We start from the raw sequence: 57,443 nt of genomic DNA, 5'->3' as shown, positions 1-57,443 counted from the left end.
GCCGTGGCCGCAGCCAATATCCTGTCCGGCCCGCTTCTGGCGGGCATGATGGGTGACCGCGATCTGGCAGCCGTCCAACGGCGGCGCGGCTTTCCGACGCGCGCCACGCAGAAGGTGCAGTTGATGATGCAAGGCGCGGCGGCACGGCGCCGCGCATCGGGAGATAAGGCCGGGCCCCTGGGCTTCCTGAAAAAGATCGCCCGTTGGCCGGCGCTGGCGCATGTCACGGGCCGGCTGATCGGCATGGGCTTCAGGCCCGAGCATGTGGCGCCGCAGATTCTGGCCGGTGTCAGGCCGACGGCCGATCGTCCATAAAGGGGGGCAGCTCCGCCTCGATGTCGGCGCGCATCGGCTCGAACGACTCGGGCAGCATCAGGCGGGTGCCGAGGCTGTCGGGCGCTTCGTCGACACCGAAGCCGGGAGCGTCGGTCGCGATCTCGAACAGGACGTGACCCGGCTCGCGGAAATAGACCGAGCGGAAATATTTGCGCTCCTTCTGCTCCGTCGTCTGCAGCCCGAACTCGGTGGAAAGCCGCTTCACCATCGCGGCCTGCTCTTCGTCGTCGCGGGCGCGGAAGGCGATATGATGCACCGTCCCGCCGCCCGGCCGGGGCTTCAGGAAGCCGCCCACGGCCCTGATGTCGATGGTGCCGCCCTTCGGGTTTCCGGGCAAAGCGTAGCGTGTGGTCGTATCCTCGGTCGCGCCGCGCTCATAGCCGAACACCTCCGTCAGGATATCGGCAGTGGGCTGGGCTTCCTCCAGAAGCAGGCTCACGCCGTGCAGGCCCCTGATCGCGTGCTCGGCGTCGATCGGGCCGGCCGTATAAGCGGGCTCCGCTTCCACGCCCGGCACGCTGACAAGGGCAAGCCGCGTTCCATGCACGTCGCGGAAGGGCAAGGCCGATTGGCCGAACCGCTTCTCGATGCTTTCGTGCACGACGCCTTTTTCCAGAAAGCGGTGCAGCCAGAAGCCGAGAGCGCCTTCCGGCACGCGGAAGACGGTTTCCTGGGTTTCGCCCACACCCAGTCGGCCGGGGGCGACATGTTCCCAGGGGAAGAAGGTGATGAGGCTGCCGGGCGTGCCGGCCTCGTCGCCGTAGTAGAGATGGTAGGAAGACGGGTCATCGAAATTCACCGTCTGCTTCACCATGCGCAGCCCGAGGATGTCGGTGTAGAAGTGATGGTTCTGGCGCGCCTGGCCGGCGATGATCGAGACATGGTGAAGGGGGCTTCCGGTCATTTCTACTCCGTCCGGTGTCATTGCAGCCAACCTATAGTATTTCACACGGGGCGAAGGTAAACCGCCGGGCCGACGGAGCGACCATGTCGACACGCAATCTCGATGCGCTGTTTCAGCCGCGCGCCATTGCCCTGATCGGCGCCAGCAACCGGTTTCGCTCCGTTGGCGAGGTGCTGGCGCGCAACCTGTTCGGCGCGGGATTCCAGGGGCCGGTCATGCCGGTCAATCCGCACGAGGCGGCGATTCGCTCGACGGTGGCCTATCCCGACGTGCGGTCGCTGCCCGCCGCGCCCGACCTTGCCGTCATCGCAACGCCGGCGCCGGGCGTGCCGGAGCTGATCGGCCAGCTTGGCGAAGCCGGATGCCGGGCCGCCGTGGTGATCTCGTCCGGCTTCGAGGACGAAGCCTTGCGCGCCGATCTGCTGGAAGCGGCGCGGCCGCACACCCTGCGCATCGTGGGGCCCAATTGCATCGGCTTCATTTCGCCGCGCGCCGGCATCAACGCCAGCTTCGCCCATCTCAAGCCCCGCAACGGCGATATCGCCTTCGTAAGCCAGTCGGGCGCCATCGCGACGGCGGTGCTGGACTGGGCGGATGTGCGCGGCATCGGCTTCTCGCATGTCGTGTCGGTGGGCGACATGTGCGACGTGGACCTGGGCGATCTGCTCGACTATCTGGCGGTCGACGGCCGCACGAAGTCGATCCTGCTTTTCGTGGAAACCGTAACCGAGGCCCGCAAGTTCATGTCGGCGGCGCGGCTGGCGGCGCGCACCAAGCCCATCGTCGTCATCAAGGCCGGACGCGCGCGTGGCGGGGTTGCCGCCGCGACGCATATGGAAGATCTCGCCGACGCGGAGGACGTCTTTGCCGCGGCCTGTCGGCGGGCCGGCATGCTGCAGGTGGCGACGCTTCGCGAGCTGTTCGAGGCGGTGGGCACCCTGGCATCCGGCATACGCCCGCGCGGCGACCGGCTGGCCATCCTGACCAATGGCGGCGGCGCGGCCATCCTGGCCGCCGACGCGGTGGAGCGCCATGGCGGGCGGCTGGCGGAGCTGTCCGATGCCACACGGGCGCGCCTGTCGGGCGTGCTGCCGAAAAACTGGCGGCAGGGCGATCCCGTCGACATGCTGCGCGAAGCCGACGACGCGCGCTATGCCGACGCGCTGTCCGCCCTGCTCGACGATGACGGGCAGGATGCCGTCCTTGTGATGAACTGCCCCACCGCCATCGCCGACGGGGTGGAGGCCGCCCGCGCCACGATCCGGACGCTGGATGCAACCCGCAACCGGCCCGTGGTCACATGCTGGCTGGGCGAGCGCGCCGCACGCGATTCGCGCCGGCTCTTCGCGGAACGGGGCGTGCCGACCTACGATACGCCGGACGAGGCGGTGCGCGCCTTCATGCAGCTCGTCAATTATCGGCACAACCAGGACATGCTGATGGAAACGCCGCCCGCTCTGGTGGCCGAGCGGGTGGACAGGGAAGCGGCCGCTGCGGTGATCGCAGGCGCGCTCGGCGCCGGACGGCCCGTCCTCAGCGCGCCGGAAGCCTTCGCCTTCCTGTCGGCCTACGGCATACCCACGGCGGCAACCGGCACCGCGCCCGACCCGGAGATGGCGGCGGCGATCGCCGCCCGGATCGGCTTTCCGGTGGTGCTCAAGATCCTGTCGGACGATATCGTGCACAAATCCGATGTGGGGGGCGTGCGGCTGGAGCTGGACAGCGCCGAGGCGGTGCGCGATGCGGCCCTGCATATGCTGAAGCGCGTTGCCGAGTTTCGCCCCGACGCGCGGATCGATGGGTTCTCCGTACAGAAGATGATCCGCCGTCATGGCGCGCACGAGGTGATCGTCGGCTTCGGCCTCGATGCCGTCTTCGGGCCTGTGCTGGTGATCGGGCAGGGTGGTACGGCGGCGGAGGTGATCCGCGACCGGGCCATCGGCCTGCCGCCGCTCAACATGCTCCTGGCGCGCGAGATGATCGGCCGCACGCGCATCGCACGGCTGATGGGCGGCGAGGTGGGGCAGCTTGCAGCGACACTGGTGAAGCTGTCGCAGATGCTGGTGGACCACCCGGAGCTGGTGGAGCTGGATATCAACCCCCTTCTGGCGGACGGCAACGGCATCGTGGCGCTGGATGCGCGCGTCGCGGTGCGCGCCGCCTCGGGCGCGGGGTCGGCGCGCTTCGCCATCCTGCCCTATCCGCAGGAGCTGGAGGAAACGGTGACATTGCGCGGTGGACGCGCGTTCTGGCTTGCGCCGATCCGCCCGGAAGACGAAAACGCGCTCATCGACATGCTGTCGCGCAGCGCGCCCGAGGATATCAGGCTGCGCTTCTTCGCCCCGATCCGAAATATCGGGCATGCCTTTGCAGCGCGCCTGACGCAGATCGACTACAGCCGCGAGATGGCCTTCGTGGCCCGCGCGGCCGGCGACCCCGACGGCGATATCCTCGGCGCGGCCCGCATCGTGACCGACGCGGAGGGCATCGAGGGAGAGTTCGGTATCATGGTGCGCTCCGACCAGAAGGGCAAAGGCCTCGGCTATGCGCTGATGCAGAAGATCCTGTCCTATGCCCGGGCGCGGGGCATGCGCCGCGTCTTCGCCGAGGTGCTGGCCGAAAACACCTCCATGCTGGCGCTGGCGCAGGAATTGGGGTTCGTCCGCCAGGCTCCGGGCGAAGATATGACGATTCGGCATGTCGAACTGGAGCTCGATCGGCCATAGTCGGTTGCGGCGGCAATTGAATCCGCCTATGGGCGTCGGCCCTCAATCGACCATCATCGCAGGACATTGTCCCGCGCATTCCGAATCCCTTATCCGGCACCGTTCCAATGGCCCGTTCGCGCAAGTTCCTTATCAGCCTCGTCGTCTGCGCCCTCGTGGCGGGCGCTGCCTATGTCGTCATCGACGGGCAGGAACCCGCCGCGGGCGGGACGGCCACGGAGGCGGCCGAGCGTCCATTGGAGCTTTCGCCGGTCGAGGTGGCGCGGGTGGAAAGCCAGACCATCGCTGCCGATCTGCGGATCACCGGCACGCTCCGTCCGGCCCGCCGCACCATCATCGCGGCGCAGGTGTCCGGCACGATCGAGGATGTCGCGGTGAAGATCGGGCAGTCGGTGGAGCAGGACGACGTGTTGCTGCAATTCGACTTCGTTCCATTGGAGAGCACGCTGGCGGCGCGCCGTGCCTCGCGCGATGCGATGCAGGCGCAGCTTCGGCAGGCGCAGGCGGTTCTGGCGCGCAGCGCCCGGCTTGGGCTGAGCGGCATTTCGTCGGAGGCGGCGCGTCTGGAGGCAGAGGCCAACGTGGCCAATCTGGAGGCCCAGCTACGCGGGCTCGACGCGGAAGTGGCGGATGCGGAGCGCAACCTGTCGGACGGCACGGTGCGCGCGCCCTTTGCCGGCGTCATTTCCGAGCGCCGGATCGAGCCGGGGCAGACCGTGGCCATCAATACCGAGCTTCTTTCCATGGTCGACCTCGATATCATCGAAGTGGAAGCCGGCGTGCCGGCGGGCAGTGTCGCCGAAGTGCGTCCCGGGCAGATCGCCCGCCTGTCCATCAACGGCCTTCCCGCCCGCACCTTCGATGCGCGCGTCGTGCGCATCGCGCCGACCGCCGCGGAAGGCTCGCGCACGGTGCGCGTCTATCTGGAACTACCGAACGAGGATGGGCTTCTGCGGGGCGGCATGTTCGCCACGGGCACCCTCGACACGGGCAGCCGCAGCAATGTCATCGCCCTGCCGGATACCGCGCTGCGGCGCGACGAAGCCGGCGAGTTCGTGCTGAAGGCCGTCGATGGCAGGCTGGTGCGGCAGGCCGTGACGGTGGATCCCGTGCCGCCCCGGCAGGGTCTTCTGGCCTTCACGGAGGGCCTGACGCCCGGCGATACGGTGGTGGTCGCGCCGTTGCCGGCGCTGAAGGCCGACACCGCCATCGAAATCGGGGCCTGACACCGCATGTTCCTGACCCGCGTCAGCGTCGGCCATCCCGTCTTCGCAACCATGATGATGCTGGCCATCCTGGTGGTCGGCCTGTTCTCGTTCAACCGGCTCGGGGTCGACCTCTTCCCGGAGGTCGACCTGCCGGTCGTGGTGGTGGTGACCGCCTATGAGGGCGCCTCGCCCGAAACGGTGGAAAGCGAGGTCACCCGCCGCATCGAGACCGAAGTCAACACGATCGGCGGTATCGATACGATCACCTCCGACAGCTACGAGGGGCGCTCCGTCGTCGTCATCCAGTTCGACCTCGATGTCGACTCGCGCGCGGCGGCGCAGGAGGTGCGCGACCGGGTGGCACGGCTGGACGCCGTCTTCCCGGACGAGGTCGATACCCCGCAGGTAACGCGCTTCAACCCCGACGACCAGCCGATCCTGTCGGTCGCGGTCTTCTCGGACAGCCGCAGCCTGCCGGAAATGACGACGCTGGCCGACAAGGTGATCGTCAACCGCCTCAGCGTGCTGCCCGGCGTCGGGCAGGTGACCATCGTCGGCGGCAGCCCGCGCCAGGTTCTCGTTCTGATGGACCCCGAGCGGCTGGAGGCCTACGGCATCTCCGTATCGACCGTCATGACGGCGATACGCCGCGAAAACCAGGACCGGGCCGCCGGCACGCTGATCTCGGGGATCGGGCAGCGCATCGTGACGGTAGAGGGCCGGCTTGCCGATGTCGGCGATTTTCCGCAGATCATCGTTGCGCAGGACAATGGCTACCCGATCTATCTGTCCGATGTGGCCGAGGTGGTGGACGGTGGCGCAGAGCTGACCAGCGCCGCCAGCTACAACGGCGTCCGGGCGCTGGGTGTGGATGTGGTGAAGGTGCAGGGGGCCAACACGGTGGCCGTGGCCAAGGCCCTTCGCGCCGAAGTCGACGTCCTGGCGCGTGAGCTTTCGCCCGAGGGCCTGACGCTGACGGTCAGCCGCGACAATTCGCGGCCCATCGCGCTGCAGGCGGCGGAGGTGCAGCGCACCCTCATCGAGGGCGGCGTGCTGACGGTGCTGATCGTCTTCCTGTTCCTGAATTCCTGGCGATCCACCGTCATCACCGGCCTGACGCTGCCGATCTCCGTCATCGGCACGTTCGCCGTCATGTATTTCCTGGGTTTCACGCTCAATACGATGACGTTGATGGCCCTTTCGCTGTCCATCGGCATCCTGATCGACGACGCCATCGTGGTGCGGGAAAATATCACCCGGCACCTGAACATGGGCAAGAGCCACAAGCAGGCGGCGCTGGACGGCACCAACGAGATCGGCCTTGCCGTCATAGCGACGACGCTGTGCATCGTCGCCGTGTTCCTTCCCGTCGCCTTCATGGGCGGCATCATCGGCCGCTTCTTCCTGCAGTTCGGCGTCACCGTCTCGGTTGCGGTCCTCATCTCGCTGTTCGTCGCCTTCACGCTCGATCCGATGCTGTCGAGCGTCTGGTACGATCCGGCGACGGCGCCCAATGCGAAGCGCGGCCTGCTGGGCCGCCTGGTGGCGCGTTTCGACCGTGCCTTCGAAAGACTGGCGGTGCGCTACAAGTCGGTCATCCACTGGAGTTTCCGCCACCGCTATCTGACGGTGTTTACCGCATTCGCCATCTTCGTCGGCAGCCTCATGCTGGTGCCGCGGATCGGCGGCGAGTTCCTGCCGCCGAGCGACAATGGTGAATTCTCGGTCTATGTGGAGGGCCCGCAGGGTGCTTCGCTGGACTATATGGGCGTCAAGGTGCGGCAGGTGGAGGCCGCGCTGCGCGAGTTCCCCGAGGTGCAGAGCTTCTATTCCACCATCAACGCGGGCGGTGCGCGCGGCGTCAACGCCGCCAACGTGGCGGTGCAACTGGTGCCGGCGCGCGAGCGATCCATCTCCACCAGCGCCATAGCGGAACCCATCCGCGCCCGCCTGTCCTCCGTTGCGGGCCTGGAGGTTTCGGTGAACCAGAGTTCGATGGGCGACGGGGGCGGCGGCGCCGCTTCCAAACCGCTTCAGGTTTCCGTTCTGGGCGACGGGCCGGAAGAGCTCCGGCGCATTTCCGACGAGATCAAGACGCGGCTGGAGGCGATACCGGGCGCGGTGGAGGTGGAATCCTCCATCGACAACGAAAGGCCAACCTATGCCATCCGGGTGCGGCGCGAGGCGGCCAGCGATCTTGGCGTCTCCATCGACGCCGTGGGTGATACGCTGCGGCCGCTGATCGCGGGCGACGCCATATCGGTCTGGAACGCGCCGGACGGCGAAAGCTACGACGTCGTGGTGCGCCTGCCGCGCGAAGGCCGGGCGGTTGCCGACCAGTTGCGCAACCTGTCGCTGACAACCGGGCGCACCGGCGACGATGGCCGGCCGACGACCGTTCTCCTGTCGCAGGTCGCCGATGTCATCGAAAGCGTCGCGCCGGAATCGGTCACTCGCAAGGACCTCTCGCGGGAGATCCGCATCTCGTCCAACGTGCAGGGCAGGGCGCTGGGCGACGTCACCGCCGATCTGACGCGCGAGATCGCGTCCGTGGACGTGCCGGCCGGATATCGCATCGTCTTCGGCGGCGAGGCGGAGGACATGGCCGAAAGCATGGGCTATGCGGTGGAGGCGCTGTCGCTGGCGGTGATCTTCATCTACCTGATCCTGGCTTCCCAGTTCGGCTCCTTCATCCAGCCGCTCGCCATCATGATGACGCTGCCGCTGTCGCTTATCGGCGTGCTGGTCGGACTGCTGGTCACGGGCTCGACGCTCAACATCTTCTCGATCATCGGCTTCATCATGCTGATGGGCCTTGTGACCAAGAACGCGATCCTGCTGGTGGATTACTCCAACCAGGGGCGGGCACGCGGCTTGTCGCTGCGCGACAGCCTTGCGGAAGCGGGCGCGGTTCGTCTGCGCCCCATCGTCATGACGACGCTGGCGATGATCTTCGGCATGTTGCCGCTGGCGCTGGGCCTCGGCGAAGGCGGAGAGCAGCGTGCGCCGATGGCCCATGCGGTGATCGGCGGGCTGATCTCGTCCACGGTGCTGACGCTCATCTTCGTGCCGGTCATCCTGACTTTCCTGGATGGCCTGGCGCGCCGTGTCTCGAAACGTCTGCCGAAGGCGCCGGACGAGCGGCACGCCGCAGGGTGATAGCGCAGCAGGGTGCGCTATCGTTGCTTCAAGGCGAGACTTTCCGCGTCAAGGAGAGCGCGCTTGCGCTCGACCCCCCAGCGATAGCCGGAGATGTCGCCATTGCCACGGACCACACGGTGGCAGGGTATCGCCACCGCGATGCCGTTGCCGGCACAGGCGCGCGCGACGGCCCGTGCCGCTCCGGGGCGGCCGATCCGCTCTGCGAGCCCGGAATAGCTGACCGTCTCGCCCGCCGGAATCCGCATCAGGGCCTGCCAGACCCGTTCCTGGAAGGCCGTGCCCCTGATATCCAGGGGCAGGGCCTCATTTGTCGTGCCCGGCGCGTCCACAAGGGCAACGACACGCGTGACGAGATCGGCGAAGGCCGCGTCTGCGGGGGCCAGTTCGGCGCCAGGAAAGCGCGCGGCAAGCCGCTGGAGCATCAGGGGCTCTTCTCCGAACTCGATCATGCAGATGCCGCGCGCCGTCGCCGCCACCAGCAGCGGGCCCAGGCCGGAGGCTACCATGGCATGGACGATGCGCTCGCCCTTGGCGCCCTGACGGAAGCTTTGCGGCGTCATGCCCAGCGCATCGCCGTCATCATAGGCGCGTGAGCTGGCGCCATAGCCGGCCGCGTAGATGGCATCCGTCACCGATGCGGCGCCGGCAAGCCCGTCGCGCAGCCGCAGCTTGCGGCGCGCCTTGGCGTATTGCTTCGGCGTCAGCCCGATACGCTCCTTGAACAGGCGTTGGAAATGGTAGGGGCTGTAGCCGGCCGCCGTGGACAATTGCGCCAGGGTCGGCTCGGTCTCCGCGGCCTCGATATGCTGGCAGGCCGCGGCGACCATCTCGTCCAGGGCGGCGTCCGGCCGGGCTTCATCGGGGCGGCAGCGAAGGCAGGCCCGGAAACCGGCCGCCTCGGCGGCCACCGCGTCCGGGTGGAAGGATACATTCTCGCGCCGCTTCGGGCGCGAGGCGCAGGACGGGCGGCAATAGACGCCGGTCGTGCGGACGGCATAGACGAAGCGCCCGTCGAAACCTGCGTCCCGCATCGTCACGGCCTGCCAGAATGGATCGTCGTCGCGTGACAACATGGCGGTCTCCTTGCGGGGCAGGATAGCCCCTTCAACGTTCGACTGCCATGAGAATGCCGGGCCGGCCTCCATCCCGCATCCCGGTTCTTGCGGTCTTATCCACGTTCGTCGGAGATCACCTTGCCGTCCTGCGGCAGCGTGCCGGGCGCAACGATGGTGACGGCACCTTTAAGCTTCGTCACATCGGCCAGCGTTTCGCGCAAGGCGGCGTCGATGCCGGCATCCGCGCTTTCGGCAAGCAGCCGCATGTCGTCCCGCTCGTCGGTCCGGGTCACCACCAGGCGCAGCCGCTTCAGGCCGGGGTGTCGCCGGCCGATCTCGGCGATCTGCTCCGGCCGCACGAACATGCCGCGCACCTTGGTCGCCTGGTCGGCACGCCCCATCCAGCCACGGATGCGCCGGTTGGTCCGGCCGTCCGGCACCGGCTCCGTCATGAAGGCGGACAGGTCGCCGGTGGCGAAGCGAAACAACGGATAGTCGGCATTCAGCCGCGTAACCACCAGCTCGCCCACCTCTCCGTCCGGCAACGGCTCTCCGGTGCCGGGCGCGACGATCTCGACGATCACCTCCTCGCCGACGACCATGCCGTGTTCGGGCGCACCCGTCTCATACGCCACGATGCCAAGGTCCGCCGTGCCGAATGCCTGGCGCACCGTCAGCCCATGGCCTTCCAGCGTGGCGCGCAGCGATGGCGGCAAAGCCGCGCCGGACACCAGGGCCCGCGTCAGGAAGCCGATGTCCCTTGCCGTTTCCGCGGCCTTGTCGATCAGGATTTTCAAAAAGTCCGGCGTGCCGCAATAGGCCGTCGGGCGAAAGCGCATCATGGCGTCCAGCTGACCTTCGGTGCCGCCGGTGCCTGCCGGTATGACGGCGCAGCCCAGGGCATGGGCGCCGCTTTCGAACAGTGTGCCGGCGGGTGTCAGATGGTACGAGAACGCGTTGTGGACGATGTCTCCGGGCGTCAGCCCCAGCGCATGGAAGGCCCGTGCCGCGCCCCACCAATCGGGCCCGGAACCTTCGGGATCGGCAATCGGGCCCGGCGACAGATACAGCCGGGCCAGACGTCCGGGCATCGACAGGGTGAGCCCGCCGAATGGCGGATCGGCCTGTTGCAGCGCCGGCAGGTCGGACTTGCGCAGCAAGGGCAGGCGCGCAAGGTCGGGCGGCGCGGCGATGCCGTCCAGATCGATGCCGGCCAGCCGTTGCTGCCAGCCCGGCGCCTCTGCCATGGCGCGCGACAGCAGCGCGCGCAGATGCAGGAACTGCTCCGCCTGCCGGATTTCCGGCCGGCGCCGTTCCAGATCGGGGTCGAAACGCCACATCAGCCCACCCTCATGCCAGCCAGCGCTTGCGGCGCCGGTAATGCTTGACGTTATGATAATCCACCTTGCCATGCCCGCCGAGGTAGAATTCCTGCACATCCGGGTTGGAGCGCAGCGCATCGGCGCTGCCGTCCATCACCACATGGCCGTTTTCGATCAGGTAGGCGTGGTCGACGATTTCCAGCGCGGCGGCGGCATTCTGCTCCACCAGAAGCACCGACAACCCTTCCTCGCGGTTGATCTCGCGGATCATGGCGAAAATTTCCGATACCAGAAGCGGCGACAGGCCAAGGCTCGGCTCGTCGAGCATCAGAAGCTTCGGGCTGGTCATCAGCGCACGGCCGATGGCCAGCATCTGCTGCTCGCCGCCCGAAAGATAGCCCGCCTTCGAGCGGGCGCGCTCCTTCAGGCGCGGGAAATAGGCGTAGACACGTTCCCGCAGCTCGTCGAGCCGCGCGCGGGACCCCGTCAGCGGATAGGCCGCAACGAGGTTCTCATCGGGTGTCAGGTGCCCGAAGATGCGCCGCCCTTCCAGAACGTGCACCAGCCCCGCCTCGACCCGCGCCGGCGGGCCTAGCGCCAGCAGGTTGCGGTCGGCGAAGCGGATTTCGCCGCGCGTCACGGCACCGCGTTCCGGCCCAAGCAGGCCGGAAATCGCTTTCAACGTGGTGGATTTGCCGGCGCCGTTGGCGCCGAGAAGGGCGATCATGCCGCCCTCCTCGATGCTCATCGATACGCCCTTTATGGCCAGGAAAACCTTGTCGTAGACCACTTCGACGTTGGAGAGCGTCAGCAGCGCCATCGTTCAGCGCCCTTCGCGGAAGCCCGCCGCCCCTTCGTCGATCTCCTTCTGGACGATGTCCGGATAGGCATTGCCCCATTCGCCCACGGGCTCGAAGGCGGTTCCGTTCCACTGGGACACGCGGCCCATGCCGCCGCCCTGATGGTCCTTTGCGGTGATGGTGATCGGGGGCATCAGGCCTTCGGCATCGAAGCCGGAGATTTTCTGGAACCCGTCTTTCAGCCGCTCGCCCGTCAGCGGCCCATCGCCTTCGGCCAGGGCCAGGCGCGCCGCCTCGACCGCCACCGCCATGGTGGCCACGCCAAGGTTGTAATAGGACGAGCCGACCTTGGACGCATCGCCCGCACCCTTGCCGGTATCGACGACCTTTTCCTTGATGCGCTGCAGGATCGGCGTATCCATGCCGGGTGCGACCGCCTCGAAGCGCTTGACGCCCACCATCGTGTCCGCTCCGACGGTGTTGGCATCCGTTTCGGCAAGCCAGACGACAGACATGATGTTTTCGGGCGGGATGCCGTTGCGAACCGCCTCGCGTACCGACACGGCCTGTCCGCCGCCGGCGCCCCAGATGATGGCGTAGTCGGGCCGGTAGCGGCGCACCTCCGTCCAGGTGGACGTCTGCTCGTTGCCGGGGCTTGCATAGGCGAAGGTGCGAAGCTCGAAATTCTTGTCCGCAGCAAGGTCCTGGAGCACGGGTATCGGCTCGCGGCCGAAGGGCGAGTCGATGTGCACGAGGGCGATCTTCTTGCCATCGAGGCCGCCATTGTCCTCGATCCATTTCGCCAGGATCGCGGCCTGCGACCAGTAGGTGGCCATGACCGGGAAGACGTAGGGGAAGGTCTCGCCGTCAGAGGCATCGCCGCGCCCGTGCACCGGCGTGATCATCACCACCTTGTCCTGCAACGCGGATGGGACGATGGCCCGGGAAACCGGCGTCGACAGGAAGTCGAACAGGATCGCCCCTTCGTCGCGCGCCCGGTTGTAGGCTTCGATGCCGCGCTGCGGCTGGTTGCCCGTATCGCGGACGATGGCCTCGAAGGTGGTGCCGTCGATGCCGCCCTCCTCGTTGACGAGGGTCAGGTAGTCGCGCTGGCCCTGGTTGTACTCTCCGGTCACGAACGTATAGACCGCCGTGAAATCCTGGAGCAGGCCGAATTTGACCGGCTCCTGTGCGGCGGCGGGGCCGGCCAGGAGCGCGATGGCGGCAAGCCCTGCCGACAGAAGCTTCCTCATGGACATGATTGCGGTTCCTCCCAGATGCCGGCTTTTTTGCCGGTCGGCTAGTTTTTCGCGTGGCGGAATGGCCAGACGAGCAAGGTGTTGCGGATGTTGTCGTAGATCTTGGCAAGGCCCAGCGGCTCGAAGACGAGGAAGCCGACGATGAGCGCGCCGTAGACCATCAGGGGCAGGTGGGCGAGCAGGTTGGCCGATACCTGCAGCCAGCCGGCTGCCGACAGCTCTGCCGCGATGTTGGTGAGGATGATGGGCAGCAGCAGCACGAAGCCGGCGCCGAAGAACGCCCCGATGACGCTGCCGAGACCGCCCACCAGCACCATCGCCACGAGCTGGATGGAGATGTTGAAGCTGAACTGCTCGGGCGTGACGGCCCGGTAGTAGCAGAAGGCCAGGATGGCGCCGGAAACGCCGCCCAGGAAGGACGAGGTAAAGAAAGCGCCGAGCTTGGTGCGGAACGGGTCGACGCCGATGACGGCGGCCGCGAAGTCCTTTTCGCGGATGGCGACGAGGGCGCGCCCGAAGGCGCTGCGCTGCACGTTGAGCAGAAACAGCGTTACCACCACGGTCCAGGCGAGCGCGGCGTAGTAGCGCGAGAACGGCCCGTCCAGGGGGATAAAAAACAAGCTGACCGATGGTGTCTGCAGCGTCGCCTGCGCGCCGCCCGAAATCACCGGCACGTTGATGATCACCCAGTCCACCAGATACTGCATGGCCAGTGTCGCCATGACGAGGTACAGCCCCTTCACCCGCAGCGCGGCGGCGCCGAAGATGCAGCCGATGACCGCCGAGACGAGGCCCGCACCGATCAACGCCAGCTCGAAGGGCAGGCCCGCCCGCGTCAGGTGGATGGAGGTATAGGCGCCGATGGCCATGACGGCGGCGAAGCCGAAATGGAGCTGCCCGGCAAACCCCATCAGAAGCGTTAGCGAAAGGCTGGCCGCGCTCCAGATCAGCCAGGGCAGCACATAGGAGCCGAGGTGAAGGCTGGACAGGAAGAAGGGCGCCGCCAGCGCCACGGCCAGGATAAGCAGCACCTGCCAGCGATCCGCCGGAACCGGCCAAAGCCGCATGGCCGATTTGTAGCTTGTGTGGTGGACGCCCGCGAGACGGTAGAACATGAACTCAGATCCTCTCGATGTTCTCGCGGCCGAAGATGCCGTAAGGCCGGATCATGATGGTGAGGAGGATGACGAGCGATGTGACGACATCGCGCGTGCCGCCGCCGACCATGCTGTCGAGATAGCCCGGTATGACCGAGCCGAGGATGCCGACCACGAGCCCGCCCACGAGGACACCCCAGATGGAGTCCACTCCGCCCAGGATAACCACGGCGACCGCCGGAAACAGCAATGCCGAAAGGGTCCAGTCAATGCTCTGGACCGAGCCCCACAGCACGCCGGCGGCCACGGCCGACACGCCGGCAAGCCCCCACGAGATGCCGATGGCCCTTTCCACGGAGATGCCCACCGCCCAGGACGAGACATGGTCGTCCGAGACGGCGCGCAGCTTGGTGCCGAGGCGGGTGCGGAAGAACAGCAGCGAGGCCGCCACCATGACCAGCGCCACCACGCCGCCGATGAGATAGGCGCGGTTGATGAACACGTCGCCGATGATGACGGGTGCAAGGCCGATCCCGATATCCAGCGATTTCGGGCCGGCGCCGAGAAGGCCGGGCCCGAAGCCGCGCAGGAAGATTTCGAGCCCCAGCGTCAGCATGACGACCATGATGATCGGCTGGCCCACCATGCGCCGCAGAAGCAGGCGTTCCACGGCAAGGCCGAGCGCGAACATGATGACGGCCGCCAGGGCGATCGCGGCAAACAGAGGCAGGCCCGCCCCGACCAGCAGCCAGACGGCATAGGCGGCCGTCATGACGATGGCGCCCTGCGCAAGGTTGGGCACGCCAGCCGATTTGTAGATGAGCACGATGCCGAGCGCGACGAGGCTGTACATCAGACCCGTCAGCGCGCCGTTGACCAGCAGTTCGATGAAATACTCCATCAGGCGCTCTCCCGCTTGTCCACGCCAACCAGCGCGAGCCGACGGCTGAGCGTGCCTTCCGCGCCCGTTTCATAGGTCACGCGCGCCTCGTAGAGGATTTCGTCGCCGTCTTCGTAGAGCGCGGCGATGATGGGGGCATAATGCGCGTCGATGACGTTGCGCCGCAGCTTGCGCGTGCGCGTCACCTCGCCATCGTCGGGGTCGAATTCCTTGTGCAGGTTCACGAAGCGGCGGATGGCGAGGTTTTCCGGAAGGCGCTTGTTGACCGCGGCGATGACGCCGCGCACCAGCCTCGCGATTTCCGGCTTTTGCGACAGGTCGGCATAGGAAGTGTAGGCGATGCCGTGTTCCTGCGCGTAATGGCCGGCGGCGTCGAAATCGATGCTGACCATCGCCGACAGATAGGGCCGCCCCTCGCCGATGATGCAGGCATCCTTTATATACTGCGAGAACTTCATCCGGTTCTCGATATAGGTCGGGATGTACCGCTCTCCGTCGGCGGTATGGACGACTTCCGATACGCGCCCCAGGACGACGAGCTGGCCGTCGGGCTCCACATGCCCCGCGTCGCCGGTATGCAGCCAGCCGTCGCGGATGGCCTCGGCGCTGGCCGTCTCGTTCTGGTGGTAGCCGTCGAACACGTTTTTGCCGCGCATCAGGATTTCGCCGTCATCGGCAATGCGGATCTCCACGCCGGGAAAGGGGCGGCCGACCGTGTGCAGCTTGAGGTCGCCCGGCGACTGGGCGACGGCAAGCGCGCAATTCTCGGTCTGGCCATAGAACTGGCGCAGGTTGAGGCCCAGCGCGCGGAAGAACAGGAACACGTCCTCGCCGATGGCCTCGCCGGCCGTGTAGGGGCGCTTGACGCGCGACAGTCCGAGCTGGTCCAGCAGCGGGGCGAATACAAGGATGCGCCCCAGCCACCAGTGCAGGCGGGCTCCGATGCCGGGCTGCCTGCCGTCGAGCCGCTTGCGCTCGGTGGCGACGGCGAAGCCGGTGAAATGATCGAACAGAGCGCGCTTCAGCTTCGTGGATTCCTGCATGCCGACCTGGATGCGCGTCAGCATCGCCGACCAGGCGCGCGGCGACGAAAAGTAGATCGTCGGCGCAATCTCGCGCAGGTCGTGCAGGGCGGTCTCCTGCTTTTCGGGTATGGCGACCTTGAAGCGCAGCGCCAGCGCCGCCCCGATGGAGAAGATGAAATCGCCCACCCAGGCCATCGGCAGATAGGCCATGTGCACTTCGCCCTCGCCGAAATAGCCGGCATTGGCCGCGTTGCGCACGCCGCTGAGAACATGGGAATGGCGAAGCGGCACGCCCTTCGGCACGCCCGTCGTGCCGGACGAGTGAAGCAGGACCGCGATATCGCCCGCCTGCGGGCGGGCCACCAGGGCGGCGCGCAGGCCGGGCTCTTCGCCGAGCCGGCGCGCCCCTTGCTCCACCAGTGTCGCCAGCGCAACGACACCGGCCGGTTCGTTACCCTTCAAGCCGCGCGGATCGTCGTAGGCGATCAGCGTCATGGCAGGGTTGGCCTGTCGCACCTGCATCAGCTTGTCGACCTGCTCCTGGTCTTCCGCGACGGCGATCGTGATGCCCTCGCGCGCCACCTGGCCGGACAGCTCGTCGGCATTCACGTCGGAATAGGCGGGTGAGGGGATGGCGCGCAGGGCGATCAGCGCCAGCATGGCCGCATACAGGGCACGGCGATTGTCACCGATGACCAGCACGATGTCGCCTGCCTTGACGCCCGCCGCCTCGAAGCCTGCGGCCAGCGACAGCACATGGTCGCAATAGGCGCTCCACGTCCATTCCTGCCATATGCCCCTGTCGCGCTCCATCAGCGCGATGTCGCCTCCATGGCGTTCGGCATTCCGGGCGAGAAGGGCGATGAGGTGATCGGACTCGTCGGTCTCAAGCGGCATCGCGTAAGCCCCCGATATAGGCGGCCACCACGGCCGGGTCGCTCATCGCTTCCCGCGACGGACCCTCGGCGATCTTGGTGCCGTTGTTCAGCACCGCGACGCGGTCGCAGATGGCGGTGACGACGTCCAGATGATGCTCGATCAGAAGGACGGTCAGCCCCAGCTCGTCCCGCGCATCGAGGATGAAGCGGACCATGTATTCCTTTTCTTCCTGGTTCATGCCGGCCATCGGCTCGTCCAGCACAAGGAAACGCGGCTCCGCCGCCAGCGCGCGCGCAAGCTCAACCCGCTTCTGCAAACCGAGCGGAATCGTATCCACATGCTCGTCGCGCACGCTCTCGAGTTGCAACAGGTCGATGATATCTTCCACCTTGCGGCGGTTGGCGATCTCGGCCGGCTGCGCCGCGAACGGATAGAACAGCGCCGAAAGGGCGCTCGGCCGCATGAAGATGTGCCGGCCCATCAGAATATTGTCGACGACGCTCATGCCCCGGAACAGCGCCACGTTCTGGAAGGTGCGGGCGATGCCGGCCCGCGCGATCCGGTGCGGACGCATTCCGGTGATCTCCCGGCCGGACAGGCGGATGGCGCCCTTCTGGGGCGGGTAGAAGCCGGTGACGGCGTTGACGAGAGTGGTCTTGCCGGACCCGTTCGGCCCGACGAGACCGAAGATCTCGCCGGGTGCGATAGACAGGGTCACCTCGCGCAGGGCATGCAGGCCGCCGAACCAGCGGCTGACACCCTCGCAGTCCAGTGCGGCGACTGGGCCATTGCCGTTGCTCAATCCATCCCTCCCGTTTCGCCCGGCCGTGGCATCGTCTTCGCGCGCCTTCGGCCATCCGTTTCCCGATACGTCTAGCCTGCCCGCAGACGCGCCTCCGCGCTGTCGTCGGCGATGCCCGCGGCGGTGGATCGGCATTCCAGCCCGTCAAGCAGCAGGTTCAGATGCATGTGCACGATGGCGTCCTGCGTCAGCCGCCCATCCGGGCGATACCAGTTGCAGACGCCTGTCAGCATGGCGATGAGCGCATAGGCGGTGACGCGCGCATCCTCCACGCGCAACGTCCCGTCGGCTTCGCCCGCCTGCAGTATCTCCACCAGATGCGCTTCGTAGCGGCGGCGCAGCGCAATGACGGTCCCGCGATGCGCGGGCTCCAGGCTGCGCAATTCCGAGTTGATGACGAACACTTCCACCCGCCGCGTCAGATGATAGCGCAGGTGGAAGTCGGCAAAGGCCAGAAGGCGGTCGCGGCCGCTTTCGGCGCGATGCGCCTCCAGCACCGGCTGCAGACCGTCGATCAGGTCCTTCATGTGGCCGAGCAGGAGTTCGACCAGAAGGGCCTGCTTGGTGGAGATATGATTGTAGATGGACGAGAGGCCGATGCCGACCTGCTGCGCCAGATCGCGCATGGAGACGGCCGCATAGCCCTTCTCATAGATCAGGGCGAGGCCGGCGCGCCGTATGGCGTCGGCCGTATGCTCTCCCTGTCCGATGGTGCGCTTGCGCAGGCTGCTGACCACGATGACGTCTCCGAATGACGATACGAACGATCATTCGTTTTAGCCGTGATGTCAACCCGTGGTTATGGATTGCCTGCGCCGCCGCTATCCCCTGGCCAGAAAGGCGCCGATGCGTCTGCGCGCCTCGGGGCTTTCCCAGGCGTCGGCAAGCGCCTGCGCCGTGCGCTCCAGCGTATCGGCATCGATCTGCAACCCCAGCGAGCGTGTCAGCGCCTTGGCGCGCGCCACGGCGGAAGGCTCGGTTGCGGCATAGGGGGCCAACTCCGCCATGACCGCGTCGTCCAGCGCTTCGGCGTCCACGGCGGCGGCGACGAGGCCAAGCGCAACAGCCTCGGCGGGGCCGAACGGGCGCGCCGAAAAGAAGACCCGCCGCGCGGCGGCTTCGCCCATGCGGGCCATCACGAAAGGGCCGATCGTCGCGGGGATGATGCCGAGCCGGGTTTCGGTGAAGGCGAATTTCGCGTTCGTCGCTGCGATTGCCACGTCGCAGACGGCCATCAATCCGAGCCCGCCGCCATAGGCCGGCCCGTTGATCCGCCCGATCAGTGGTTTGGGCAGGCGGTTGAGCCCATCCAGCATGGATGCCAGCGCGCGGGCCTGGTCGATCCGCTCCGACCGCGTCGCATCGAACTGCACGCGCATCCAGTTCAGGTCCGCGCCGGCGCAGAAGCTGCGTCCGGAGCCCGTCAGCACCACCGCCCTTATGCCGTCGTCATCGGCGATCCGCCGCGTCGCCTGGGCAAGCTCGGCGATCATCGCCGCATTCAGGGCGTTATGCTTGTCAGGACGGTGCAGCGTCAGCGTCGCGATGCCCGCGCTATCCACGGCAAGCGTCAGATGATCCATGGGGTCAGGCCTCCGGTCTAAGCGAACGGGCGAAAGCGGCGGCCTCAGTCAGCCGCGCGGGGTCCAGCCCGGCGCGATATCCCAGCCGGTCGAGCCGGTCGCAGACTGCGATCGTATCGACATTGCCCTTCGCCCCTGGTGCGTAGGGGCAGCCTCCGAGCCCGCCGAGAGAGGCGTCGAAGACCCGCAGCCCACGGGCAAGGCTGGCCTCGATATTGTCGAGCGCGCGCCCGTTGGTGTCGTGGTAGTGGCCCGCCAGAAGGTGGGCCGGAACCAGCGGCAGCACCGCATCGAGCATGGCGCCCACCGTATCGGGCGTGCCTGCGCCGATCGTATCGCCAAGGCTGACCTCGTAGCAGCCGAGCGCCAGAAGCCTGGCCGCCAGATCGGCCACCGAGGCCGGCTCCACCGGCCCGGAATAGGGGCAGGCGACCACGCAGGATATGTAGCCGCGGACCGGCAAGCCAACCTGCCGCGCGCGTTCGACCACGGGCCCGAACCGTTCGAGGCTTTCGGCGATGGTGCAGTTGATGTTGGCTTTGGAGAAAGCTTCCGAAGCCGACCCGAAGATGGCCACTTCGTCGGCCCGGGCCTCGATCGCCGCTTCCAAGCCCTTTGCGTTGGGGGTCAGCGCTGCATAGCGCGTGCCGGGGCGTCGGTCGATGCCGGCCAGGACCTCGGCCGCATCGGCCATTTGCGGCACCCAGCGGGGCGAAACGAAGCTTGCAGCCTCTATCCGTTCGAAGCCGCAGGCCGACGCCATGTCCACCAGCCGGATCTTGTCGGCGGTGGGCACGGTGCGTTTCTCGTTCTGCAGCCCGTCGCGCGGGCTCATCTCCACGATCGTCACATGGGTCATGCGGCATCGTCCTCCTGAAGGCGCAGAAGCACCATGCCGTCATCGGCTCTGTCGCCGACGTTTACGAAGACGGCCTCGACGATGCCGTCGCGTGGGGCGGTCAATGTGTGCTCCATCTTCATCGCCTCCACCACGATCAGCGCCGCGCCCCGTTGCACGGCCTGCCCCGGCACGGCGGATACGACGCGGACAGTGCCCGGCATGGGTGAAAGGATAACGCCCGCACCGTCAGCCGGGCCTTCGGACAGGCCGGGTTGCGGGCGCGTCGCCACAAAGTTTTCTCCGTCGATGAACAGCGTTGCCGTCCACCCGTTTCGTCGCCAGCCGAAGCGGCGGGCGATCCCGTCGATCCGGACAAGCGGCTCCGGACCGTGCTCGACGATGTCGACCGTGTGGGAGGCGCCCTCCTGCAGTATCCGGTAATGTCCGTCGCCGCCCTCGGACCGCAATTCCACGATGCGGCCGTCGATCTCCACCCGGATGGGCATGACCGCCGTTCCGAAAATGCGGAATCCGTCGAGCGTGCCCCACGGGCCGGCGACGTCGGCCGGCGCGGCAAAGCGGTCCTGGAGCACCATGGCAGCCAGGGCATAGGCGAGGGGCGGCGCCTCTGCCGGCGGCAGCAGCGACGGCAGGACCCGCTCTATCAGGCCGGTGTCCATGGCACCGGACTTGAAGTCCGGCTCGGCGACGAGTTTTTCAAGGAAGGCGACATTGTTGGCGAGCCCGCAGATGCGCGTCTGCCGCAAGGCCGTGCGCAGCCTGCCCAGTGCAGCCGCGCGGCTTTCTCCATGCGCCGTCAGCTTGGCGATCATCGGGTCGTAATTCGGTGTCACCACATCGCCCTGCCGAACGCCGCTGTCGATGCGCACGCCCTCCGGAAACTCCAGGCAATCGAGCGTTCCGATGGCCGGCAGAAAGCCCTTTGCGGGGTTTTCGGCGTAGATCCTTGCCTCCATTGCATGCCCGCGCATGGAGATATCCTCCTGCGCCAGGGGCAGCGCCTCGCCAGCGGCGATGCGGATCTGCCATTCCACCAGATCGAGCCCGGTGATGGCCTCGGTGACGGGATGCTCCACCTGCAGGCGGGTGTTCATTTCCATGAACCAGAACCGGTCGGGGCGCAGCCCGTCGGACCCGTCGACGATGAACTCCACGGTGCCCGCGCCGCGATAGGCGATGGCGCGCGCGGCGCGCACGGCGGCGGCGCCCATGGCTTCGCGCATGTCGTCCGTCATGCCGGGCGCCGGCGCTTCCTCGATCACCTTCTGGTGGCGCCGCTGCAACGAGCAGTCGCGCTCGAACAGATGGACCGCGTTGCCATGCGTATCGCCGAAGACCTGGATTTCGATATGCCTTGGCCGCTGGACATATTTCTCGATCAGGCAGGCCGGGTCGCCGAAGGCGGATTGCGCCTCCCGCCGAGCCCCTTCGAGTGCGGCGGCGAAGTCGTCGGCGCGGTCGACGCGCCGCATGCCCTTGCCGCCGCCGCCGGCGCGCGCCTTGACGAGTACCGGAAAGCCGATGCGCGCCGCCTCCGCGGACAGAAGATCCGCATCCTGCTCCAACCCGTGATAGCCCGGCACGACCGGCACGCCGGCCTGTTCCATCAGCCGCTTGGCGGCGTCCTTCAGGCCCATGGCGCGGATGGCTGGTGCGTCGGGCCCGATGAAGGTGATGCCGGCAGCCTCGACCGCCTCGACGAAATCGGGGTTCTCCGACAGGAAGCCGTAGCCGGGGTGGATCGCGCCAGCCCCGGTGGCCAATGCGGCCTCGATGATGGCGTCGGCGCGCAGATAGCTTTCCGCCGCCGCCGCGGGCCCGATGCGCACCGCCTTGTCGGCCAGCCGGACATGCGGCGCACCGGCATCGGCATCGGAATGGACCGCCACCGTGGCAAGCCCCATGCGCCGTGCGGTGCGGATGACGCGCACGGCGATTTCGCCGCGATTGGCGATCAGGATCGTATCGAACATGATGCTCTCCCTCACATCCGGAACAGGCCGAAGCGCGTATCGGCCACGGGCGCATTCAGCGCCGTCGCCAGCGACAGGCCAAGCACGTCACGGCTTTTGGCCGGGTCCACGATGCCGTCGTCCCACAGGCGCGACGTGGCGTAGAGCGGATGGCTCTGCCGCTCGAAAAGGTCGATGGTCGGGCGCTTGAACTCGGCTTCCGCCTCCGCGCTCCAGCTTTGGCCCTTGCGCTCCAGACCCTCGCGGCGCACCGTGGCCAGCACGCCGGCCGCCTGCTCGCCGCCCATCACCGCAATGCGCGCATTGGGCCAGCTCCACAGGAAGCGAGGCGAAAAGGCGCGCCCGCACATGCCGTAATTGCCCGCGCCGTACGAGCCGCCGACGATCATCGTGATCTTCGGAACCGCGGTGCTGGACACCGCGGTGACCAGCTTGGCGCCGTGCTTGGCGATGCCGCCTGCCTCATAGGCGCGGCCCACCATGAATCCGGTAATGTTCTGCAGAAACAGCAGCGGTATCTTCCGCTGGGAGCACAATTCGATGAAGTGGGCGCCCTTCATGGCGCTTTCCGAGAAAAGCACCCCGTTATTGGCCAGGATGCCGACCGGCATGCCGTGGATATGGGCGAAGCCGCATACCAGCGTCTCGCCGTAGAGCCGCTTGAACTCGTCGAAGCGCGAGCCATCGACGATCCGGGCGATCACCTCCCGTATGTCATAGGGCGTGCGCGCATCGGCCGGCACGATGCCGGGCAGCTCGGCCGGATCGTACAAAGGTGCTTCCACCGGCAGGCACTCGGCATGGCAGCCGGGCCTGCCGTTCATCGCCGCGATGGCTGCGCGCGCCAGCGACAGCGCATGCTCGTCGTTTTCGGCCAGATGATCGACGACGCCCGACAGCCGGGCATGCGTCATGCCGCCGCCGAGCTCTTCGGCGGAAACGACCTCGCCGGTGGCCTGGCGCACCAGGGGCGGGCCGGCCAGAAATATGGTGCCCTGGTCGCGAACGATGATGGTCTCGTCGCTCATGGCGGGGATGTAGGCCCCGCCGGCCGTGCAGGAGCCCATCACCACGGCCACCTGCTTCAGGCCGCGCGCCGACAGGTTGGCCTGGTTGTAGAAGATGCGGCCGAAATGGTCGCGATCGGGAAACACCTCGTCCTGGTTGGGCAGGTTCGCGCCGCCGGAATCCACCAGATAGACGCATGGCAGGTCGTTTTCCGATGCGATCTCCTGCGCCCGCAGGTGCTTCTTGACCGTCAGCGGATAATAGGTGCCGCCCTTTACGGTGGCATCGTTGCAGACCACCATCGTCGGCCGGCCCGACACCCGGCCCACCCCGCAGATCAGCCCGGCGCCGGGCACGGCGTCGTCATACTGGCCGTTGGCGGCCAGTAGCCCGATTTCCAGGAAAGGGGAACCCGGATCGAGCAGCCGGTCCACCCGCTCGCGCGGCAGCAGCTTGCCGCGCGCGACATGGCGTTGGCGGGCGGCTTCGCCGCCGCCGGCAAGGACGCGGTCCGCCAGTTTCCGGACGGCGTCGAGCTGGCCATCCATCGCCGCCCGGTTGGCGGCAAACGGCGCGGAGCGCGGCGACAGGGTGGAGGCGATGGCGGCCATCAGGCGCTTTCCTTGAACAATTCGCGGCCGATCAGCATGCGGCGTATTTCCGACGTGCCGGCCCCGATCTCGTACAATTTGGCATCGCGCAGCAGGCGGCCCGTGGCATATTCGTTGATATAGCCGTTGCCCCCCAGGGCCTGGATGGCCTGCAGCGCCATCTGCGTCGCCGCCTCGGCGCTGTAGAGGATGCAGCCGGCGGCATCCTTGCGGCTGGTTTCCCCCCGGTCGGCCGCCTGCGCCACCGTGTACACATAGGCACGGGCCGCGTTGGCCGTCACATACATGTCGGCCAGCTTGCCCTGCATGAGCTGGAACTCGCCGATAGGCTGGCCGAACTGGTTGCGCTCGTGGACATAGGGAACCACGATGTCGAGGCAGGCGGCCATGATGCCCAGCGGGCCGGCCGCCAGCACGATGCGCTCGTAGTCCAGCCCGCTCATCAGAACCTTGACCCCGCCGCCGACGGCGCCCAGCACGTTCTCGGCCGGCACCGTGCAGTTCTCGAAGACGAGTTCGCAGGTGTTGGACCCGCGCATGCCGAGCTTGTCCAGCTTCTGCGCCGTGGAAAACCCCGCCATGCCCTTTTCGATCAGGAAGGCGGTGATGCCGCGCGGCCCGGCCTCCGGATCGGTCTTCGCATAGACGACGAGGGTGGATGCGTCGGGACCGTTGGTGATCCACATCTTGGTGCCGTTGAGCACGTAGCCGTCGCCTTGCCGCTCGGCGCGCAGCCGCATCGACACCACGTCCGATCCCGAGCCGCTTTCCGACATGGCCAGCGCGCCGACATGCTCGCCGCTGATCAGCTTCGGCAGGTATCTGCGCTTCTGCGCTTCCGTGCCGTTGCGCCGGATCTGGTTGACACACAGGTTGGAATGCGCCCCGTAGGACAGGCCCACGGATGCCGACGCCCGGCTGATCTCCTCGACAGTCACGCAATGCGCCAGATAGCCGAGGCCCGAACCGCCATACTCTTCCTCGACCGTCAGCCCCAGCAGGCCGAGGGCCCCCATTTCCGCCCACAGCTCGTTGGGAAAGGTGTTGGTGCGGTCGATCTCTTCGGCGCGCGGCGCGATCCGCTCCTGCGCAAAGCGCCGCACCATATCCCGCAGGGCCGCGATATCCTCGCCATGGCCGAATTGCAGTCCGCCCTCATACATGTGCACTGTCCTCCCGCACGGTATCTTCGTCGTCGGAGAGGGCCGGCAGGCCCACGCTCCGACGCGCCATATCCACGTAGATCGTCTCGATGTCCGTTATGCTCAGCCGCCCGCCCGGGCGAAACCATGTGGTGACGCCGGTCAGCATGGCGATCAGCGCGCGCGTCGCGACGGCCTCGTCCGCAACCTGGAAAAGCCCGCGCCCCTCGGAAAGGATGGCCCGAAGCCGCCCCTCGTAGCTGCGCCGCAGGCCCTCGACCACGGCAAAATTGGCCGGCTCCAGATTGCGCAGTTCCATGTAGGCGATGAAGACGGCGTCCGGCCGCTCGAAGTGGTAGCGGATGTGAAAGCGCGCGAAGGCCGTCAGCCGTGCCGCTGCCGGGGCATCCGACGGGTCTGCCTGCGCCCACGCCGCAAGCAACTCGTCCATGTGCCGCACGAGAAGGTCGCGCAGGATGTCCTGCTTGGTGGCGAAATGATTGTACAGACCACCGACCCGGATGCCGACCGCCTCGGCGATGTCGCGCATGGAAACGGCCGCATAACCGCGCGCCGCGAACAGGCGCTCGGCCTCTTTGCGGATGGTGGACGCAGTCTGGAGCCCCTTCAGATACGACACGCGCGCAGCCAGAAAATGATCGTTCGTTCATATTATCAGCGGCATCGAGGCTGTCAATCCGGGGCCGGTGCCTTAGTCTATGCGCAACACGGAAGGGATACAGATCCATGGACCAGACGTCGTCGCACGGAACCGGTACGCTTTCTGAAGCCGAGCTGTCGTTGATCGATCGCTACTGGCGGGCTGCCAACTACCTGTCGGTGGGGCAGATCTACCTGCTGGACAATCCGCTGCTGAAGGAGCCGCTTACGGCCGACCACGTCAAGGCGCGGCTTCTGGGCCACTGGGGCACGACGCCGGGCCTGAACTTCATCTATGTCCATCTCAACCGCATCATCGCCCGGCGCGACGAAGAGATCCTCTATGTCTGCGGGCCCGGCCATGGCGGACCCGGCATGGTCGCCAACACCTATCTGGAAGGTGTCTACAGCGAGATCTACCCGGACGTCCCGGAAAGCGAAGACGGCATCCGCAAACTGTTCCGGCAGTTCTCCTTTCCGGGCGGCATCCCCAGCCACGCCGCCCCGGAAACGCCCGGCTCCATCCATGAGGGCGGCGAACTCGGCTACGCGCTTCTGCATGCCTTCGGGGCTGCCTTCGACAACCCGGACCTCGTGGTGGCCTGCGTCGTCGGCGACGGCGAGGCCGAAACCGGACCGCTTTCGGGTTCGTGGCAGTCGGCCCGGTTCCTGAACCCGGCCCGCGATGGCGCGGTGCTGCCGATCCTGCATCTCAACGGCTACAAGATCGCCAATCCCACCGTGATGGGCCGGATGGACGATGCCGACATCGCCAGGATATTCGAAGGCCACGGCTACCGCCCGATCTTCGTCTGCGGCGAGGAGCACGCCCCCATGCACCAAGCCATGGCGGCGGCGCTGGATACATGCTTCGACGAGATCGCACGCATCCGCGAAAAGGCGCGCAGCGGCTCCGGCTCGGGCCCCGTGCACTGGCCGATGATCGTGTTGCGCAGCCCCAAGGGCTGGACCGGACCGAAGGAGGTGGACGGGCTGAAGGTGGAGGGCTTCTGGCGCTCGCATCAGGTTCCCTTGTCCAACGTGAAGAAGAATGCGGAACATTTGAAGCTGCTGGAGCAGTGGATGCACTCCTATGAGCCGCAGACCCTGTTCGACGAAACGGGGCGGCTGGTGCCCGAACTGCGGCAGATCGCACCCCGGGGAGGCCGCCGGATGGGCGCCGTCCCCGTGGCCAATGGCGGCAGGCTGCGCCAGGAACTGGCGATGCCGGACTACCGCACCCTTGCCGTCGATGTTCCGCGGCCGGGCGCGGTCAACGCCGAGGCCACCCGCGTCATGGGCACGCTCATACGCGAGGTCGCGCGGCTCAACGCGGACACGAAGAATTTCCGCCTGTTCGGTCCGGACGAGACGGCGTCCAACCGGCTGGACGCCGTGTTCGACGTGACGGATCGGGCCTGGATGGAGCAATTGAAGCCCTATGACGTCCATCTGGCGCCGGACGGCCGGGTCATGGAAATCCTGTCCGAGCATTGCTGCCAGGGCTGGCTCGAAGGGTATCTTCTCACCGGTCGCCACGGCCTGTTCTCGTGCTACGAAGCGTTCATCCACATCGTGGATTCGATGTTCAACCAGCATGCCAAATGGCTGAAGGTCTCGCGCGAGCTGGAATGGCGCGCACCGATCTCGTCGTTGAACTATCTGCTGACCAGCCACGTCTGGCGGCAGGACCATAACGGGTTCAGCCACCAGGACCCCGGTTTCGTCGATCTCGTGGCCAACAAGAAGGCCGATATCGTCCGCATCTATCTTCCGCCGGATGCCAACACGCTATTGTGGGTCGCCGATCACTGCCTGCGGACCTACGACCGCATCAACGTCATCGTCGCCGGCAAGCAGCCGGCGCCGCAATGGCTGTCCATGGACGCGGCGGTGCGCCATTGCGAGGCGGGTATCGGCATATGGGACTGGGCCGGCACCGAGGATGGCGGCGAGCCGGACGTGGTGATGGCGTCGGCCGGCGATGTGCCGACGATGGAGTCGATGGCTGCGGTGGACCTTTTGCGCCGGCATGTGCCCGATCTGAAGATCCGGGTCGTCAACGTGGTCGACCTGATGACGCTGCAACCCCGGTCCGACCATCCGCACGGCATCGGCGACGAGGATTTCGACGCACTGTTCACCACCGATAAGCCGGTCATCTTCGCCTATCACGGCTATCCCTACCTCATCCATCGCCTCACCTATGCGCGGACGAACCACGCCAACATGCATGTGCGCGGCTTCGTGGAAGAGGGCACCACGACGACGCCCTTCGACATGGTGGTGATGAACGGGCTGGACCGGTTTCACCTGGCGCTCGAGGCGATCCGCCGCGTGCCGGGCCTGGCCGAACGTGCGGCCGATGCGGTGGAGGTGTTCAACCGCAAATTGGAAGAGCACAAGCGCTACACGCGCGAATATGGCGAGGACATGCCGGAGATCACCCAATGGGGCTGGTCGTACGACACCGCCGCCCGGACCGGAGATTGAGCCCGGCAGCAATCTCCCGGTCCAGGCGCGCGCCGGTCAGGCGGCGTCGAAGACGTGGTGCTCGATCCGGCCATCGAACATCTGCATCAGCTCGGCCGTCACGCCTCGGCTTTCGAAACGGACAGGCGCCTGCAGCGCCTGTGCCAGAGCCTCGGCATCCGGAAAGACCATTGCCAGCGCCAGCGGGATCGGTTCGGCGCCCTCGTCACGCGTCGTCTCGAACTGGATGCGAAGATCTGCCATCCCCGGGAAGGTCAGCCACAGCGGCTTGAGCCGATCCAGCACGAAGGCACGGAATTCGGCCTCGCGGCCGGGTGTGATGGTGCCGCGAAAAAACGCCTGGCGGACGATCATGCGCTATGTGTCTCCTGGATTCTGTCGGCATTGACCGAGGTGCGCGGGGTGCGTCCGGCAAAATGATCGGCAAGGTTTGCCAGCACCAGCGCGCCCATATCCTCGCGGGTGGAAACGGTGGCGCTGCCCTGATGCGGTGCCAGCACGACGTTGTCGAGCCTTGCGAAGGCGGGATCGATGGTCGGTTCGTTGCGGAAGACGTCCAGCCCCGCCGCGGCGATCTGCGCTTGCTGCAGGGCGCTGAGCAGCGCCGCTTCATCCACGACATTGCCGCGCGCGACATTGACGAGGATGCCGTTCGGGCCGAGCGCGTCCAGCACGGCGGCTGAAACGATGCTTTCGGTCTGCGGGGTCGCGGCGACGGCGACAACCAGTATGTCGGCCTCGGCGGCAAGCCGCTCCGGCGTATCGATGCAGGTCCAGCCTGACGGCGTCTCGACGGGCGAGCGGTTCCAGTAAAGGATCTCGGCATCGAAAGCCTCGGCACGCCTGGCAATGGCGCGTCCGATCTGCCCGAGGCCCAGGATGGCAAGCTTGCGGCCACCCAGCCGGCTGCCCAGCGGCAGTTGGCCGCCGGCTGCCCAGCGCCCATCCCGCACCATCCGGTCGCCGTCCACGATGCGCCGCATCACCGCCAGAAGCAGCGCCATCGCCATGTCCGCGACATCGCCGGTCAGGACGCCGGGCGTGGTCGACACGTGGATGCCGCGCCGGGCGGTTTCGGCAAGGTCCACCTTGTCGGTTCCGACGCCATTGATGGCGATAAGGCCGAGTGCCGGCAGCCGCGCGACCCATTCGGCGGACAGCCCCGTGCCGCCGCCGGTAACCGCCGCACGGATGGTGCCGAGGTCCGCCTGGATGCGGGACTGCTGCGCGGCGTCGTACAGGCGGTGCACGGTGTAGGCGGCATCGAGGTCGCGCTCGATGGCGTCCATCATCGGCTCGACCAGAAGGATTGCGGGTTTCATGGCAGGTCTCAGTGTGAAATCTGGCCGAGGAAGGCGCGGGTGCGTTCTTCCCGGGGGTTGTCGAAGAACGTGCCCGGTGTGCCGATCTCGACGATCTCGCCCTTGTCCATGAAGATGATGCGGTCGGCCACCTGCCGCGCGAAGCCCATCTCGTGCGTGACGCAGAGCATCGTCATGCCTTCGTTGGCAAGGTCGATCATCGTGTCCAGCACCTCCTTGACCATCTCCGGGTCGAGGGCGGATGTGGGCTCGTCGAACAGCATGATGCGCGGGTTCATGCACAGCGCGCGGGCAATGGCCACGCGCTGCTGCTGCCCGCCGGAAAGCTGCGCCGGATATTTGTCGGCCTGCTCCGGAATGCGCACCCGCGCCAGGTATTTGCGGGCGATTTCCTCTGCCTCGGCACGCTTGGTGCCGCGCACCTTCATCGGCGCGAGGATGCAGTTTTCCAGGACCGTCATGTGCGGAAACAGATTGAACTGCTGGAACACCATGCCGACGTCGCGGCGGATGGCCTCGACGTTCTTAGGGCCGGCGGTCAGCTCGATCCCGTCCACCACGATCCGTCCGGAGCGCACGGGCTCGAGCTGGTTGATGCACCGGATGAGCGTCGACTTGCCCGATCCGGAAGGGCCGCACAACACGATCTTCTCGCCCTTGGCGACATCGAGGTTGATGTTCTTCAGGGCGTGGAAATCGCCGTAGTATTTTTCCACTTGCTCCATGACGACCGCCTGGGAGGCGGTGTCCGGGCCGCTTTCGTCAGTCATGATCCGATCCTCCCCGGCGGCAACCGCCACGATTACTCCGAAGCCTGCGCGATGAAGTCGGGCAGAGGCTGCTGGAGCCACTTCTCGTGGATCTCGTTCAACGAGCCGTCTTCCTTCTTGCGCTTGATGAAGTCGTTCACATAGGCGAGGAATTCGTCCGACCCCTTGCGGGTGGCGATGCCCTGCACCTGCTGGCGCAGGCTGAACTTCTCGTCGAAGCGGTCGGGCGCCGTCTGCTGGATCTGGGCGATCACGACATTGGACACGCCGATCAGCGGCACCTGCCCCGACAGAAGGGCCTGTACGGCGGACGCATCGTCATCGAAACGCTGGATCGTGGTGCCCTCGGGCGCGATGGCCGTCACCGCGACATCCTGCGTCGAGGCGCGGGCAACGCCGATATTCTTGCCGGTCAGGGCCGCGGCATCCGCCACCGCGACGTCCTTGTCGCCGAAGACGAAGATCTCGATGCCGGCGTAAGGCTGCGAGAAATCGACCTGCTGCGCGCGCTCGGGCGAAATGCCGAGCGAGGCGACCAGCACGTCGACCTGCCCCGACAGAAGATAGGGAATGCGGTTCGGCCCCGTCACCGGAACGATGTTCACGTCCACGCCGAGGTCTTCCGCCAGAAGCTTGGACACGTCGGCGTCGTAGCCGTCGGGCTGGCCGTTGAGGTCCAGGATGCCGAAGGGCGGGAAATCCACCAGCATGCCGATATTGACGGCGCCGCGCTGCTTGATCTCTTCCACCGTCTGCGCCTTGGCCGGCGCCAATGCGGTTGTGCATGCGATCAGCGCCGTAAAGCCGGCTGCGAAAGCCCTTGCGACCGTGTTCATGAGGTACCTCCCGGGTTGTTGGTTCGGCCCGGCGCCTGCCGGGCCCGACTGGTATGGGTCAGCGCTTGGCCATGGCGGCGTAGCGCCCTTCCATGCGCCGCGCGAGAATTGACAGCGGCCAGCACAGGAAGAAATAGATGAGCGCGACGAGCCCGTAGACCTTGAAGGGCGAGAAGGTCGCGTTGTTGACGATCTGTCCGGCGCGCATCAACTCGACGAAGCCGATGATGGAGGCCAGCGACGTACCCTTGATGAGCTGCACCAGGAAGCCGACGGTGGGAGCCACCGCAATACGCGCCGCCTGTGGCAGCACCACCGATTGCATCCTGTCGAAGTAGGACAGGCCGAGCGCCCAGCTCGCCTCGCTCTGCCCTTCCGGCACGGCCTCGATGCAGCCGCGCCAGATTTCCCCCAGGAAGGCGGAGGCGTGAAGCGTCAGCGCGATCGCAGCGGCCGTCCAAGGGCCAAGGCCGAGGCCCAGCATGCGCAGGCCGAAATAGGTGAGGAAGAGCTGCATGAGCAGCGGCGTGCCCTGAAACAGCCGGATGAAGGCCAGCGCCGGAACATTCAAAAGGCGGCTTTTGGACACGCGCGCCAGTGCCACGAGCAGCCCGCCGACGGCCCCGCCCGCAAAGGCGACGGCAGACAGCGCAAGCGTCCACTCGATGGCGGTGAAGATGAACCAGGCTTCGTTGATGCCGAAGGGGCGGATCATGGCTGCGTCCTCCTCAGCGGCTCAGCGGATAGTTGAAGGCAAGGCGCTGCACGACGCTGAACAGCCCCGAAAAGGCCAGCGACAACAGCAGGTAGATACCGGTGATCACCAGGTAGACCTCGAAGGCGGTAAAGGTCTGCGACTGGATGTCGTTGCCCGCCGCCGCAAGATCCGTCGCCGAGATGACGGAGACGACGCTGGTGTTCAGCATCAAATAGATGAACTGGCTGGTCAGCGCGGGATAGACCGTGCGCAGGGCCGGCTTGATGATGATGTAGCGGAAGATCTGCGGGCGCGAGAGCCCCAGCGCAACGCCGGCTTCGACCTGCCCCTTCTGGATGGATTCGATGCCGGCCCGGATGATCTCCGTGGCATAGGCGCCGACATTGACCACCAGTGCTACCAGCGCCGCCGTATTGGGAGAGAAACGGATGCCCAGCGATGGCAGGGCGAAATAGATGAAGAAGATCTGGACCAGGAACGGCGTATTGCGGATGATTTCGATGTAGAGGTCGATCACCCATCGCAGCGGGCGCGGCCCGGCCAGCTTGCCGATAGCGCAGGCGATGGACAGCACCAGGCCGATCACCATTGCCGAAAAGGACAATTGCACTGTGGTCCAGGCGCCGGCCAGAAGCCGGTCCATGTTGTCGAATACGGGCGCGAAATTGAGCTGATACACCGTGGCCTCCCCAGTGATGCCAGCCAATATGCAGTCTCCCAACCGCGCCGGCCATCACTTCGTTAGATCGATCTAACGAAGTTTTCTGGCTGTCGTCAAGACGCGGCCGGTCCGCAGGATGGCCGCGACACGAATGCCGTCTCCTCGAACCGGGCACTCGTGGGGGCTTCCGGCGCGGCAAGACGCCGCAGGAAGAGTTCGCCCGCAGCGGCGCCGATGCGGAAGGGCGCGGTTTCCACCGAGGCAAGGCCTGGAACCATCAGGTCGCATTCGGCGACATTGTCGATCCCGACCAGCGACACGTCGTGGCCGATGGAAAGGCCGAGATCCTGCAGCCCGCGATGCAGGCCCAGCGCAACCACGTCGTTGAAGCACAGGATGGCCGTCGGCGGCGTTGCGCGATGCATCAGGAAGGGGGCGCTGGCGCGCCCGTCCGCATGCGTGAGTGGAATGGATATGACGAGGGAAGCGTCCAGTCCGGCCGCCTTCATGCCGGCGCGGAACCCTTGTATGCGCTCGCGCTGTACGCTGTGATCCATGTTGCCCGAGACGAAGGCGATGCGCCTGTGGCCAAGGGCAACCAGCCGTTGGACGACATCCGCCGTCAACGCCATGAAGTCGACCCCGGCAAAATCGCTGTCCGCCCCGTCCACCCTGCGCAATATCTGCACCAGAGGGATGGCATTGGCGGTCAATCGTTGCAGGGAAGCGCGCTCGGTCCTGTCGGCGGGGCAGACGATGAAGCCGTCGACGCCGTTTTCCCGCATGCGGTTGACGAAGAGGTCCTGCCGATCGGGATCTTCGTTGCAATTACCGAGAAGGACGGAAAAGCCTTCCGGCTCGACCTGCGATTCCACGCCCGCCAGAAGGGTTGCGAAAAACGGATTGGTCAGGTTGGGCAGGATGACGCCGACGGTCTGCGTACTGTGCGCGCGCAGCCTTGCGGCGTTGCGATTGTAGACATAGCCGAGGGCTTGCATCGCCGCCTCGACACGGCTGCGCGTGGCGGGCGTGATCGCCTTGCTGCCGCGCAGCACAAGCGACGCCGTCGCGCGCGATACGCCAGCCTCGGCGGCGACATCGACAAGCGTCGGAACGCGCCCTGCCTTGGATTTTTCACTCACCCGTCGCCTCCCGAACGATGGGACCGGCGGCATTCCGCCACGCGGTTGGATCGATCCAATCATACGCTTCGCCGCTGGCAGGTAAAGTCGATTTCAAGCTTGTCCACCACACAGACGGCCTTGAACCATTCCAGCATCTCGCCGGATCGTGACCTGGCGCTATCTTCAGATCACAAGACGGGGATCATCGGGCGCGCATGCCAAAACAGCGACGGTACACACTGGGAGTCTGCGCGCTGACGGGCGCCATGCTGACGGGCCTTGGCGGCTGCGGCAGCCCGCAATCGACCTTCCTGTCCGCCGGAACCGAGTCCGCTGCCGTCAACACCCTGTTCTTCTGGATGCTGGGTGGCGCCGTGCTGATCTGGCTCTTCGTCATGGGCATCAGCATCTACGCCACGCGGGCGCATCCCGGCGCGCATCATGAACGCGCCGGCGTCCGACTGATCGTGTGGGGCGGCGTCGCCTTTCCCGTCGTGACCCTGACCCTGCTGCTCGCCTTCGGCCTTTGGCTGATGCCGGAACTGCGGCGCGAGGGCGAGGGTATGCGGATCGCCGTTTCGGGGGAGCGCTTCTGGTGGCGCATCTTCTACGATACGCCCGCCGAGCCGGGCGTGCAGCGCGCCTTGCCGCGCGCAGGCGTCGAAAGCGCCAACGAGTTGTGGCTGCCGGCCGGCGTGCGGACCGAACTGCTTCTCGGCAGCCCGGATGTGATCCACTCCTTCTGGGTGCCGGCCCTCGGCGGCAAGGTCGACATGATTCCCGGCCGGGTCAACCGACTGGTGCTGGAGCCGACACGCGAAGGCGTCTTCAACGGCGTCTGCGCCGAGTTCTGCGGGACGGCCCATGCCCAGATGGCGTTTCGCGTGAGGGTCGTCTCGAAGGAGGCCTTCGCCGCCTATGTCGAGGCCCAGAGCCGTCCGGCGGATGCGTCGCCGGCTCCCGGGCGGGATGCCTTCATGGCCAATGGATGCGGCGCCTGTCACGCGGTGCGCGGCACGCAGGCCGAGGGCGGCGTGGGGCCGGACCTGACCCATGTCGGCGGACGCCGCATGCTGGGCGCGGGGACACTCGACATGAGCGCGGCCAATCTTGCCGCCTTCATCGCGGCGCCGGGCCATGTCAAGCAAGGCGTGGAGATGCCGGCCTTCGGCATGATTCCGCAGGGCGAGGTGGCGGCTATCGCAGAATGGCTGGAGGGGCTGAAGTGAGCGATACAACGGCCATCCCGCCTGCCTCGACACGCGACCAGAACGATCCGGACGTCCGCAAGGGCCAGGAAAAGCGCCTGATCGCGACCTGGGAGACGCCCCCCGGCTGGCGCTACTGGTCCGACGTCAACAATACGACGGTCGGTGTCTGGTATACGGCTACGGCCTTCGCCTTCCTGCTGTTCGCCGGCGTGCTGGGCCTGATGATCCGGGTTCAGCTTGCCGTGCCGGACAACGACTTCCTGACGGCGACCTTCTACAACCAGGTCTATACGCTGCACGGAACGGTGATGATGTTCCTGTTCGCGGTGCCGATCTTCGAGGCGGTGGCGATCATCCTGCTGCCGCAGATGCTGGGCGCCCGGGACCTGCCGTTTCCGCGCCTGTCGGCCTTCGGCTACTGGTGCTTCCTGATCGGCGGTATCTTCGTCTGCGGCTCGATCTTCTTCGACTCCGCACCGGATTCGGGCTGGTTCATGTATCCGCCGCTGACCACCCAGGAGCGGTTCACGCCGGGCTATGGCGCGGATATCTGGCTGCTCGGACTATCCTTCATCGAGGTGGCGTCCATCGCCGCGGCTGTGGAACTGATCGTCGGTACCCTCAAATGCCGCCCGCCGGGCATGCGGCTCAATCTGATGCCGCCCTATGCCTGGTACGTTCTGGTGGTGGCGGCGATGATCCTTTTCGCCTTTCCGCCGCTGATCGCCGGCGACATCCTGTTCGAGATGGAGCGCCTGTTCGACTGGCCCTTCTTCGACCCGGAGCGCGGCGGCGACCCGCTTCTGTGGCAGCACCTGTTCTGGATCTTCGGACATCCGGAGGTCTACATCATCTTCCTGCCGTCCATCGCGCTCTTCGCGATGATCATCCCTACATTCGCGCAGCGGCCGCTGCTCGGCTATTCGTGGATCGTGCTGGCGGCGGTGGGCACGGGCTTTCTGTCCTTCGGGCTGTGGGCGCACCACATGTTCACCACCGGCCTGCCGGCCATCTCGCTCGGCTTCTTCTCCGCCGCCTCCGAAGCGGTGGCCATTCCGACCGGCGTGCAGATCTTCGTCTTCCTTGCCACCTGCCTGACGGGGCGCGTCATCTACAGCGTGCCCATGCTGTTCGTGTCCGGCTCGCTGGCCGTGTTCGTACTGGGCGGGCTTACCGGCGTCATGGTGGCGTTGGCCCCCTTCGACTGGCAGGCGCACGACACCTATTTCATCGTGGCCCACCTGCATTACGTCATCATCGGCGGTGTTCTCTTTCCCATCCTCGCCGGCCTTTATTATTACTGGCCCATCGTCTCGTCGCGCCGCCTGTCGACGCGCGCCGGCAAATGGGCCTTCTGGCTGATGTTCATCGGCTTCAATACGGCCTTCTTCCCCATGCATCTTTCGGGCCTGATCGGCATGCCCCGCCGCATCTGGACCTATCCGGCCGGGATCAACCTCGATCTTCCGAACCTCGTCTCCACGATCGGCGCCTTCGTCTTCGCGGCCGGCTTCCTTATCGTCGTCGCCGACGTCCTGCGTCCGCGCAAGGGGCCGCTGGCCGACCGCAACGTCTGGAACGCCGGCACGCTGGAATGGGCGGGCGAAGTGCCGGACCAGCCCTGGGGTGTCCGGTCCGTTCCCATCATCTCGTCGCGCTACCCCATCTGGGACCAGCCGAACTTTATCGACGATATCGACAAGGGCCGCTTCTACCTTCCCGACGCAGAGGAGGGGAAACGCGAGACCATCGTGACCACCGTGCTCGATGCGGAGCCGGTCCAGTGCCTGCGCGTCCCCGGGCCGTCCTTCGTGCCGATGATCGCTGCCGGTTTCCTCGGCGCTTGCTTCATCGCAGCCACCTTTCATTGGTGGTGGTGGATGTTCGGCACGCTGTTCCTGGCCGTCGCCGCCATCATCCACTGGCTGTGGCGCGCCACCAGCGTCATCCCGGAAAAGGAAGAAAAGGATGTCGGGCTGGGCCTCTCCCTGCCCATCTACGTCTCTGGTCCGCAGTCCGTTTCGTGGTGGGCGATGTTCATCACCATGCTGGGCGACATGACGGCCTTCCTGTCGCTGGTCTTCGGTTATTTCTTCTATGTGACCATCCACGAGCGGTTTCCCGGGCCGGAGCTGGAAGGGCCGGGCGCGGTATGGCCGGGCGTTTCGCTGGCGTTATTCCTGATGGCCTTCGGCGCGGCGATCCTGTCGCATCTGCGGCTGCGGGCCGGCGCGGTATCGACGGCCCGTGTGCTTCTGGCTGCCGGCATCGTGCTGGTGCTGGCCGCTTCGGCCGCGCTGCTCTACGGGCCGTACGTCACCGGCATGGCGCCGCGCGCCCATGTCTATCCGGCCATCGTCTGGTTGCTGGCCATCTGGACGGCGCTGCACGGCGCGGTTGGGGCGCTGATGCTTGGGTTCTGCCTGGCCGGCACGCTGACGGGCCGCCTGACGCCGCGCTACGACATCGACCTTGCCAATGTCCGCCTGTATTTCCACTTCCTGGCGGCAACGGCGCTGATTACCGTGGCGACGCTGGTGCTCGTGCCGCTTGCCGCAGGAGCCGCCTGATGGCCGTCAGCAACCGCACGCGCGACAATCTCTGGACGCTGATCGCAACGCCCACCATCTGGGCGGTGCACTTTCTGGTCTGCTACGTGGCGGCGGCGTGGCAATGCGCACCCAATGTCGCCGTTTTCGAGCCCATCGGCGGCGTCCGGGTGCTGATCCTCGTTCTGACCGTTGCGGCGCTTTGCGCCTGCGGCGTCATCGGCTGGCGGGCGATCTCGGAATGGCGTGCCAATGGCGGGTCCGTGCCGCATGACGGCGACTCGGCCGAGGTGCGCGAACGCTTCCTGGAGTTCTCGTCCTTCCTGCTGGCGGGCCTGTCCTTTCTGGGGGTCGTCTTCACTGCGCTGCCGGCCCTGATGATCGTGGATTGCCGATGAAACTGTCCGTAACCCTGACATGGAAGCGCCTGTTCCTGGCCTGCATCGCTGCGGGCATCGCCGCGCTGGCCGTAGGGTGGTCGGGATTCGTGTCCATTGCGGCCAATACCGGCCATTACGCGCCCGTGGGCTGGTTCCTGCATTGGACGATGGGCAATGCCGTGGACACGCAGTCCATCGGTATCAAGGTTCCGGAGGGCGTCAGCCTGTCGGACCCGGCGCTGGTGCGGCGCGGGGCCGGGCATTTCCAGACAAATTGCGTCGCCTGCCATGGCGCGCCGGGAGAGCCTCAATCCGCTGCCATGACCGCGATGATGCCGCCACCCCCGCCTCTGGGCGACAAGATCGGCACGTGGCGCGACCGCGAACTGTTCTGGATCGTCCGGCACGGCATCAAATATTCCGGCATGCCCGCATGGACCACGCAGTCGCGCCCCGACGAGGTCTGGGCCATGGTGGCCTTCCTGCGGACGCTTCCGACGCTGGACGAAGCCAGCTACCGGGCGCTCGCCTTCGGCGAAGGGCCATTTGCCGGTACGGGGCTTGGCGACGACCCGTTCGAAACCGCGCTGGCCGGCTGCGCGCGCTGCCATGGCATGGATGGCGCGGGGCAGCCGCCGGCCGGCTCGGTGCCGGTGATCGCGGGCCAGTCTCCGGCCTATCTTCTGGCCAATCTCAAGGCGTTTGCCGTCGGCAGCCGCGAAAGCGGCATCATGCAACCGGCAGCCAGCATCCACGACGATGCGATGCTGGCGCGGCTGGCCGAATGGTATGCGGACCAGACCCCGCCCGCGCGGGACGGTGCCGCCTCCTTCGACAGGCCCTTCGGTGCAACGGTCGGCGAAGAGGGCAAGGCCCGTCTGCCGCGCGGCAGCGTCGCGGCGGACCGCACGCTGGAAGTGCAGCTCACCGACGACACCGTGCATATCGCCTCCGCCTTCGGCCCACCCTACGAGGCGGAAGGTTTGGCCGAGCTGGGGCGGACGATCGCCGAAGCCGGCCTGCCCGACCGCAAGATCGCCGCCTGCCAATCCTGCCATGGCGCTGCGGCGCGCGCCGCCAACCCCAACTATCCGTATCTGTCCGGACAGCCGGAGTGGTACCTGGCCGCGCAGTTGCAGCTGTGGAAGCACCGCGACCGGGACGGGGGGCCGCATGCGCATGTGATGGAGCCCATCGCCGTATCCATGACGCAGGAGCAGATCGACGCGGTGTCGCTGTGGTATGCGCTGCAGCCGGCGGCTCGCTGACGAAATTCAGGCGCGCCACGGTGGCGCGGGCCGGGTCGAATCAGCTATCCCTTCAGTTGAAGGGCGAACGGCAGGGACTGCCCCGCCCGGACCATCCATGAATGAGGATCGCCCGAATGCAGTCACGCGCCGCCGTTGCCTGGGAAGCCAACAAGCCCCTGACCATCGAAACCGTCGAGATCGGTGGGCCACGGCCCGGCGAGGTGCTTGTCGAGATCATGGCGACAGGCGTCTGCCATACCGATGCCTATACGCTGTCGGGGCTGGATTCCGAAGGCAAGTTTCCCGCGATCCTGGGGCACGAGGGCGCCGGTATCGTGCGCGAGGTGGGCGCCGGCGTCACCAGCGTCAAGCCGGGCGACCATGTGATTCCGCTCTATACGCCCGAGTGTCGGCAGTGCAAGACGTGCCTGTCGCGCCGCTCCAACCTGTGCACGTCCATCCGCGCCACGCAGGGGCAGGGCGTCATGCCGGACGGCACGTCGCGCTTCGCCTGCCATGGCGGCGAAGTGTTCCATTACATGGGCTGCTCGACCTTCTCCAATTTCACCGTGCTGCCCGAGATCGCCGTTGCGAAGGTGCGCGAGGACGCGCCCTTCGACAAGATCTGCTACATCGGCTGCGGCGTCACCACCGGCATCGGGGCCGTCATCTACACGGCCAAGGTGTGGCCGGGCGCCAATGTGGTGGTGTTCGGGCTCGGCGGTATCGGCCTCAACGTGCTGCAGGCCGCCCGCATGGTGGGTGCGGACCGCATCATCGGCGTGGACATCAATCCCGGCAAGGAAGAGATGGCACGCAAGTTCGGCATGACGCACTTCGTCAACCCGGCCGAAATCGGCAACGACAAGGTGGTGCAGGCCATCCAGGACCTTACCGATGGCGGCGCGGACTTCTCGTTCGACGCGACGGGCAACGTCAATGTGATGCGCCAGGCGCTGGAGTGCTGCCATCGCGGCTGGGGCGAATCGATCATCATCGGCGTGGCCGAGGCCGGCAAGGAAGTCGCGACGCGGCCCTTCCAGCTCGTTACCGGCCGTGTCTGGAAAGGCACGGCCTTCGGTGGCGCGCGCGGCCGCACCGATGTGCCGAAGATCGTGGACTGGTACATGGAGGGCAAGATCAATATCGACGACCTGATCACCCACACCATGCCGCTGGACGAAATCAACACTGCCTTCGATTTGATGCACGAGGGCAAGTCGATCCGTTCCGTCGTCCTATATTGACGGTCTGGCCCGGCCGCCGCTTGCCGGCCGGGCCCAATTTCACGGAAACGACAGACGAGGGATATTCGCGATGGATCTGGTGTCGACGTCGAAGGCGCATGGCGGAACGCAAGGGGTGTATCGCCACCAGTCCCGCACCACCGACTGCGAAATGACGTTCGCGGTCTTCGTGCCGGAGCATGCGCCCGGCGAGAAGCTGCCTGTCCTGACCTATCTGTCGGGGCTGACCTGCACGCACCAGAATGCGATGGACAAGGGAGAGTTTCGCCGCGCGGCGGCCGAGCACCGGTTGATCATCGTGTTGCCGGACACCAGCCCGCGCGGGCCGAACGTGCCGGACGAGGGGGACAACTGGCAGATGGGATCGGGCGCCGGCTTCTATGTCGATGCGACAGAGGCGCCATGGCGCGACAATTACCGCATGTACTCCTATGTGGTGGACGAGCTGCCATCACTTGTTGCGGTCAACTTTCCGGCCGACGTTGCGCGGCACGGCATTTTCGGCCACTCCATGGGCGGCCACGGCGCCATGACGATCGCCCTTAAAAATCCCGAGCTCTATCGTAGCTGCAGCGCCTTTGCGCCCATCGTCCATCCCACCACGGCGGACTGGTCGCGGCCGGCGCTGGAAAAGTATCTTGGCCACGATGCGATGGCCTGGCGTCAGTACGACACATGCCTGCTGATCGAGGACGGCAAGCGGTTTCCCGAATTTCTGGTGGACCAGGGAACGGCGGACCAGTTCCTGGAAACGGGGCTGAAGCCCAATATTCTGAAGGCCGCGTGCGAAAAGGCCGGCATTCCGCTGACGCTGAACATGCGGGAGGGGTACGACCACTCCTACAGCTTCATATCCACCTTCATGGACGACCACATCGCCTGGCATGCCGCGCGGCTGAACCGCTGACCTGTCTGGCCATGCCGCGCGCCAAGGCGCGGCATGGCGATTTCAATGCGGTTCAGGCCGCCGGCGTCAACGTCACCGACGTGCCGGTGGCTGCCGCGTTCAGGCCGAGCTGGCCGCTGACGCTGATCGTCTGAAGCTGAATGGAGCCGGCGGTGCCGCCGATCAGAAGATTGGCACCGGCGCCGGCGCCCAGCGTCGCTTCCACGGTCGCACCCTGATAGACGCCGCTCAAAGAGCCCTTGTGGTAGCCGGCGGTAGGCGCGAAGACGGCCCAGACGAGCTGTCCGCGCGTGGTGAAGCCGAGGTCCACGCCCATCTTGCGCATGACGCCGGTGTAGACTTCCGATGTGCGCGCGCCGGTGGTGGACTGGAACGTGCAATCCAAGGATTTGGCGGAGCCCAGGACGTAGCCGACACCACCGCCGACATCGCAGGTCAGGTAGCCGATGCGCACGCCATCGCGCTCGACGACTTCGGGGTAGGGTTCGGCCGGTGCATAGCCCCCGATATCGGCGGCATGGGCGATGGTGGGGCCCATAAGGGCGGCCTGGGCAAAGACGGCGGCAGCAAGAATGCGCTTCATGTCCAACTCCTGTTCGATCGTAAGACCCGCATGGCCTGGACGAGGCCCGACAGGTATTCGATGCTATTAACAATTTGGAAAGGAGTTCGATCCCGCTGGATTTTTGCGGTGCACTCGATGGACGATCTTTCCTGTTTGGAAACCCTTTCGGTTTGCGAACGGTACACCGGTTTGGTGTCCAATGCGCTCGACAAGGAGCGGAAGGGGATGCGCCTCCATGAGCAATCTGATGTGGATCGTGACCGCTTCCGCATCGCTGTGGTGCATCATCATCCTTTTGGTGTGCCTCGGCCGGCACATCTTCCTGGGGTGATCTGTGCCGGCGCACTACACCCGCCGTCGAACGCGCTGTATGGTGGGATGATCCATCTGCTTGAGGCGACTCGTCCATGTCGAATGCCATTTCCCTGACCGGTGGTCGTCCAATGCGCCCCCTTGCATGGGTGCTGCTGGCAGTTCTTCTGCCGCTGCTAGGCGCCTGCGGCGTCAACAACGTTCCGACCTACGAAGAGCAAGCCAAGGCCGCATGGGCCGAGGTGCAGAACCAGTATCAGCGCCGCGCCGACCTGATTCCCAACCTGGTCGAGACGGTGCGCGGCTTCGCCGCGCAGGAGCGCGAGGTTTTGACAGCGGTGGTGGAGGCGCGCGCCAAGGCCACGCAGACCACCATCAACGCCGACCAGTTGACCGACCCGGCCGCCGTCGAGCGGTTCCAGGCCGCGCAGAACGAGCTGTCCGGCGCGCTGTCGCGCCTGCTGGTGACCGTCGAGCGCTATCCGGACCTGAAGTCCAACCAGAACTTCCTGGCCCTGCAAAGCCAGCTCGAAGGCACTGAAAACCGGATCGCCGTGGCGCGGCGGGACTATATCGAGCGGGTTCGCGTCTACAACACGGAGTTGCGCACCATTCCCGGCCGCTGGATCGCGGGTATTCTCTATCCCGAGGCCGAGCCGATGCAGGCGTTCGAGGCCACCGAAGGTGCCGCGACCCCGCCCAGCGTCAACTTCGGCACCAATTGAGCCGCCCGGCGTGACACGGTCCATGGACACGCTCGGGCGCTTTGCCCGCACATGGGGCGTCATGCTGGCCCTGGTGCTGGCGCTCTTGTCCCCGCAGGCCTTCGCACAGGATTTTCCCGTGCTCAGCGGGCGGGTGGTCGATGCCGCCGGCATGATGACGCGTGCGCAGGCCGAGGCACTGCAAGCGCGGCTGGCCGCGCATGAGGCGTCATCGTCCGACCAGCTCGTCGTGGCCACGGTGCCGAACCTGCAGGGCTACGAGATCGCGGACTTCGCAAACCGGCTGGCGCGGCACTGGGGTATCGGCCAGGAGGGCGAAAACAACGGCGTTTTGCTGCTTGTCGCGCGGGACGAGCGCCAGGTGCGCATCGAGGTCGGCTACGGGCTGGAAGGAACCTTGACCGACGCGCTGTCCCGCATCGTCATCGAGAATGACATCCTCCCCCGCTTCCGCAGCGCCGACTTTGCCGGCGGCATCGCCGCGGGGGCCGACGCCATCGTCTCCATCCTGTCGGGCAACGCAGACGAGGTCCGGGCGCGCGCCGAGCGCAACGCCGGCTGGAACGGCGAGGGCGTCGACGACTGGATAAGCCTTGCCGTCGTGCTGTTCATCCTGGCCACGGCCTTCGGCCCAGTGGTGCTGATGATGCTGGCGCAGATGTTCGGAACGAAACTGCCGGGCGGACGCCGCAGGTTCATGGGAATGGAGTTCGGCGGGCGGTCGGGCCGGCGCAGGCGCGGCAACGCGGGATACTGGGGCGGCGGCATGGCAGGCGGTGGCATGGCCGGTGGCGGCTGGGGCGGCGGATCTTCCGGCGGTGGCTTTTCCGGCGGCGGCGGCTCTTTCGGGGGCGGTGGCGCCTCCGGAAGCTGGTAAGACAGGAGAGAGCCCCATGCCGCTGCGTTTCACGAAACAGGATCACGACCGCGTCGCCGCTTCCATCGCGCGCGCCGAAAACGGCACCAGCGGCGAAATCTACGCGGTCTTCGCCCGGGCAAGTGCCGATGTGACGCCCATCTCCTATGCGGTGGCGATGGCGCTCTGCATTGTTTCCGGCTTTCTTGCCGCTGTGCTTGCGGCCCTTGCCGGGCATGCCGTGGCGGCGGTGGACCTCGCCTTCGGGCAGGTCGTCGGTGCATGCCTTCTGCTGGCCTTGCTGCGGTTCGCGCCACGGCTGCGCCGCCTGTTCGTGCCGGGTTTCCTGGCGCGGATGGCGGCGGCCCGGGTCGCGCGGGAGCAGTTCCTGGCCCATAATCTGCACTCCACGGCAGGGCGCACGGGCGTGCTTCTGTTCCTGTCGGAGGCGGAGCATTATGCCGAGGTGATCGCCGATGACGGCATCGCCGCCCGCGTGCCGCCGGAAGCCTGGACTGAAATCGTCGATACGCTCATCCGCGCCGGCCGCGACGACAGCCTGGCCGAAGGTTTCGTGGAGGCCATCGCGGCCGCCGGGGCGTTGCTGGCGCAGCATTTTCCGCAGGACGATGCCGGCCTGAACGAGATACCCGACCGGCTGGTGGAAATCTGAAAACGCCCGGCGCTTTTGCCGGGGGCCGCGGTATTGGCGATTGACGGCGGCTGCCGCAGGATCGATACAACCGCAGAATTTGCAACTCGGAGTCTCATCAATGAGCGAGCGTATTGCCGATATCGGCGTTCTGGGCCTCGGAACCATGGGGGCCAATCTGGCGCTCAACATGGCCGAGAAGGGGTTCAAGGTCGCCGTCAACAACCGCACCGTCGAGAAGGGATATGCCCTGCGCGACGAGAACGGCGAGATCGGCCAGAACATCGTCCCGACCGACTCGATTGAGGATTTCCTGTCGCGGCTGAAGGCGCCGCGCCTCGTCTTGTTCATGGTGCCGGCCGGCCCCATCGTCGACGAAGAGATGCAGCGCATCATGCCGCTCCTGTCGCCGGGCGACATCATCATCGATGCCGGCAATGCCGATTTCAACGACACGCTGCGCCGCTCCAGGCTGGTCGAGGAGACCCCGTTTCACTTCGTCGGCATGGGCGTTTCCGGCGGCGAACTCGGCGCGCGGCACGGCCCTTCGATGATGGTGGGCGGCGCCCGCGAAACCTATGCGTCGCTGCAGCCGATCCTCGAGCCGATCTCGGCCAAATACGAGGGCGAGCCCTGCGTGGCGTGGCTTGGGCCGGATGGCGCCGGCCATTTCGTAAAGACCATCCATAACGGCATCGAATATGCCGACATGCAGATGATCGCCGAGATCTACGGCATCCTGCGCGATGGCCTGGGGCTTGCGGCCGGCGAGATGGCCGACATCTTCGCCGACTGGAACACGCGCGGCCTGTCCTCCTATCTCGTCGAGATCACCGCGGTGACGCTGGCCGAAAAGGATTCCGACACCGGCAAGCCGATGGTGGACGTGATCCTGGACGAGGCCGGACAGAAAGGCACGGGCCGCTGGTCCGTCATCGAATCGCAGAAGCTGGGCGTCGGCGCCACCACCATCGAGGCCGCCGTGTCGGCGCGCAGCGTGTCGTCCCGCAAGGCCGAGCGCGAGCTGACCGAAAGCCTCTATTCCTCGGTGGCGTCCGCCAAGGCCGAGTTCCATGGCGACAAGGACGGCCTGAACGAGCTGGAAGCCGCGCTGGAAACAGCCAAGATCATCGCCTACGCGCAGGGTTTCGCGGTGTTGACGGCGGCGTCGGCCGAGCATTCCTGGAACCTGCCGCTTGGCGAGATCGCCCGCATCTGGCGTGCCGGCTGCATTATCCGCTCGCAGTTCCTGGATGACATCACCAAGGCGTATGACGGCGCGGAGCCGCCGGCAAACCTCTTGCATGCACCGGAATTCGTAGCGCGGGTGAGCGCGGGTGAAAGCGCGTTGCGCCGTGTCGTGGCCAAGGCAGCCCTGGCCGGCATCGCCGTTCCGGCGTTGGCGGCGGCCCTGTCCTATTTCGACGATTACCGTCGCGGGCGCGGCACCACCAACCTGACGCAGGCCCAGCGCGACCTGTTCGGTGCGCACACATTCCACCGCACCGACAAGGACGGGGTCTTCCACCATCAGTGGCCGGCGGTCTGATCCGTCGCTGCGACACGCTCAGGGGCCGCCAACGCGGCCCCTTTTTTATCGGCCCGAAAAGATCGCGGCCTTTTCGGTTGCGTCGAGGGGGCGGTAGGTCCCGGGCGCGAGATCATCGGGCAAGGCAAGGCCGCCCAGCCTGTCCCGGTGCAGCTCTTCGACATGGTTGCCGAGCGCGGCAAACATGCGGCGCACCTGGTGGTAGCGGCCCTCGCTGACGGTCAGGTAGGCTTCCCGTTCGCCGACCGCCTCGAAGGTCGCCGGCAGGAGCGGCTTGTCCTCGCCCTCCAGCAGCAAGGTACCGGCGGCAAAGATTTCGCTTTCGTCTCCGCGCAGCGGGCGCGCAAGCACAGCGCGATATCGTTTGTCCACATGGCTGCGCGGCGCGATGACCTTGTGCAGGAAGGCGCCGTCATCGGTCAGGAGAAGCAGTCCGGAGGTTTCCTTGTCCAGCCGCCCGACGGTGGACAAGGCCGGATCGCGCCGGCGCCACCGCGCGGGCAGGAGGTCGTAGACGAGCGGCCCCGCTTCCTTGTGCGAGCAGGTGACACCGAGCGGCTTGTGCATCGCCAGGACGACACCCGGCAACGGGTCCAGCCGCTCGCCGTCCACGATCAGGCGGTCTTCGAGGTCCGGCGTCAGGGCGATGCGGGTGTCGGCGGCCTGGAAGGGGGCGCCGTCCATGAGGATATGGCCGTTCCTGGCCAGCATCTGGATTTCACGGCGCGAGCCATAGCCGAGATTGGCCAGGAGCTTGTCCAGCCGGGCGGTTGGCGTCTTGCCGCTCATGCCACGGCCTCGACGACCTTGTAGCCGCCCTTGTCGGCGCGTGCTTCCACCCGGCGGAACGCAGCTCCCAGGACGGCCTCGTAGGGCAGGTGCCGGTTGGCGACCAGCCATAAGGTGCCGCCCTTGCACAGGGCGCGCCGCGCGGCGCGGATGAAGTCCTGCCCCAGTTCGCGGCTTTCGCTGCCCTCGGCATGGAACGGAGGATTGCAGACGACGAAGTCCAGCGGGCCAAGCGGCTGTGCCAGCGCATCGGCCCACAGGAACGACGCGCGCGGATCGGTGACGTTGCGCCGCGCACAGTCAACGGCCCGCCGGTCGATATCCACGAGGGCAAGGCTTTCGACCTTTTCCGAGCGCAGGACGTGTCGGCTGAGAATGCCGATGCCGCAACCGAGATCGGCGCCGTTGCCGGCCAGTGGCGGCAGCACATCCATCAGCAGACGGCTGCCGGGATCGAGCCTGTCCCACGAGAAGACACCCGGTTGCGACCAGAGGTCGAGCTCGGGTGCGATGCGCGGAGCCCCCTCGTCCAACGCAGGCTGGAGGTTCAGGTCGCCGGCCGGCCGGTCGAGGATGCAGATGCGGTGACGACGCCGGAAGCTTTCGGCAGGGGCGCAACCGAAGGCCTGCAGCTCTCCCGCCAGGCGGGCGCCGCCCTTGTCCTTCGGTGCGAGTGCCACCAGCCGGCCACCCGGCGCCAAGGCACGCAGCCCGTGCGCCAGGACGTAGCGCCGCTCGAGCGAGCCGGGCGGCGCCAGCATGACGAGGGATGCGAGGCCGCCGTCCGGAACGGTCTCCAGTGCCGTCGAGCCGGGCGCGAACGGCGAAAGCTGGATGCGCGGTCCCGATGCGTCGTCCGCAACAAGGTCGGGCGGCGGTGCGCCGTAACGCGCATCGATAGGAGCTTCTGTCATATTGGTCACACCTGCCCTATAAGGCAGCCTCGCGGGGCGGGGAAGCCCCAATCTCGAAGCGGGGAGGGACCGGACGTGAGCGTGGATGCGAAGATCAGATCGATCACGCCGCCAGAGCTGATCGCCCGCAAGGGCGGCGAAAAGATCGCCTGCCTGACGGCCTATACGACACCGATGGCGCGCCTGGCCGACCGGCATTGCGATCTGATCCTGGTGGGCGACAGCCTCGGCATGGTCGTGCATGGCCTGCCCAACACGCTGGGCGTGACGCTGGACATGATGATCCTGCACGGCAAGGCGGTGATGCGCGGCGCGGCGCGTGCGCTGGTGGTGGTGGACCTGCCCTTCGGCAGCTATGAGGGCGGGCCCCGGCAGGCCTTCGAGGCTTCGGCGCGTGTGATGGCCGAAACGGGATGCGCGGCAGTCAAGCTGGAGGGGGGTGTCGAGATGGCCGAGACGGTCGCCTTCCTGACGGCACGGGGCATTCCCGTGTGCGCCCATGTCGGGCTTGTGCCGCAAAGGGTGCAGAGCTTTGGCGGCTACAAGGTGCAGGGGCGTGGCGCGGCGCGCGACAGGATCCTGGCGGATGCGGTCGCCATGGCCGAGGCCGGCGCCTTCGCCGTGGTGCTGGAAAAGGTGGTGGAGCCGCTCGCGCGGGAGATCACACAGCGCCTGCCGGTGCCCACCATCGGCATCGGCGCATCGCCGGCTTGCGACGGCCAAATTCTCGTTCTCGACGACATCCTCGGCGTGTTCGCCGATTTCCAGCCGAAATTCGTGCGTCGCTACGCCGAGCTCGGCACGGCCGCTGAAGACGCTATTGCCGCCTATGTCCGCGATGTGCGGGAGGGGCGTTTTCCTGCGGCCGAGCATACGTTCGGCGAAAAGGCGGGCGCAGTCTGATGGGCGGGGTGGCGATCGTTCGCAGCCGGCGCGCGCTGCGCGCCATGATACACGACTGGAAGCAGAGCGGGCTGACGGTCGGCGTAGTGCCCACGATGGGCGCTCTGCACGAAGGGCATCTAAGCCTTGCTCGCCGGGCTCTTGCCGAGACCGACAGGGTGGTCGTGACGCTCTTCGTCAATCCCCGTCAGTTCAACAACCCGGCGGATCTGGCGGCCTATCCCCGCACGGAAGAGGCCGATGCGGCCATGCTGGCGCCGCTGGGGGTGCACGTTCTCTATGTGCCGGACGGGGCCGAGATGTATCCCGAGGGCTTCGCCACGACCGTATCGGTAGCCGGCGTCAGCGACGGATTATGCGGCGCGTTCCGGCCCGGCCATTTCGATGGCGTGGCGACTGTGGTCGCCAAGCTCTTGATCCAGACGGCGGCCGACCGCGCCTTCTTCGGCGAGAAGGATTTCCAGCAACTGATGGTCGTGCGGCGGATGGTTTCGGACCTTGACCTTCCGACGCGCATCGTCGCCTGCGGAACGGTTCGCGAGGAAGACGGGCTTGCCATGTCCAGCCGCAACCGGCGCCTGTCGGCGCCGGAGCGCATCGTCGCCAGGGCGCTACCGGAAGCGCTGTTTGCGGCGGCGGGCGCCATCGGGGCCGGTGCGGATGTGGCCGCTACGCTTGCAAAGGCTCAGGGTTCGGTCCTGGCCGGCGGCTTCAGGGCGGTGGAATATCTCGAATTGCGGGACGAGGCCAGCCTTGCGCCCGTGCAGAGGTTGGGCAACGTGCCAGCGCGCATTCTCGCGGCGGCCTGGCTGGGCGACGTCCGGCTGATCGACAATGTGGAGGTGATCCGCACGAACGCGGCCGAATTGCCCTCCAGCGATGAGGCTGCAGGCGACAGGCCGGTCACGACGGTCTGATCTTACGCTTACGTAAATTACCTTTTCGACGGCGCTTTTTGCCTGTATCGATTGGGTATCGGAAACTGGGAGGTGCCGAAACTCATGAACAAGCCGTGGCTGCAGTACTATCCGGAGGGCGTACCGGCCGAGGTGCCCGAACTGCCGTTTGCCTCGCTGGTCGATCTTCTGGAAGATTCGTTCAAGCGTTTCGCGGATCGCCCTGTCTTCAAGTTCATGGGTCGCTCGATCACCTACCGCGAGATGGACGTCGCCTCGCGCAATTTCGCGGCCTATCTGCAGGCGAAGGGCCTGAAGCGCGGCGACCGCGTGGCGCTGATGATGCCGAACGTCCTGCAATATCCCGTAGCGGTGGCCGGCGTGCTGCGCGCCGGCATGGTGGTGGTGAATACCAATCCGCTCTACACCCCGCGCGAGCTCAAGCATCAGCTGACCGATTCCGGCGCGCGCGCCATCGTCATCCTGGAAAACATGGCGACGACGCTGCAGAAGTGCCTGCCGGATGTCCCGGTGGAGCATGTGATCGTCGCATCGGTGGGCGATATGCTGCCCATGCTTAAGGGCACGATCGTCAATTTCGTTCTGCGCCGGGTCAAGAAGATGGTGCCGGCTTACGAACTGCCCGAGGCCGAGCGCTGGAACCACGCGATCAGGACCGGCGCTGCGTCGACCTTCGAGCGCGTTGCCCCGGCGGCCGACGACATGGCCAGCCTGCAATATACGGGCGGCACCACGGGTGTTTCCAAGGGGTGTATCCTGTCGCACCGCAATCTCGTCTCCAACGTCATCCAGTCGGAGCTGTGGCACGAGCCGGCCATGCGTAACGTGCCGGCCGGCGAGCAGACGAACACGATCTGCGCGCTGCCGCTGTATCATATCTTCGGCTTCACGGTGAATATGATGCTGTCGATGCGGCAGGGCGGATGCAACATCCTCATCATCAACCCGCGCGACATTCCTGCCGTGATCAAAGAGTTGAAGGCGCAGCCCTTCCACCTCTTCCCGGCCGTGAACACGCTGTTCGGCGCGATAGCCCGCCATCCGGATGCGAGGAGCGTCGACTGGTCTTCGCTGCGCATTTCGGTTGGCGGCGGCATGGCGGTGCAGGGCGCGACGGCCGATCTGTGGCAGCAGGTAACGGGTTGCACCATCTGCCAGGGCTATGGCCTGTCGGAGACGGCACCCGTGGCCTGCTGCAATATCGTAACCGAGACGCAGTATACCGGCACGATCGGCTATCCGGTGCCGTCCACCGACTGCCGTATCGTGGACGATGATGGCAACCCGCTGCCGGTCGGCGAGCGTGGCGAACTGGCCATCAAGGGCCCACAGGTCACGGCGGGCTACTGGAACCGGCCGGACGATACGAAGAAGTCCTTCACCAAGGACGGTTACTTCCTGACGGGCGATATCGGCGTCATGGACGAGACGGGCGCTACCAAAATCGTCGACCGCAAGAAGGACATGATCAACGTGTCCGGCTTCAACGTCTATCCCAACGAGGTCGAAGACGTGGTCACCCGCATGCCGGGCATTGTGGAGGCGGCCGCCATCGGCATGGAGGACGAGAATTCCGGCGAGGTGGTCAAGCTCTTCGTGGTCACGAACGATTCGTCCGTCACCGAGGAGGCGGTAAAGGCGTTCTGCCGCGATAATCTGACGGGCTACAAGCGACCGAAGGTTGTCGAGTTCCGGGATGAACTGCCGAAGACCAATGTCGGCAAGGTGCTGCGCCGCGAACTGCGAAACTAGGCGGAAAACCTAGGATTGGCGGCACCGGCTTGTGCCGGCGGCCGCTCCATGTCTTAATTCGGGGGACGGGGTACAGGCATGGGCTGCGGGGGGCTCTTCGCGGCACCCGCAAGTTTTTTGCCTCGCCACGGCGATTCGGCCTTTTCATTCATCAAAGTGTCGCTTATATCCGCATCACCGCAGCGCAAAAGCGCTTGCATCGGTGACGCGGGGTGGAGCAGCCCGGTAGCTCGTCAGGCTCATAACCTGAAGGTCGCAGGTTCAAATCCTGCCCCCGCAACCATCTTTACTTGCGACCCCGTAGCCCCCGCTGCGGGGTTTTTGCTTTGCGTGGAAATCGTAAGGATTCCAGCGAGATCGCCCTGAACGGCGATCTCCACCTTGCCGTCGACCGGCGTCAGCTCGATCTGATCCACGAGCGAGCGCAGCGTGTCGGCGGCCTCGATCCGCTTCCCCTCGTCTTCGTCCTGCAGGGCGTCGTAAAGCTGTTGGACCCGCTTGCGGTATTGCAGTGCCATGCTCGGGTGCAGCAGGGGTGGCGGCTCGTCGGCTTCGGCCAGGAACAGTTCAAGTTCCTTCTTGCGTTTCTCAATCGCCACCATCTTCGCGTTGAGCGCGTCAGCGGCCCCACCCTTCAGTATCAAATTGAGGAGGGTCTCGAGTTCCCGATCGATCTTCGCAATCTCCGCCTCGGCCGACGCGATCTCGGCGCGGCCCTCCATGCGCAGCCGGTTCATCTCCTGCGTGAAGACCTCGCAGAAATGGGTGAAGAGCTCCGGATCGACGAGTTTGGTACGCAGTGCGTTCAGCACACGCGCTTCCAACTCGTCGCGGCGGATGTTGACCCGGTTGTCGCAGGTCCCCTTGTTGCGCGCCGTCGCACATCCGATCAGCGTCGCCGAGATCGCGGAATAGCCGCCACCACAGCAGGAACATTTGGTCAATCCCGAGAAGAGGTATTTGGGGCGGCGGCGGGTATTGATCCGGGAGAGATCGGCCTCGCCGTTTTCCTTCCGGGCGATCTTGTTCTTCTCCTGCCGCGCCTTCACGGCGTTCCAGAGATCGTCATCGAGGATGCGCAGCTCCGGCGTTTCCTGGATGACCCATTCCTCTTCCGGGTTGGGGCGGGCCTGCCGCTTGCCGGTGTTCGGATCCTTGACGAAGCGCTGCCGGTTCCAGACGATCTTGCCGATATACATCTCATTGTTGAGGATGCCATTGCCCCGTTTCGGGTTGCCGTTGATCGTGCTGAACCCCCAATCGCCGCCTGACGGAGCGGGAATGCCTTCCTTGTTCAGGGCGAAGGCGATGGTCTTGGCCGACTTGCCGGCGGCGTAGTCGCGGAAGATGCGGCGGACCACCTCGGCCTGGAACTCGTTGATGGTGCGATCGCCGCGGATCGGCTCGCCGTTCGCATCGAGTTTCTTGACCACATCGTAGCCATAGGCATTGCCACCACCCGATTTGCCCGCCTCGACGCGGCCGCGCTGCCCGCGGCGGGTCTTGTCGGCCAGATCCTTCAGGAACAGCGCATTCATCGTGCCCTTGAGACCGACATGCAGATGCGTCACCTCGCCTTCCGACAGGGTGAACATCTTCACGTCGGCATAGGACATGCGCTTGAAGATGCCCGCGATGTCTTCCTGATCGCGGGAGAGGCGGTCCATCGCTTCGGCCAGGATCAGGTCGAAACGGCCGCCCATTGCGTCGGCCATGAGCGCCTGAATGCCTGGGCGGATCAGCGAGGCGCCGGAGATCGCGTGGTCCGAATACTCCTCGACGATATGCCAGCCCTGCTTCTCGGCATGGAGACGGCACATACGGAACTGGTCGGCGATGGAGGCGTCGCGTTGATTGTCGGAAGAATAGCGGGCGTAGATCGCGACTTTCAAAACCTGGCTCCCGTCCGTATCAGGAGGAGCGCTTCCTCCTTTGCCGTGACATCTTCACTTCCTCTGCATAGCACTCCTGCGCCGCCTGCCTCGCCAGGATGCCGACCAGACGCAGAAGGCGAGGGTCGGGATTGCCACGCGGCGTAAACGTCAGCTCCGGCGCGTCCAGCAGCAAGGATTCGAGCAGCGCTTCGCGCTCTCCTCCTGTCATCTTTGCCGGGTTTCCTGGGGCTCGCAAGGTCATAGCTTGCAGCATTCGCCCCGAGGGAAGCATAAGCAACGGAAATTGAAGGCGAATATTCGGCGGCGATTGGCGCGGGCAATCGTGCCATGGCGTGGCCAAGCGCAGCCGGGCGTGCCTTTGCGTAGCAAAATAACCTATCGGAATCCCTCGCTGACCCGGTCATCATTGGCCTCGTCGCCTCTCCTCGTGAGGTCATTGACTGTTGACGCAACCCTAGCGTATTGTAATTCGCGATACAAGGCGCTATATACCGACCAAGGAGATTCGCCATGGCCACGACCGCCGAACGCAAGGAATATCCGATCTCGATGCGCCTGCCCGAGGCGGATGTCGCAATGATCGATCGCGCAGCGAGCCTGCGCGGCCGCTCGCGCACCGATTTCGTGCGCGACGCCGCAGTGCGCGCGGCCGAGGAGGTCGTCATGGAGCAGGGGCTGATCCGGATGAGTCCAGAGGGCTTCGCTGAGTTCATGGATGTGCTGGCGCGTCCGGCCGCTCCCGTTCCGGAGATGGTCGAAGTTCTGAAACGGCCCGCGCCGTGGGAGCCCGGCTACGTGGCGAAGCGGTAAGCCATTGCAACTGTCAGGCCCCGAACCGCTTACCGCCGCTCACGATGTGTCTGATTTCTCCTGTGGCAAGCCCACGCTTGACCACTGGCTGAAGACGCGCGCCCTCTCCAATCAGCAGAAGGGCTTCACCGCCGTCCTTGTCGTGCACGAGGCCGGACGCGTGGTCGGTTACTATGGCCTGGCGCCGACCGCCGTTGTGCCATCGGTGCTGCCGCGTTCGATCCGGACGGGGCAGCCACCCAATCCGGTCCCGTGCATGCTACTCGGCCAGCTCGCGACCGATACGGGTTGGGCAGGGCTGGGCATCGGGACCGGTCTTGTGAAGCACGCCCTCCAGCGCTGCGTTCAGGCCGCTTCGCTGATCGGCGGACGGGCCTTGTTGGTCAATGCCGTCGATGGTGAAGCCGCCGAATTCTGGAGGCGGCGCGGCTTTGAGCCGTCCAGGGATGATCCCCTGGTTCTGCTCCGATCGATCAACGACATCGCGGCCTCGCTCGGTGAGGCTGGAGGTTGAATGCTTGGCTGGCCTCACCCCAGCGATCCGCCCGTTCACTCAGATTGCAGTAGACCAGATCTGCCCATGCAAATTCGTCTCCCCCCATTGTCCACATTCCGCTGGCAGATGTTCGTGCTTTCCCTCGCTCTATCTTGGGCGGTCGGCGGCCTGCCGGAACCTGCCCAGGCTCAGCCTCGGCCGCAGATTGCGAAGTGCGTTCCCGGTCAGGCGCGCACCGCTGACGAATATTGTCTCGTCGACGGTGACACGATCTGGATTGACGGGGAAAAGCTGCGCATGGAGGGATATGACACCCCGGAACCGCAAACCCACATCTGCGGTGGCGAGGCCGAAGTCGCGCTGGCACACCGAGCCAGCGACCGGGTGATCGAGCTGCTGAACTCGCATAACTGGACTGTCGAATATGGAGAGCGGGATAACACCGGCACGCGGACGCTCGTGACGATCAGAATCGGTGGTCGCGACATCGGCGACATCCTGATCGAAGAAGGGCTGGCTCGCTCCTGGCCTGACGGCGATGAATGGTGGTGCAGCCGGTAGGTGCGGCAATGCGAACCGCGCGTGGAGCGGCGAGGTGAGATGCCAGTTATGCTGACAATGCGCCTTGTTGCTGCGTACGCGCAGTTTCCAACCTCGCAGGTGCAACATCCGGAGGCACGCACGGAACATCAGCCATTCGGCGCGTCACCTCCGAAGTTGATGGCTACGGTAAGAAGCTACATGTTCGTGGTTGCTTTCTTCAGTCATCAGGGCCTGATAACAAATATTTATGATTGAAGACTGGCTGAACATCGAGGAGGCGGAGCACGGCGAAACAAAGCGCCTCTTTGTGCTTGGCGAGAGAGGTGGCGGTAGAGTCGCAGTCCAGGCGGACCTCATGGAGCGTGTCCGCGCTCACTACGACGATCCGCGGCACATTGCCGACGACATTGCCGAGCTGGGATTCCCCGGCGCTGCTGCCATTCTTCGCGAGCGCTTGCCGACCGACGCCAGAACGCGGTCCGGCGAAGTAGGCGAGATATTGGCTACGGAGTTTGTGGAGCACCAGACTGGATTCCGGATCCCCGTTCGCCGCCTGCGCTACAAGGACGGTCGCGAAATGGCCCTGCGCGGCGATGATTTCCTCGGCATCGAGGAGGTAGATGGACGCCTTGCCTATCTGAAGGGCGAGGCCAAGAGCGGTCAGGCGATGGCCGCAGGTGTGATAAACGCCGCTCGTGCCCGGCTCAATGACGACGATGGCCGTCCCACGCCGATCTCCCTACTGTTTGTAGCCGATAGGTTGCTGGAGGGGAGCGAAGAAGACGAGGCGCTAGGTCGCCAAATCCGCAATGCTGTCGGCAGAGGCACGATTCGGGCGCGTGATGTCACGCATGGACTGTTCACGTTAACCGGCAACGACCGGCGCGCCGACCTCGAAGCCGATCTTGCAGGTGCTGGCGGTGACCACGGCCATATCTCGGTGAACCTCCGCATAAACGACCACCAGGAGTTCATCGCCTGGATTTATGAAGAGGCCGAGAGCCTTGGAAACGATTGAGGAGCTTCAGGAATTTATCGAAGTGATGGCGCAGCCGACGGTACGCGGTCGGCTTCAAGCACGGGGTGACGCGCGGGCGATCATTAGGAGGGCCGGCCAACTTCCCGAGGGTGCTCCGGCTTTCGCGGTGAGTCTCGACACCGATTTGTCCGAGTATGGATTCTCTTTGCTCCGTGCATCGCTCGCCCTGCGGGAGCGGGGCGAGGGCGACCCAGCAATATGGCGCGAGGGCTTTCTCAAGGCTGGCAATGCCTTCGAGGCCCTTGTCCGCAACGGGTCACCGGAACTCTCCCAGCGTGGCTTCTGGCGTGTGATGGGCGCGGCCTCGTACCATCTCGCGGGGTACGCAGCGATGGCGTTCTCGCTGATGTCTCAGGCCGAAGAAGAAGCGAATCTTGCGCCCGCAGAACGCGTGATCGTACGGCTACTCCTTAGTGATCTCGGGACTCTGCGTGACGAGGCGCGATCCTGGCTGCGCAATCCTGAATACGGCGACGATGCTCTCCAAGCTGCTCTCGAGGTCGGCGATCAGGAGATCGACGACATCTTGTCGATCATGCTGACTACGGCGGTCTTCAGAGCTTTCGCGTTCTTCGAATTCGCGTTGCTCACCGGCGATACCGCTATGCACGACGGAGCGCTATCAATACTCCGGCGCGCTCTGAGAGTGGCCAGCAATGTCGGTGCGGTATCCCATTGGTGGATCATCCGCGTAGCCCGAAATTTAATTGACGATCTCTGGGGCAATAGCCTCCACCATGTGCTGCCTCAAATCGGGCCAGCCGGCACGGATGGTTATGCCGCGCTGCGGGAGATGTTTCTTGCGTCGCTTTATGCGCGCAAGACGGCCGAGGTTGAGCTCTGGCCTTCGCAGATCGGCGCGGCGCGCCGCGCAACCGATTTGACTGATGATCTCGTGGTGGCTCTGCCGACGAGTGCTGGAAAGACCCGCGTCGCGGAAATCTGCACCCTCATGTCGCTCAGTGCAGAGAAGCGGGTGTTGCTCGTGACGCCGCTGCGGGCACTGTCGGCGCAGACCGAGCGGTCCTTTCGCAAGACGTTCGGTCCTCTCGGATTTTCGGTGTCCTCGCTCTACGGTGCGAGCGGCGCAATGCCGGGAGACCAGGACGCACTGCGCTCGCACGACATCGTTATTGCGACGCCGGAAAAGCTGGACTTCGCGCTAAGAAGCAATCCGCAATTGCTGGATGATATCGGATTGATCGTTCTGGATGAGGGACATCTGATAGGGCCGAGCGAGCGCGAGCTCCGCTACGAAATTCTCGTGCAAAGGCTTCTGCGCCGCGCGGACGCGGTCGACCGGCGTATCGTCTGCCTGTCGGCGATCCTGCCCGATGGCGAACAACTCGAAGATCTGACGGCGTGGGTGCGTAGCGATGCCGAGGGCGAAGCGGTGAAATCAAGCTGGCGGCCGACCCGTCAGCGTTTCGGAACGCTGGCGTGGGGCGGACAGGGAGCGCGCCTGACATTCGATCTTGATGATGACGGACCCTTCATCCAGAACTTTGTCACGGAGCAGCCTCCCATCGCTCCGCGTCGAACGCCGTTTCCCAGAGACAATCCCGAGTTGACCATTGCTGCGGCATGGCAGTTTGCCGATGAGGGCAAGCGCACATTGGTATTCTGTACGCAGCGGGATCATGTCGAGAGCTACGCAACGCGCATTGTCGACCTCGCCCGGCGTGGCTTCATCGCTCCACTTCTTGCTGACGAAGGCGCAATAGAGAGGGCGAAATCGGTTGGGGCTGAATGGCTAGGTGCAGAGCATCCGGCCGTCCGCTGCCTTGAACTGGGCGTGGCCATTCATCACGCGCGTTTACCTAACCCTTTCCTTCGCGAGGTCGAACGCCTGCTAAACGAAGGCGTTCTAACTGTGACTATCGCATCGCCGACCCTCGCCCAGGGGCTTAATCTCAACGCAGCGGTCCTGCTTGTGCCGACCC

General features: G+C 65.9%; 51 protein-coding genes and 1 tRNA gene (2 of these 52 only partly in view). 24 read left to right on the top strand and 28 right to left on the bottom strand.

Annotated elements, in window-relative coordinates; all coding sequences use genetic code 11:
- Positions 1-315: the end of an FAD-dependent oxidoreductase gene (locus AUL31_RS17375; RefSeq protein WP_060609422.1), read on the top strand. It extends 918 nt beyond the left edge of the window; 315 of the gene's 1,233 nt are visible here — the last part of the coding sequence; its start codon lies off the left edge, out of view; it ends in the stop codon at positions 313-315.
- Here the strand turns inward: AUL31_RS17375 and AUL31_RS17370 are convergent.
- Positions 290-1,240, bottom strand: a complete 951-nt coding sequence (locus tag AUL31_RS17370) for a ring-cleaving dioxygenase (RefSeq protein WP_060609419.1) — start codon at positions 1,238-1,240, stop codon at positions 290-292. The two genes, AUL31_RS17375 and AUL31_RS17370, sit on opposite strands and share 26 nt — an antisense overlap.
- An 83-nt stretch (positions 1,241-1,323) precedes the next feature.
- Here AUL31_RS17370 and AUL31_RS17365 point away from each other — a divergent pair, with 83 nt between their 5' ends.
- The 3 genes from AUL31_RS17365 (at position 1,324) to AUL31_RS17355 (ending at position 8,333) form a co-directional block, all read left to right on the top strand.
- The gene (locus tag AUL31_RS17365; RefSeq protein WP_060609416.1) at positions 1,324-3,966 is read left to right on the top strand and encodes a bifunctional acetate--CoA ligase family protein/GNAT family N-acetyltransferase; all 2,643 of its coding nucleotides are present in this window, start codon (positions 1,324-1,326) and stop codon (positions 3,964-3,966) included.
- 107 nt (positions 3,967-4,073) lie between these two features.
- Positions 4,074-5,192: an efflux RND transporter periplasmic adaptor subunit gene (locus tag AUL31_RS17360; RefSeq protein ID WP_060609412.1), complete on the top strand. Its 1,119-nt coding sequence runs from the start codon at positions 4,074-4,076 to the stop codon at positions 5,190-5,192.
- Positions 5,193-5,198: 6 nt separating this feature from the next.
- Positions 5,199-8,333 (top strand): efflux RND transporter permease subunit, encoded by a 3,135-nt coding sequence (locus AUL31_RS17355; RefSeq protein WP_060609409.1) that lies wholly within the window; start codon positions 5,199-5,201, stop codon positions 8,331-8,333.
- A gap of 17 nt (positions 8,334-8,350) precedes the next feature.
- Here the strand turns inward: AUL31_RS17355 and ada are convergent, their stop codons facing one another.
- From ada to AUL31_RS17280, 15 genes are all read right to left on the bottom strand, one after another.
- Positions 8,351-9,409 carry a bifunctional DNA-binding transcriptional regulator/O6-methylguanine-DNA methyltransferase Ada gene (ada, locus tag AUL31_RS17350; RefSeq protein ID WP_060609517.1) on the bottom strand — a complete coding sequence of 353 codons (1,059 nt, stop codon included), beginning with the start codon at positions 9,407-9,409 and terminating at the stop codon, positions 8,351-8,353.
- Between the two features lie 95 nt (positions 9,410-9,504).
- Positions 9,505-10,731 (bottom strand): phenylacetate--CoA ligase family protein, encoded by a 1,227-nt coding sequence (locus tag AUL31_RS17345; RefSeq protein ID WP_060609405.1) that lies wholly within the window; start codon positions 10,729-10,731, stop codon positions 9,505-9,507.
- A 10-nt stretch (positions 10,732-10,741) separates the two neighbouring features.
- Positions 10,742-11,533 carry an ABC transporter ATP-binding protein gene (locus AUL31_RS17340; protein WP_060609403.1) on the bottom strand — a complete coding sequence of 264 codons (792 nt, stop codon included), beginning with the start codon at positions 11,531-11,533 and terminating at the stop codon, positions 10,742-10,744.
- A gap of 3 nt (positions 11,534-11,536) precedes the next feature.
- Positions 11,537-12,772 carry an ABC transporter substrate-binding protein gene (locus AUL31_RS17335; protein WP_200801691.1) on the bottom strand — a complete coding sequence of 412 codons (1,236 nt, stop codon included), beginning with the start codon at positions 12,770-12,772 and terminating at the stop codon, positions 11,537-11,539.
- A 41-nt stretch (positions 12,773-12,813) separates the two neighbouring features.
- Positions 12,814-13,887 (bottom strand): branched-chain amino acid ABC transporter permease, encoded by a 1,074-nt coding sequence (locus tag AUL31_RS17330; RefSeq protein WP_060609399.1) that lies wholly within the window; start codon positions 13,885-13,887, stop codon positions 12,814-12,816.
- Positions 13,888-13,891: 4 nt separating this feature from the next.
- A complete protein-coding gene (locus AUL31_RS17325) occupies positions 13,892-14,770 on the bottom strand; it encodes a branched-chain amino acid ABC transporter permease (protein ID WP_060609395.1) in 879 nt (292 codons plus the stop codon).
- Complete coding sequence (locus tag AUL31_RS17320; RefSeq protein ID WP_060609392.1) at positions 14,770-16,692, bottom strand: AMP-dependent synthetase/ligase; 1,923 nt, start codon at positions 16,690-16,692, stop codon at positions 14,770-14,772. Before AUL31_RS17320 ends, AUL31_RS17325 begins: the two co-directional genes overlap by 1 nt.
- Positions 16,682-17,476, bottom strand: a complete 795-nt coding sequence (locus AUL31_RS17315; protein ID WP_060609389.1) for an ABC transporter ATP-binding protein — start codon at positions 17,474-17,476, stop codon at positions 16,682-16,684. The genes AUL31_RS17320 and AUL31_RS17315 overlap by 11 nt, the downstream gene beginning before the upstream one ends.
- A gap of 71 nt (positions 17,477-17,547) precedes the next feature.
- The gene (locus AUL31_RS17310; RefSeq protein WP_244489449.1) at positions 17,548-18,213 is read right to left on the bottom strand and encodes a TetR/AcrR family transcriptional regulator; all 666 of its coding nucleotides are present in this window, start codon (positions 18,211-18,213) and stop codon (positions 17,548-17,550) included.
- An 84-nt stretch (positions 18,214-18,297) separates the two neighbouring features.
- Positions 18,298-19,059: a crotonase/enoyl-CoA hydratase family protein gene (locus AUL31_RS17305; RefSeq protein ID WP_060609387.1), complete on the bottom strand. Its 762-nt coding sequence runs from the start codon at positions 19,057-19,059 to the stop codon at positions 18,298-18,300.
- A gap of 4 nt (positions 19,060-19,063) precedes the next feature.
- Entirely contained in the window at positions 19,064-19,918 is an 855-nt protein-coding gene (locus AUL31_RS17300; protein WP_060609384.1) for a hydroxymethylglutaryl-CoA lyase, read from the bottom strand.
- Complete coding sequence (locus AUL31_RS17295) at positions 19,915-21,894, bottom strand: acetyl/propionyl/methylcrotonyl-CoA carboxylase subunit alpha (RefSeq protein WP_060609382.1); 1,980 nt, start codon at positions 21,892-21,894, stop codon at positions 19,915-19,917. The genes AUL31_RS17300 and AUL31_RS17295 overlap by 4 nt, the downstream gene beginning before the upstream one ends.
- Before the next feature lie 11 nt (positions 21,895-21,905).
- Positions 21,906-23,513 carry a carboxyl transferase domain-containing protein gene (locus AUL31_RS17290; protein WP_060609379.1) on the bottom strand — a complete coding sequence of 536 codons (1,608 nt, stop codon included), beginning with the start codon at positions 23,511-23,513 and terminating at the stop codon, positions 21,906-21,908.
- Positions 23,513-24,676: an isovaleryl-CoA dehydrogenase gene (locus AUL31_RS17285; RefSeq protein ID WP_060609377.1), complete on the bottom strand. Its 1,164-nt coding sequence runs from the start codon at positions 24,674-24,676 to the stop codon at positions 23,513-23,515. Before AUL31_RS17285 ends, AUL31_RS17290 begins: the two co-directional genes overlap by 1 nt.
- Positions 24,669-25,295 carry a TetR/AcrR family transcriptional regulator gene (locus tag AUL31_RS17280; protein WP_244489448.1) on the bottom strand — a complete coding sequence of 209 codons (627 nt, stop codon included), beginning with the start codon at positions 25,293-25,295 and terminating at the stop codon, positions 24,669-24,671. The genes AUL31_RS17285 and AUL31_RS17280 overlap by 8 nt, the downstream gene beginning before the upstream one ends.
- A gap of 107 nt (positions 25,296-25,402) precedes the next feature.
- Between AUL31_RS17280 and AUL31_RS17275 the strand changes: the two genes are divergently transcribed.
- Positions 25,403-27,808 (top strand): phosphoketolase family protein, encoded by a 2,406-nt coding sequence (locus AUL31_RS17275; RefSeq protein ID WP_060609368.1) that lies wholly within the window; start codon positions 25,403-25,405, stop codon positions 27,806-27,808.
- A 36-nt stretch (positions 27,809-27,844) separates the two neighbouring features.
- On the opposite strand, the gene AUL31_RS17270 is transcribed toward AUL31_RS17275, so the two are convergent.
- The 7 genes from AUL31_RS17270 to AUL31_RS17240 all read right to left on the bottom strand — a co-directional run bounded on the left by AUL31_RS17270 (position 27,845) and on the right by AUL31_RS17240 (position 33,257).
- A complete protein-coding gene (locus AUL31_RS17270; RefSeq protein ID WP_060609365.1) occupies positions 27,845-28,162 on the bottom strand; it encodes a hypothetical protein in 318 nt (105 codons plus the stop codon).
- Positions 28,159-29,130: a 2-hydroxyacid dehydrogenase gene (locus AUL31_RS17265; RefSeq protein WP_143190280.1), complete on the bottom strand. Its 972-nt coding sequence runs from the start codon at positions 29,128-29,130 to the stop codon at positions 28,159-28,161. Before AUL31_RS17265 ends, AUL31_RS17270 begins: the two co-directional genes overlap by 4 nt.
- Positions 29,131-29,138: 8 nt before the next feature.
- Positions 29,139-29,900, bottom strand: coding sequence for an amino acid ABC transporter ATP-binding protein (locus AUL31_RS17260; protein WP_060609501.1), 762 nt, complete (start codon positions 29,898-29,900; stop codon positions 29,139-29,141).
- A gap of 32 nt (positions 29,901-29,932) precedes the next feature.
- Entirely contained in the window at positions 29,933-30,736 is an 804-nt protein-coding gene (locus AUL31_RS17255; RefSeq protein WP_060609362.1) for a transporter substrate-binding domain-containing protein, read from the bottom strand.
- A gap of 58 nt (positions 30,737-30,794) precedes the next feature.
- Positions 30,795-31,451 (bottom strand): amino acid ABC transporter permease, encoded by a 657-nt coding sequence (locus AUL31_RS17250; RefSeq protein WP_060609359.1) that lies wholly within the window; start codon positions 31,449-31,451, stop codon positions 30,795-30,797.
- Between the two features lie 13 nt (positions 31,452-31,464).
- Positions 31,465-32,133: an amino acid ABC transporter permease gene (locus tag AUL31_RS17245; protein ID WP_060609356.1), complete on the bottom strand. Its 669-nt coding sequence runs from the start codon at positions 32,131-32,133 to the stop codon at positions 31,465-31,467.
- A 95-nt stretch (positions 32,134-32,228) separates the two neighbouring features.
- On the bottom strand, positions 32,229-33,257 hold the full coding sequence (locus AUL31_RS17240; protein ID WP_060609353.1) for a LacI family DNA-binding transcriptional regulator: 1,029 nt from the start codon (positions 33,255-33,257) through the stop codon (positions 32,229-32,231).
- A 197-nt stretch (positions 33,258-33,454) separates the two neighbouring features.
- On the opposite strand from AUL31_RS17240, the gene AUL31_RS17235 reads away from it, so the two are divergent.
- From AUL31_RS17235 to fghA, 6 genes are all read left to right on the top strand, one after another.
- The gene (locus AUL31_RS17235) at positions 33,455-34,468 is read left to right on the top strand and encodes a cytochrome c oxidase subunit II (RefSeq protein ID WP_060609350.1); all 1,014 of its coding nucleotides are present in this window, start codon (positions 33,455-33,457) and stop codon (positions 34,466-34,468) included.
- Entirely contained in the window at positions 34,465-37,020 is a 2,556-nt protein-coding gene (gene ctaD / locus AUL31_RS17230) for a cytochrome c oxidase subunit I (RefSeq protein ID WP_409359982.1), read from the top strand. Before AUL31_RS17235 ends, ctaD begins: the two co-directional genes overlap by 4 nt.
- Positions 37,020-37,397 (top strand): hypothetical protein, encoded by a 378-nt coding sequence (locus tag AUL31_RS17225; protein ID WP_060609345.1) that lies wholly within the window; start codon positions 37,020-37,022, stop codon positions 37,395-37,397. Before ctaD ends, AUL31_RS17225 begins: the two co-directional genes overlap by 1 nt.
- On the top strand, positions 37,394-38,647 hold the full coding sequence (locus tag AUL31_RS17220) for a c-type cytochrome (protein WP_060609342.1): 1,254 nt from the start codon (positions 37,394-37,396) through the stop codon (positions 38,645-38,647). Before AUL31_RS17225 ends, AUL31_RS17220 begins: the two co-directional genes overlap by 4 nt.
- 116 nt (positions 38,648-38,763) lie before the next feature.
- Positions 38,764-39,876: an S-(hydroxymethyl)glutathione dehydrogenase/class III alcohol dehydrogenase gene (locus AUL31_RS17215; RefSeq protein WP_039194858.1), complete on the top strand. Its 1,113-nt coding sequence runs from the start codon at positions 38,764-38,766 to the stop codon at positions 39,874-39,876.
- 70 nt (positions 39,877-39,946) lie between these two features.
- A complete protein-coding gene (gene fghA / locus AUL31_RS17210; RefSeq protein ID WP_060609339.1) occupies positions 39,947-40,783 on the top strand; it encodes an S-formylglutathione hydrolase in 837 nt (278 codons plus the stop codon).
- A gap of 52 nt (positions 40,784-40,835) precedes the next feature.
- On the opposite strand, the gene AUL31_RS17205 is transcribed toward fghA, so the two are convergent.
- Positions 40,836-41,366: a DUF992 domain-containing protein gene (locus AUL31_RS17205; protein ID WP_060609336.1), complete on the bottom strand. Its 531-nt coding sequence runs from the start codon at positions 41,364-41,366 to the stop codon at positions 40,836-40,838.
- A gap of 425 nt (positions 41,367-41,791) precedes the next feature.
- On the opposite strand from AUL31_RS17205, the gene AUL31_RS17200 reads away from it, so the two are divergent.
- The 4 genes from AUL31_RS17200 to gndA all read left to right on the top strand — a co-directional run bounded on the left by AUL31_RS17200 (position 41,792) and on the right by gndA (position 45,442).
- Entirely contained in the window at positions 41,792-42,385 is a 594-nt protein-coding gene (locus AUL31_RS17200) for a LemA family protein (protein WP_244489453.1), read from the top strand.
- Between the two features lie 10 nt (positions 42,386-42,395).
- Positions 42,396-43,262 carry a TPM domain-containing protein gene (locus AUL31_RS17195; RefSeq protein WP_244489447.1) on the top strand — a complete coding sequence of 289 codons (867 nt, stop codon included), beginning with the start codon at positions 42,396-42,398 and terminating at the stop codon, positions 43,260-43,262.
- Positions 43,263-43,278: 16 nt separating this feature from the next.
- Positions 43,279-43,914, top strand: coding sequence for a TPM domain-containing protein (locus AUL31_RS17190; RefSeq protein ID WP_060609328.1), 636 nt, complete (start codon positions 43,279-43,281; stop codon positions 43,912-43,914).
- Between the two features lie 100 nt (positions 43,915-44,014).
- A complete protein-coding gene (gndA, locus tag AUL31_RS17185) occupies positions 44,015-45,442 on the top strand; it encodes an NADP-dependent phosphogluconate dehydrogenase (RefSeq protein WP_060609323.1) in 1,428 nt (475 codons plus the stop codon).
- A gap of 45 nt (positions 45,443-45,487) precedes the next feature.
- Here gndA and AUL31_RS17180 read toward each other — a convergent pair whose 3' ends face one another.
- Together AUL31_RS17180 and AUL31_RS17175 are read right to left on the bottom strand one after the other, a co-directional pair.
- The gene (locus tag AUL31_RS17180; RefSeq protein ID WP_060609320.1) at positions 45,488-46,231 is read right to left on the bottom strand and encodes a pseudouridine synthase; all 744 of its coding nucleotides are present in this window, start codon (positions 46,229-46,231) and stop codon (positions 45,488-45,490) included.
- Positions 46,228-47,145: a class I SAM-dependent methyltransferase gene (locus AUL31_RS17175; protein ID WP_060609317.1), complete on the bottom strand. Its 918-nt coding sequence runs from the start codon at positions 47,143-47,145 to the stop codon at positions 46,228-46,230. The genes AUL31_RS17180 and AUL31_RS17175 overlap by 4 nt, the downstream gene beginning before the upstream one ends.
- 75 nt (positions 47,146-47,220) lie before the next feature.
- On the opposite strand from AUL31_RS17175, the gene panB reads away from it, so the two are divergent.
- From panB to AUL31_RS17155, 4 genes are all read left to right on the top strand, one after another.
- Positions 47,221-48,048 (top strand): 3-methyl-2-oxobutanoate hydroxymethyltransferase, encoded by an 828-nt coding sequence (panB, locus tag AUL31_RS17170; RefSeq protein ID WP_060609313.1) that lies wholly within the window; start codon positions 47,221-47,223, stop codon positions 48,046-48,048.
- A complete protein-coding gene (panC, locus tag AUL31_RS17165) occupies positions 48,048-48,965 on the top strand; it encodes a pantoate--beta-alanine ligase (RefSeq protein WP_060609310.1) in 918 nt (305 codons plus the stop codon). Before panB ends, panC begins: the two co-directional genes overlap by 1 nt.
- An 84-nt stretch (positions 48,966-49,049) precedes the next feature.
- Complete coding sequence (locus AUL31_RS17160) at positions 49,050-50,717, top strand: long-chain-fatty-acid--CoA ligase (RefSeq protein ID WP_060609307.1); 1,668 nt, start codon at positions 49,050-49,052, stop codon at positions 50,715-50,717.
- A gap of 206 nt (positions 50,718-50,923) precedes the next feature.
- Positions 50,924-51,000, top strand: a tRNA-Met gene (locus AUL31_RS17155).
- On the opposite strand, the gene AUL31_RS17150 is transcribed toward AUL31_RS17155, so the two are convergent.
- Positions 50,957-52,609 (bottom strand): recombinase family protein, encoded by a 1,653-nt coding sequence (locus AUL31_RS17150; protein WP_073469449.1) that lies wholly within the window; start codon positions 52,607-52,609, stop codon positions 50,957-50,959. The genes AUL31_RS17155 and AUL31_RS17150 overlap by 44 nt on opposite strands.
- A 19-nt stretch (positions 52,610-52,628) precedes the next feature.
- A complete protein-coding gene (locus AUL31_RS17145) occupies positions 52,629-52,820 on the bottom strand; it encodes a hypothetical protein (protein ID WP_120443149.1) in 192 nt (63 codons plus the stop codon).
- Positions 52,821-53,122: 302 nt separating this feature from the next.
- Here AUL31_RS17145 and AUL31_RS17140 point away from each other — a divergent pair, with 302 nt between their 5' ends.
- The 5 genes from AUL31_RS17140 to AUL31_RS17120 form a co-directional block, all read left to right on the top strand.
- Positions 53,123-53,422 (top strand): type II toxin-antitoxin system TacA family antitoxin, encoded by a 300-nt coding sequence (locus AUL31_RS17140; protein WP_039194720.1) that lies wholly within the window; start codon positions 53,123-53,125, stop codon positions 53,420-53,422.
- Between the two features lie 4 nt (positions 53,423-53,426).
- Complete coding sequence (locus tag AUL31_RS17135; RefSeq protein WP_039194721.1) at positions 53,427-53,936, top strand: GNAT family N-acetyltransferase; 510 nt, start codon at positions 53,427-53,429, stop codon at positions 53,934-53,936.
- Between the two features lie 66 nt (positions 53,937-54,002).
- Positions 54,003-54,479, top strand: coding sequence for a thermonuclease family protein (locus tag AUL31_RS17130; RefSeq protein WP_039194723.1), 477 nt, complete (start codon positions 54,003-54,005; stop codon positions 54,477-54,479).
- 229 nt (positions 54,480-54,708) lie between these two features.
- Positions 54,709-55,479 (top strand): Hachiman antiphage defense system protein HamA, encoded by a 771-nt coding sequence (locus AUL31_RS17125; RefSeq protein ID WP_052194942.1) that lies wholly within the window; start codon positions 54,709-54,711, stop codon positions 55,477-55,479.
- A protein-coding gene (locus tag AUL31_RS17120; RefSeq protein WP_050475054.1) for a DEAD/DEAH box helicase crosses the window boundary here: on the top strand, positions 55,466-57,443 show its 5' portion. It continues 1,436 nt past the right edge of the window; only the first 1,978 of its 3,414 coding nucleotides appear in the window; its start codon is at positions 55,466-55,468; the stop codon falls past the right edge of the window. The genes AUL31_RS17125 and AUL31_RS17120 overlap by 14 nt, the downstream gene beginning before the upstream one ends.

Origin of the sequence: Aureimonas altamirensis (genome assembly GCF_001463885.1) — a bacterium.
Taxonomy (GTDB): domain Bacteria; phylum Pseudomonadota; class Alphaproteobacteria; order Rhizobiales; family Rhizobiaceae; genus Aureimonas; species Aureimonas altamirensis.
This window is presented reverse-complemented; position numbering and strand designations above follow the sequence as displayed.

Bases quoted from the DNA above. Each gene is read 5' to 3' on its own strand.
- AUL31_RS17370 (WP_060609419.1), bottom strand. From the start codon at position 1,240: ATGACCGGAAGCCCCCTTCACCATGTCTCGATCATCGCCGGCCAGGCG.
- AUL31_RS17365 (WP_060609416.1), top strand. From the start codon at position 1,324: ATGTCGACACGCAATCTCGATGCGCTGTTTCAGCCGCGCGCCATTGCC.
- AUL31_RS17360 (WP_060609412.1), top strand. From the start codon at position 4,074: ATGGCCCGTTCGCGCAAGTTCCTTATCAGCCTCGTCGTCTGCGCCCTC.
- AUL31_RS17355 (WP_060609409.1), top strand. From the start codon at position 5,199: ATGTTCCTGACCCGCGTCAGCGTCGGCCATCCCGTCTTCGCAACCATG.
- ada (WP_060609517.1), bottom strand. From the start codon at position 9,409: ATGTTGTCACGCGACGACGATCCATTCTGGCAGGCCGTGACGATGCGG.
- AUL31_RS17345 (WP_060609405.1), bottom strand. From the start codon at position 10,731: ATGTGGCGTTTCGACCCCGATCTGGAACGGCGCCGGCCGGAAATCCGG.
- AUL31_RS17340 (WP_060609403.1), bottom strand. From the start codon at position 11,533: ATGGCGCTGCTGACGCTCTCCAACGTCGAAGTGGTCTACGACAAGGTT.
- AUL31_RS17335 (WP_200801691.1), bottom strand. From the start codon at position 12,772: ATGTCCATGAGGAAGCTTCTGTCGGCAGGGCTTGCCGCCATCGCGCTC.
- AUL31_RS17330 (WP_060609399.1), bottom strand. From the start codon at position 13,887: ATGTTCTACCGTCTCGCGGGCGTCCACCACACAAGCTACAAATCGGCC.
- AUL31_RS17325 (WP_060609395.1), bottom strand. From the start codon at position 14,770: ATGGAGTATTTCATCGAACTGCTGGTCAACGGCGCGCTGACGGGTCTG.
- AUL31_RS17320 (WP_060609392.1), bottom strand. From the start codon at position 16,692: ATGCCGCTTGAGACCGACGAGTCCGATCACCTCATCGCCCTTCTCGCC.
- AUL31_RS17305 (WP_060609387.1), bottom strand. From the start codon at position 19,059: ATGGATCATCTGACGCTTGCCGTGGATAGCGCGGGCATCGCGACGCTG.
- AUL31_RS17300 (WP_060609384.1), bottom strand. From the start codon at position 19,918: ATGACCCATGTGACGATCGTGGAGATGAGCCCGCGCGACGGGCTGCAG.
- AUL31_RS17295 (WP_060609382.1), bottom strand. From the start codon at position 21,894: ATGTTCGATACGATCCTGATCGCCAATCGCGGCGAAATCGCCGTGCGC.
- AUL31_RS17290 (WP_060609379.1), bottom strand. From the start codon at position 23,513: ATGGCCGCCATCGCCTCCACCCTGTCGCCGCGCTCCGCGCCGTTTGCC.
- AUL31_RS17285 (WP_060609377.1), bottom strand. From the start codon at position 24,676: ATGTATGAGGGCGGACTGCAATTCGGCCATGGCGAGGATATCGCGGCC.
- AUL31_RS17275 (WP_060609368.1), top strand. From the start codon at position 25,403: ATGGACCAGACGTCGTCGCACGGAACCGGTACGCTTTCTGAAGCCGAG.
- AUL31_RS17270 (WP_060609365.1), bottom strand. From the start codon at position 28,162: ATGATCGTCCGCCAGGCGTTTTTTCGCGGCACCATCACACCCGGCCGC.
- AUL31_RS17265 (WP_143190280.1), bottom strand. From the start codon at position 29,130: ATGAAACCCGCAATCCTTCTGGTCGAGCCGATGATGGACGCCATCGAG.
- AUL31_RS17260 (WP_060609501.1), bottom strand. From the start codon at position 29,900: ATGACTGACGAAAGCGGCCCGGACACCGCCTCCCAGGCGGTCGTCATG.
- AUL31_RS17255 (WP_060609362.1), bottom strand. From the start codon at position 30,736: ATGAACACGGTCGCAAGGGCTTTCGCAGCCGGCTTTACGGCGCTGATC.
- AUL31_RS17250 (WP_060609359.1), bottom strand. From the start codon at position 31,451: ATGATCCGCCCCTTCGGCATCAACGAAGCCTGGTTCATCTTCACCGCC.
- AUL31_RS17235 (WP_060609350.1), top strand. From the start codon at position 33,455: ATGCCAAAACAGCGACGGTACACACTGGGAGTCTGCGCGCTGACGGGC.
- AUL31_RS17225 (WP_060609345.1), top strand. From the start codon at position 37,020: ATGGCCGTCAGCAACCGCACGCGCGACAATCTCTGGACGCTGATCGCA.
- AUL31_RS17220 (WP_060609342.1), top strand. From the start codon at position 37,394: ATGAAACTGTCCGTAACCCTGACATGGAAGCGCCTGTTCCTGGCCTGC.
- AUL31_RS17215 (WP_039194858.1), top strand. From the start codon at position 38,764: ATGCAGTCACGCGCCGCCGTTGCCTGGGAAGCCAACAAGCCCCTGACC.
- fghA (WP_060609339.1), top strand. From the start codon at position 39,947: ATGGATCTGGTGTCGACGTCGAAGGCGCATGGCGGAACGCAAGGGGTG.
- AUL31_RS17205 (WP_060609336.1), bottom strand. From the start codon at position 41,366: ATGAAGCGCATTCTTGCTGCCGCCGTCTTTGCCCAGGCCGCCCTTATG.
- AUL31_RS17200 (WP_244489453.1), top strand. From the start codon at position 41,792: ATGCGCCCCCTTGCATGGGTGCTGCTGGCAGTTCTTCTGCCGCTGCTA.
- AUL31_RS17190 (WP_060609328.1), top strand. From the start codon at position 43,279: ATGCCGCTGCGTTTCACGAAACAGGATCACGACCGCGTCGCCGCTTCC.
- gndA (WP_060609323.1), top strand. From the start codon at position 44,015: ATGAGCGAGCGTATTGCCGATATCGGCGTTCTGGGCCTCGGAACCATG.
- AUL31_RS17180 (WP_060609320.1), bottom strand. From the start codon at position 46,231: ATGAGCGGCAAGACGCCAACCGCCCGGCTGGACAAGCTCCTGGCCAAT.
- AUL31_RS17175 (WP_060609317.1), bottom strand. From the start codon at position 47,145: ATGACAGAAGCTCCTATCGATGCGCGTTACGGCGCACCGCCGCCCGAC.
- panC (WP_060609310.1), top strand. From the start codon at position 48,048: ATGGGCGGGGTGGCGATCGTTCGCAGCCGGCGCGCGCTGCGCGCCATG.
- AUL31_RS17160 (WP_060609307.1), top strand. From the start codon at position 49,050: ATGAACAAGCCGTGGCTGCAGTACTATCCGGAGGGCGTACCGGCCGAG.
- AUL31_RS17145 (WP_120443149.1), bottom strand. From the start codon at position 52,820: ATGACAGGAGGAGAGCGCGAAGCGCTGCTCGAATCCTTGCTGCTGGAC.
- AUL31_RS17140 (WP_039194720.1), top strand. From the start codon at position 53,123: ATGGCCACGACCGCCGAACGCAAGGAATATCCGATCTCGATGCGCCTG.
- AUL31_RS17130 (WP_039194723.1), top strand. From the start codon at position 54,003: ATGCAAATTCGTCTCCCCCCATTGTCCACATTCCGCTGGCAGATGTTC.
- AUL31_RS17125 (WP_052194942.1), top strand. From the start codon at position 54,709: ATGATTGAAGACTGGCTGAACATCGAGGAGGCGGAGCACGGCGAAACA.